Here is a 57671-nt window from a genome sequence, read left to right as displayed (position 1 = left end):
AGTCAGCTGCCGAGGCTCCCGAAGAGGCTCCCGAAGCCCAAGCTGCCGAGCGAACCGGCAGAGGTCTCCACGTCCTTCGCTGCGAAGTTGGTGGTGCAGCCGTTGAACTTCACCTGGTCAACCAGTGTGAACGTGTCGGCCGCCAAACCGCTGCCGATCGCGACTCCGTAGTGCTCAACCGTAGCGTTGGGGTTCTCGGCGACAATCTCAGCCAACGTCACCGGCACGCGGTCCTTTGCGCCATTGATGTTCGAGGTGCTCCACCACTTGCCATCTTCCAGATCGGCGTGAATTCCACCGTCAACGGTGGGCACCGCGCCGGTGTTGTTGCCGGCTTCCCACACGAGCGTGGTGAATCCGTCTTCCCACTTGCCACCCTTGGTGCCGAGCAGACGCAACTGGAACGACGCGATGGAGGTCGGACTCTTTTCGGAGAAGCTGATCGGTGATTTGGCAATTTCTGCGAGCTTGATCGAGCCGGCCGAGTGGTACGACGCCGAACGATCAGTGATCGACTGAACGTGAAGCTTCAGCGAACCATCGTCGTCCTTGACCTTGTCAGTCACGTAGATGGATGCGTAATCCTTCTCGTCGCCGAACGGATTTCCCCAGCCGGCCGGAGTGGTTCCGGTCGAAAGTGCCGAGCACGGGGCTGCGGTGGGAGCTTCCGCAGCAGAACCGAGCGAGCCGCCGCTCAAAGAACCGCCACCCAAAGAACCGAGTGAACCGGTGGTCGCGCCGGCCATTGCCGGAGCGGTGAGGGCTGCTGCGCTGACGAGTGCAAAAACGAAGCCAACGCGGCGCTTGGAATTGACAGACATAAAAGAATTCCCTTTCACAGGACTTTTCGGGGATCGGATTTGAAACAAAACCTAGCACGGCAATTCGACCATTCCGCACGCCGAAAATACTGACGTCATTCAATTGAATGACACGCTCCCGGAAAAGCTAGAACAGCGCACACCCCCCAAAAGTACTAATCCGTTGGTACCAAGGTTCATTGCGACCTACCGGCAAAATTCGCAATAAAAATGCGAATCACCAGCACATCCAGCGAAAATGAGGAAATTCTACGAAATCGGAGTCATGAACTAGAAATCTGACCAGAACAAGTGTTCTCATCATTTCGGTCGGTATCTACACAATGAGGTCGCATCTGGAATATTCCGAAGAAACGTAGAAAACAGGGTTCTTTAACCGCCGGCAAAGGGCGGCAGGACATCCACGACAGGCCCCGTGGCCCTTTCGACATCACGAGTCAACTCGTCTCCGACGAGGAACGCTGACACCGACAAGATGCGAGCCATCTCGGTGCCGTATTTGTCGGTCAACACCGCAACAAGATCGGCAAGAGTGCTCGATTGCGTCAGAGCAACACTCTCTTCACTGCAACCGGTTATGTCGACTGCAGCCGCAAAATACCGAACCGAGATCGCTTCCGAATCAACCACCGATTGCACCCATACTTCTTTCCGGGGGCACAAAATCCGCAGATGCGATCCCATGACCTGCCCATTTATTCCACATCGCGCCTCGCCACAGATCTGCGAGTTCCTGGTCCGAGGCACCGGACCGCAGCGCTGCCCGCAGATCCACCTCACGGTCACTGAACAGACAGGACCGAATCGTGCCCTCCGCCGTCATTCGAGTGCGATCACAATCCGCGCAGAAAGAGCGAGTCACCGACGCAATGATTCCGACCGTGGCCGGCCCGCCGTCGACGCTCCACTCCTCGGCCGGTGCACTGGGATCGTCACGGCCGATTTCCGCCAATTCGAATTGTGTGCCCAACTCCGCAAGAAGCTCGTCGGCAGTCACCATGTTTGCCCGTGCCCAAGTGTGATCGGCGTCCAGCGGCATCTGCTCGATGAATCGCAACTCCACGCCCGCATCCAAACACCACTGAAGTAGTTCGCGTGCTCCGGCGAGAGTCTCGCGCATCAGCACGGCGTTAACTTTCAGTGGCGCCAGCCCGACCTTCGCTGCGGCACGAATACCTGCTAATACCGAAGGCAGTCTGTCGCGGCGCGTCAATTCTGCAAAATGCGCGCGGTCTACTGAATCCAGGGACACATTCACCCGCGTCAACCCGGCTGCCGCTAATTGCGCTGCGCGATGTTCCAAACCGACAGCATTAGTGGTCATTGCCAAAGGAATTCCCGGAACCCGCTGGGCGCAACCCGAAATGATTTTCTCGAGATCCTTACGCATCAGCGGTTCACCGCCAGTAAATCGAACTTCCCGAATACCGACTAGGTCAACGCCGATACCTACTACCCGAACAATCTCGTCCGCAGACAGCAAATCTTGTGGCGAGATGGCCGGTAAGCCCTCTTCCGGCATGCAGTAAGTGCAACGCAGTGAACACTTTTCGGTGATCGAGACGCGGAAGTCGCGGGCAACGCGCCCGAACTTGTCGATCAACACAGCGGTATCGGGTCGACCTGCCATTGATACAGAATCGCCACGGACAGTGGGAATCCCCATCACCACGGGAGTCATTGCCGCACCAGGTTCCGCATCACTCCAGTATGGCGCAGCATTCAACAGCATGCGTTCAACGGGATGTGACAGAGCCTGATGTGTCGGACGGATCACTCCGCCTAGAATCAGAAGATGAAAGAGGCTGCTACTGCTGTGAGCGCACGTTCCGTCGAAGATCATCGCGCCCATGTGTCCGGATTACTGGCCGCGTTGCATACCCTTGCGCCCACTGAACTCCCCGTCGTCGAATCCCTCGGTTCCATCGTCGCGACAGACATCAACTCACCCGTCGATCTACCGTTGTTTCGTAACTCGCAGATGGACGGATATGCCGTCGACGCGCAGTCGGTGCGCACAGTTCCCGTCACGCTTACTGTGCGAGGAGTTCTGGCAGCCGGCAGCGGTAAGCCCCCGAAGCACCTCGCAGGCTCAGCTTTTCGGATCATGACCGGAGCGCCCATCCCGGAAGGTGCGGACGCCGTCATCCCGGTCGAGGACACCACCAACCACTCGGAGCACACGGTCACCATCGAGCGTGGACGCACCGCGGGTGAATACGTGCGCGAACGCGGCAGCGATATCACCGCGGGAATGCTGCTGGTCCGGTCAGGCACTCGCCTCGAACCTCGACACATCGCGGCACTCGCCGCCGTCGGCGCTGCCACCGTCACCGTGTACACGCCGCCGCGGGTCGCAATCATCACCACGGGTGCCGAATTGAAGAGTGCGGGAACGCAACTCGAACCGGGCGAGATCTACGATTCCAACGGTCCGGCCCTGGCGACGTTGGCCCGAGCCAACGGCGCTGACGTCGTATCCGTTGCGCGCAGCACCGACGATCCTGACATGTTCCGCGAACTACTCTCGTACGCAACATCTGTCGCAGATCTGGTTTTCACCTCGGGCGGGGTGTCCATGGGCGACTTCGAAGTGGTCAAGGAAACACTGGGACCACTAGGTGCCCAGTTCGGCCACGTCGCCATGCAACCGGGCGGGCCTCAGGGCACCGCCGTCGTCAACGAAGTTCCGATACTGAGCTTCCCCGGCAACCCGGTGAGCACGATGATCTCGTTCGAAGTCTTTGCGCGCGGCGACATCCGACATGCCGCCGGACTCCCGTCCATCGCACCGCAGCGTCACGCCCTGACCACTCCCCTGCGATCCATTCCCGGTAAGCGCCAATTCCTGCGAGCACGACGCACCAACGACGGCGTCGAACTCGTCTCGGGTGCCGGTTCTCACCTCGTGGCCGCAATGGCCTGGGCCGACGCACTACTCGACATTGCGGCCGACGTCACCGAACTCGACGCCGGTACGCTCGTCGACGTCATTCCGCTCTCCACCTGGTACTGAAGAAGAGGATTTGATGACAGAACTGACACACGTCGACGGTGAAGGCCGCGCCCGCATGGTCGACGTGAGCGCCAAAGCCGAGACGACGCGCATTGCCGTCGCTGCCGGCGAGCTGGTGACGACGCCCGAGGTGGTTCGACTTGTCCGCGCTGACGGCATGCCCAAGGCCGACGTGCTGTCGACGGCCCGAATCGCCGGAATCTCCGGGGCCAAGAGAACATCGGAACTCATTCCCCTGTGCCACCAACTGGCCCTTTCGTCCGTCAAGGTGGAATTCGGGTTCACGGACAACTCCATCACCGTCGAGGCAACGGCTAAGACTCGTGGGCAGACCGGCGTCGAGATGGAAGCCCTCACCGCAGTGGCGATTGCCGGACTCACCTTGCACGACATGGTCAAGGCAATCGACCCGGGTGCCACGATGAACGGGGTCCGCCTTCTCACCAAAGACGGTGGTAAACGCGGACATTGGACGCGTGCGAGCGAACCGGCCCCAGCCGCTGCACCAACCGCTACACCAACCACTGCACCAGTCACCTTCACCAGCACCCGGTCCGCAGTCGTGCTGGTCGCCTCCACCGGCGGCGCCGCCGGCACTCGTCCCGACACCACCGGACCGGCCATCGCGCAGTGGCTCCGAGATCGCGATTTCGAGGTCCGCGGGCCGCTGGTCTACGCAGATGCCGAGATCGCCGCCGGCATCACGGATGCCAAATCAGGTGCCCCCGCCCTGATCATCAGTACCGGCGGAACCGGCGCATCCCCCACCGACGCAACCCCCGAAGCCACCCTCGCGGTGCTCACCCGCGAACTGCCAGGCATCGCCGAAGCTATCCGGAACAAGGGCGTCGAAAAGACCCCTCACGCTTCCCTCAGTCGTGGAGTGGCAGGACTCACAGGCGGCCCAACAGACACCACTGTCATCGTCAATCTGCCCGGTTCACCGGGCGGTGTGAAGGACGGACTTTCCGTCCTCGAACCCATCATCGATCACCTGCTCGCGCAGGTTGCAGGCGAAGGAATGCACGATGAGTGAATTACTGGCACAGATCTCCGAGCACCCCATCTCGGCCGCAACCGTCGACGCCGCCGTTGCCGGGCCGAAAAACGGTGCCGTCGTCGCCTTTACCGGAACGGTCCGCAATCATGATGGCGGGCAAGAAGTTTCAGCCCTCGAATACCAGGCGCATCCCGACGCCGAACGATTTCTGCGCACCTGCTGTGAGGAGGTATCAGCCTCCACCGGTCTGCCTGTCGCTGCAATTCATCGCGTCGGGCATCTCGAAATCGGCGACCTCGCACTGGTCGCTGCCGTCGCTGCGCCGCATCGGGCCGAAGCATTTGCGGCGTGCGCCGAACTGGTCGAGCGAATCAAAGCCGAAGTCCCGATCTGGAAGCGTCAACACTTCTCCAGCGGCATTTCCGAGTGGGTCGGGTTGTAGGAGGACGGTCATCTGCAGGTAGAGTTGCCGCTACTAGGTGTCCGAAAGTGGGCACCCAGCGTCGAAAGAACGCAACTTCAGTTCGCGCAGAGTGCTTAACGCACCCGAACTTCTTACGGCGAAGAAGCCTGCCGACCGGCAGCGCCGCCACCATTGTGCTTGATTGTCAGACCGGGATATTGCCGTGTCGACATCCGGGCACGCAAAGTGCCCCGAAAGGCTCTGAACACACTTGTCTGACACCTCGACTGCCACCTTCGCTTCCCTCGGTGTACGCGCACCCTTGGTCAAGGCCCTCGAAGACGGCGGAATCACCTCCCCCTTCCCGATCCAGATCGACACCCTCCCCGACACCCTGTCGGGACGCGACGTCCTGGGCCGCGGAAAGACCGGCAGCGGTAAGACGCTTGCCTTCTCCATCCCCATGGTCTCGCGCCTCGCCGGCGACCTCGCCGGTGGCAAGCGTCGCCCGGGTCGCCCGCTCGGACTGATCCTCGCGCCGACCCGCGAGCTCGCAACCCAGATCACCGCAGCCCTCGAGCCGCTGGCCTCCGCGTACGACCTGCGCGTCACCACCATCTTCGGTGGCGTCTCGCAGCACCGTCAGGTCCAGGCACTCAAGGCCGGCGTCGACATCGTCGTCGCCTGCCCCGGGCGCCTCGAAGACCTCATGAAGCAGAAGTTCGTCAGCCTCGACGCCATCGAGATCACCGTCCTCGACGAGGCCGATCACATGGCCGACCTCGGCTTCCTGCCCGTCGTCACCCGCATCTTGTCCGCCACCCCGGCCAACGGTCAGCGCCTGCTGTTCTCCGCCACCCTGGACAACGGCGTCGACAAGCTCGTCAAGCGTTTCCTCAAGAACGAGGTCATGCACTCCGTCGACGAGGCCAACTCCCCCGTCGCCGCAATGACGCACCACATTTTCGACGTCGACGGCGTCGAAGCCAAGAAGGCTCTCGTCGAGAAGCTCGCTTCCGGCACCGGCCGACGCATCCTCTTCATGCGCACCAAGCACCAGGCTCGCAAGCTGGCTCGCCAGCTCACCGAATCGGGTATCCCGTCCGTCGACCTGCACGGCAACCTGTCGCAGGCTGCTCGTGACCGCAACCTCGCTGCGTTCTCCGCCGGCGAAGCCCGCGTCCTCGTCGCCACCGACGTTGCCGCTCGCGGCGTTCACGTCGATGACGTCCAGCTGGTTGTCCACGTCGATCCCCCGGCCGAGCACAAGGCATACCTGCACCGCAGTGGCCGTACCGCTCGCGCCGGCAGTGCCGGTGACGTTGTCACCGTCGTCCTGCCGGAGCAGCGCAAGGATCTCGCGATCCTCATGCGCAAGGCCTCCATCAAGGTGACCTCGATTCGTTCGACGGCCAACTCCGAGCACGTCATCGCGCTTGTCGGCGACATCGCCCCGCACGTCACCCCGGCCCCCAAGGCGCCGGTTCAGCCGCAGGGCCCCGGCCGCGGAGCGCGCCCGGCACGCTCCGGACAGGCTCGTTCCGGACAGGGCGGACAGGCACGTTCCGGACAGGGCGGACAGTCGCGTGGTGCCCGCACCGGCGGCGCAGGCCGTCCCCGCACCGGTGGCGCACGGCCCGCAGCGCGCTAAACGCCCGCCTTACAACTCAATACGTTTCGAAATGGACAGCGTCGGCCAATGGCCGGCGCTGTTTCCATCCGAAACGTTCGAGGTCCGGAACCTGTTGGAACTCGGTCACTTTCCCGATACACAGCCAAGCGATCGGCCTCACCGGCGCGGGAATGTTCATCAGTTCGGTGAGATAGGCCTCGTCGTAGAACGACACCCACCCGATCCCGATGTCCTCGGCGACCGCCGCCAGCCACAGGTTCTGAATCGCGAGTACCGCGGAAAACAGTCCCGTGTCGTCGACGGTATGACGACCGAGGATATTGGGGCCGCCCCGCGACGGGTCGTAGGTGACCACGATCCCGGTGCCGCTTTCCGTGATCCCCTCGATCTTGATGGGATCGAATGTTTCGCGCCGGTCCTCGGGCAAAGACTTCGCGAAATTCACCCGCGCATCCGCCACATGGGCAGCGAATGTCTCGAGCGTTTCGGGCTTGCGGACGACGACAAAATCCCAGGGTTGCGTGTTCCCGACGCTCGGTGCCCGGTGAGCCGCGTCGAGGATGCGCATCAAGACGTCGTCCGGAATTACCTCGCCTGAGAACTCTGCGCGCACATCACGTCGGCGCCGGATCGCTTCGTATACAGATACAGCTGATTCACTCACGCTCCGACGGTATAGCGATGTAATCCCAACATGGCGTCCGGGTGGGGTTCGACGCCGACGCCTCGAACACACTCGCGTAGGGCCTCGTCTACGGCCGCACTGTCCATACCGGTGCCGATCACAACCAACTGCGTTGTTCGGGGTTCACCGGCCTTCCAGCGCAGCGGCGTGATCCGCACATGATCCCCCACCGTCTGAACCTCGAATTTGCCTGTGTACCCAGGAATCTCGAAGTTCAGGTATCCCTTGATGCGGTAGACACCTGCCGGTTGATTCTCGAGAAACCGGGTGACCGCCTTGGCGTCGAGCGGTGCGGCGGAAACAAAATCGACTGCCTCGTATCGTGTATGCACGTGATCGTGCCCGCAGGAGTCGTGATCCTCCCGCATCAACTCCTCGAGGCTGAGTTGCTCACCCGGACGCGGAGCAGACGGTGCGCCGGCGTCGAACAACAGTCCGGGATCGATCCTCGACTGCGTCGCCTCCGCGATAGGCGCTCTCGGGTTAAGACCACGAATCACCGCGGTGAACTCCGTGCGATCCTCGTCGCCGATGCAGTCGATCTTGTTGACGACCAACAAATCCGCCAGGGCGACGTGCTGATCCAGTTCCGGATGGTCGCGGCGCGTCGAGCGGAAATTTGCCCCGTCGACAACAACCACCAGTCCGCCGTAGGCAACACGAGGATTCTCACTGCCGAGTACCAGTCGAATCATGTTGCGCGGCTCGGCAAGTCCGCTGGCTTCGATGACGATGACATCGATCTCGGACTGGCGGTGCGCCAACTTGTCGAGCATCTCGTCCATATCGGAGACGTCGACGGCGCAGCACATGCACCCGTTGCTGAGGGAGACCATCGAGTCGACCTGACCGGCAACCATCATCGAATCGATGTTGACTGCCCCGAAATCGTTGACGATCACACCGATGCGGACGCCGTTGTTGTTGCGGAGCAGGTGATTGAGCAGTGTCGTCTTGCCCGAGCCCAGAAATCCGGCGACCACGATCACGGGAATCTGTTTCTTCACGAGGCCACTCTATCGGGAGCAGAGTGGGCCAACCTATTGGACACAGAGCGGTCGAATATCCTTCATCCCCTCCGTAGTCGGCGACGTCAGGATGGTGCAGGCGTTGTATCCGTGAGTCTCGGCCACTCGGCGGATCTCATTCCATCGTGCAGCATCGACGACCGGTGACCGTGAAAGCACGAAACCCGAAAGTCGAAGCGGATCGCCCACGAGTGCCCAGGAATAGTCGTCGGCTATGTAGGTGACGATGTAATTGGGTGGCCCGTCCAGACCGTCTTGTGTGGGAACGCTCGGAAAGCTCACATGCAACTGGGCATTCGTTACCAAATCGATAACTCGAGCATTACCGGCGATGCCGCTCTGCTGCCCGGCCCACGTTGTACATGTGTTCCGAACGCTCACATTCGACGCATCAAGCACCTCGTATCGAGCCTGCGTATCTTTTGCGCACATCAGGTTGAACGGCTGCGGCACAGCAGCCAATTGGTACCAATCGCCCACGTAACGCTCCACGTCCAGCGATTGCACCGGTTGTAGCGGCTCCCAGATCGGCACCGCCCGCGCCGTACCGGGCAGCAGCGCCAGAGACGCACACGCTCCGAACAGCATGATTACACTTCGCCCCGACAGTTTCATGTCCCACTCCTGTTCACCACACAGCTCTGGCCGAGCACTGCTCCAGCTCGACTTCCTACAGGGCATTCGGAGCGGACTACCGCACGGATGGGCCGGTATGGAAAACTACTTTTGGTTTGTTATAGACCTTTGTAGCAAACCTTCTGTAGTATTTGCTCTACGGTAACTGATAGCTGGAACGGAGCTTCAGACATGAACGTTGTCGATTTGGGACTCGAGCGTACGAGATACGCCGTCATCGACGAGACCATCGAATCCCGGTGGCGCCGTGTCACCTCGATGCAGCACGACACCGTAGCCATAGTCACCCCACGCGATCAGATTACCTTCGCCGATCTCGAAGTGCGCGCCGACGCAATCGCCCGTGAACTCGACATTCGAGGCCCACACGGAAGCTGCCCCGTCGCAGTAGACCTCGAGCCCACCGCCCAGGCCGTCGTCTACCTACTCGCAACCCTGATCTCCGGCCGACCGTTGGTCATGATCGATCCGCAACTACCCGACGCCCGACGCGAACACATTCTCGCCACCTCGGGAGCCGTCGCCCTGCACACCGTTCTCGAGGAAGCTGCAGCCACCGAATTCCGGTTCGGCAATGCACTCGAGCCCCTCAGTTCCGATCCGGCGATGATCGCGTTCACCTCCGGTACCAGCGGCGCTCCCAAAGGTGTCGTGCTCAGCCACTCGATGTGTCTCAACAAGGCCGACGAACTCGCCGCTGCAATTGATCTGCGTCCGGACGATCACATCGGAAACCTCCTGCCTGTCAGCTTCGGCGCCGGCATCACCGCTCTCATCATGGGACTGATGAACGGCGTCACCGTGTACTGCTGGGACCCGCGGGTCGACGGCACATCCAACCTGGACCACTGGCTCCGCAGGAACGCAATCACCACAGCCCACTGCGCGCCCTCCTTCCTGCGTGCCTGGACCGCCGCCGAACCCACTGATCGGCGCGATAGTTCCGATAACGCTCTGCGCGTCGTCGTCACGTACGGCGAGGCCGCGCACGGCCGTGACTACCAACAACACCGCGATCACGGATTCTCGGGTGTCACCTACGTCAACTGGATGGCCACCACCGAGACCGGCGTGGTCGCGTACAACGCTTTTCCTCCGGGTTCGGCATTCCCGTCGGGCATCGTCCCGGCCGGTCGTGCTCGCGACGGGAAAGACGTCCAGATCGTCGACCTCGATGGCAACCCACTCCCCGACGGCGAGGTCGGCGAAATCCACATCATCTCCAGCGACTTGGCCGACGGCTACCACGGCGATCCTGAGCGGACATCGCAACGCTTCACCGCCCTCGCTGACGGTGTCAGCCGCTACCGGACGGGCGACCGTGGATGCATCGATACCCAGGGGGAACTACAACTCAGGGGCCGTCTCGACGACGCTGTGAAGATCCGCGGGTATCTCGTCGAACCCACCGAAGTCGACGCCTCACTCCGCGCGATCTCCGGCGTCGTGGACGTTGCCGTCATTGTGCAAACCGAGAACGACGACCCGGTTCTGTGCGCCTACGTCGTCAGCAATCCGAATCGAATTACCTTGTCCCCCGCCGAAGTTCGACGTGAACTTTCCCAACGGCTGCCGGGCTGGATGGTGCCCCGCCACATCATCATGCTGACTTCTATCCCTCGCACCGAACGCGGAAAGATCGACCGCGCCGCACTTCCCGCGCCGGCACCCGTCACCACCACGACGGCCGGACCGACGCTGGAAACCATCACCGAATTTCGCATTGCCATCATCTGGTCCAAGATCATCGGCCTCGAAAGCTTGGACCGCGACGACGATTTCTTCGCGCTCGGCGGCGATTCACTGGCTGCCGCCGAGATGCTGACTGCCGTTCGGGCAGCGGTCCTGGTCACCGTCACCGGAGCCCAATTTGCCACGGCCACAACCATTCGAGAACTGGCTGCGCTCGTCGACGCCATGCTCTGCAACAGGAAACGTGACGAAGGTCGGGCTTCCGACTTGGTTCCTCTCACCACCGAAGGTTCGCGAACCCCGCTCTTCCTGATCACCGGTGCCGGAGCGCCGGCACTGAGCTTCCTCGCAATGACGCAGGCAATGTCCGGAAACCGACCGGTGTACGCCCTGCAAGCGCATGGAATGGAATCGCGCGGCCTCCCCGATCGAACTATCTCGAAGATGGCTGATCGGTATATCCGTGAGATCAGGAAGGTCCAGCAGCACGGACCCTATGTCCTCGGCGGCTACTCGCACGGCGGTTTCGTTGCCCTGGAAATCGCCAGTCGCCTCCACGACGAAGGCGAGACCGTCGAGCACGTTGTCATTCTGGACACCCACCTGCGCGAGAACATGATTGCGCCGAACCCTGACGCTGTGCGCGAAGAAGAAGGCCCCGAGACAACGAGCCCCGAACCCGTTCTCAATGCGCGAGCACGCACGTCGCGGAAATCAGTCCTGGGAATTTGGTTCCGATACCAGTTTGCCGGAGTCATGCAGTTCGACACCTCGATGCAGTGGTACCTCTTCTATCACCGCGGACTCGCCTCGCTTCGAAACTACGTCCCGTGCCCGTACCGCGGTGCGGTAACCGTCATCCGCGGTGAGGACAACCGTCAGAGCGCCGCTGACTGGTCGGCTGTCGCCACAGGCCGTGTCACCTTCGAAGACATCCTCGGATCCCATGAGGACATCCTGCGGGCCCCGTACGCAGTTGCTGCCGGCGAGGCCGTCGAGCGCGCCCTGGCGTCACAGACCGCGGGAATCCGCACATAATCCTCCCGCAGCAGGCGTGTCCCCCTTAACCGCCTGCTGCGGCGAGTACTACCAAGCTCGAGACACAAAAAAGCTCCTCACTCGCGAAGGTTCGCAAGTGAGGAGCTTTTTCTCGGGTGGAGCTAAGGGGACTCGAACCCCTGACCCCCACACTGCCAGTGTGGTGCGCTACCAGCTGCGCCATAGCCCCGTATTCAGTTGATCTTGCAGGCGACTGTTCTGCTTTCCGCTTGCTCGAAGAAAGTTACACCACTTGCGCGTCGGGCTACAAATCGGCTGGTCAGAAGGGTGCGGCCGCTCTCACTTCAGAGCGGCCGCAATCGCCTCAGGAAGTGAACTGCGAGACCCAGTCGCTGTTCTTGGTGCTGACGATCTTGCCGTCCGCAACCACCGTCGGGGTGCCAGTGCTGCCGGCCGCCGAGAGCGCTTCACTGGCTGCAGCTGCGTTGGCCGCAGCGGCCTCTACGTTCACTCCCGAGGAGATGCAGGTGGCTGCGGCCGGAGACGCACCGTTCTCGGTGGCGAGGCTCGCCAGTTCGTCGTTGCTGTGATCACTCTTTCCGCTCTCGGCCGGCTGGTTGTCCGGCGAAAACAGTGCCGTGTGCAAGCGTGAGTACGCGATGGCGTTGCCGTCCTGCGCGACGCACATCAACGCAGCGCCGGCGCGGGTGGAGTAGTCGCCGCTACTCGATGCCTTGTTGAGGAAGTTGAGCATGTGATAGCGAACGGCGATGTCACCGTTGTCGATTGCCTGCGCGACTGCCTGTCCGCTCAGGTGCTCGAGTGCCGCGCACGCTGGGCACAGCGGATCCTCGAAGATGTCGAGAGTGGTACGCGCATCAGGCTTTCCGAGCAGTACGACGCCGTTGTCCTGGACTGTGACCACAACCTCGGAGTTCTGCACCGAGCCGTAGCCCTCGTTCTGCACTTTGTTCTTGCTGCTCTGCCACCAGATGCCGCCGAACACCAAGGCTGCGATGACTACGATCGCCAACCCGCCGATGATGTAGGTAGAACGACTCGATACCGGTTCCGGGGTGTACTTCTTGTTCTGGGCGCTCACGCTGATGCAGTCCTTCGTGCGTCGGTAGTTTTGTCTACCTTGCCACTGAAGACTGAGCTTCAACTGAGAAACCCACACGTGATCCCTGTCCCAATGCCAACGGTGAGCGCGGGAAGACACACAACCACACTGCCAGCGCCAAGAAACCGATGTCCCGCAAGATCTCGCTGAGGTAATCCCACGCGCCCACGTCGGCCGCTCCACCACCGCCGAAACAACCACAGTCGATGGACAATCCACGGGCCCACACCGAAATGATCACGCCGATCAACACGACGAGTACCAGCACGGAGACAACGGCCGATGCCCGGACGGCAAGACCGACGAGCAGAAGCAATCCGAGGATGATCTCGATCAACGGCAATGCCATCGCAACGGGTCCGACGAGGCTCTCGGGCAGAAGTTGGTACGCCCGGACAGCGATCTTCGTCTGCACGGGATCGAGGAACTTCAGCCCACCCGAAATCAACCAGACAGCCGCCAAGCCCAACCGGGCCACAAGACTCACGATGCGAATCGCCACGAGCCGAGCCTACAGAGCGACCTAGTGAGCAGGCTCAGAGCTGACTGCCTTGGCAGTCACTGACTTCCCCGGCACCAGAAGCCAGCCCACCGTAGCGAGGACAACCACGGATCCCATCGCGGCGAACGCCACGGAGTACGAGAAATTCTGAGCCAGCAGGCCCGCACAGATCGGAGCAACAACCCCGCCGACGTCGGACATCATCTGGAACACCGCCAGAACCGGGCCTCCGCGAGCCTTCGAACCGACAACGTCGGCAACCGCAGCCTGCTGCGACGGACTCATCAAACCCGAACCTGCGCCGGTAATCGCGGCGATCACGAAGAACGCAACCAAGTTTTCGGTGAATCCGATCGCGATGGTGCCGAACCCGCACACAAGCAAGCCCGCGATGACAAACGGCTTGCGCCCGTACTTATCGGATAGTCGACCGGAGAACGTCAAGACCAACGCATTTCCGACGGCGAAGACCGCCAACGCGTAGGCCGCGACCGAATCCTCGCGCTCCAGTGCCTCCACCACGAAGAGCGGAACCATGGCGACGCGGACGCCGAAGATGACACCACCGAAGGCCAGGTTCGAGCCCAGCGCCGCCCGATACACCGGCGAACGCAAACCCTCGGCCAACGTCATCGGTGTGACGACCTCGCCCTTCTCCGGCGACGCCAGATGCGAGCCGCGCAAGCTGACAAACACCACCGCAGCGGCGACGACAAGCGTGACCGCGTAGATGATGAACGGCATCCGCAGACCGAACTGCAGGAGCGCACCACCGAAGATCGGACCCGTGATCGAGCCCATCAGGAAACTCGTCGCGTACAGGCCGGAGACCCTGCCCCGGCTGTCCGGCGGTGAGATCCGGATGAGCAACCCCAGCGCGGAGACCGTGAACATGGTCGAACCGATGCCGCCGGCCGAACGGAACAGCAGCAGTTGCCAGTAATCCTGCGCAAACGCACACGCACCGGTGGACAACGCAACGATCAGAAGTCCGGTGATGTAGACGGGCCGCTCACCGAGCTTTTGCACCAAGGTGCCGCTCATCGGCGCAAACACCAAACGCATGAATGCAAACGACGAGATGACGACGGTGGCGGCGGTCACCGATACGTCGAAGCTGCGGGCGAACTGCGGTAGCGCCGGGGCAACTACACCGAACCCGAGGGCAATGACGAAGCTGGCGGAAACCAGTACCCAGATTTCCTGTGGCAGTCTGGCTGCGCGAGTTTTCATGTCGCCCAGGATTTTAGCCGGGTTTCAGAACGCTCGACACCAGGTCCTTGGCCGCCGCCTGCACCTGTGCGAGATGCTCGGCGCCCTTCATCGACTCGGCGTAGATCTTGTAGACGTCCTCGGTGCCCGACGGTCTCGCGGCAAACCACGCATTCTCGGTGGTGACTTTCAAACCGCCGATCGCGGCGCCGTTTCCGTGAGCTGCCGTGAGCGCCGCAGTAATCGGCTCACCCGCCAATTCGGTGGCAGTGACCTGATCCGGCGACAGCTTTGCCAGCACCGCCTTCTGCTCGCGGGTCGCCGGAGCATCGATGCGCGCATAGGCGGGAGTGCCGAACTTCTCGGTCAGCGCCGTGTAATGCTGCGACGGCGTCTTACCCGTTACCGCTGTGATCTCCGACGCCAGCAGCGCAAGGATGATCCCGTCCTTGTCCGTCGTCCACACCGAACCGTCGTGGCGCAGGAACGACGCCCCCGCGCTCTCTTCGCCGCCAAATCCCACAGAACCGTCGAGCAGACCCGGCACGAACCACTTGAAGCCGACCGGAACTTCGAGGAGTTGACGCCCCAACCCGTCGACAACCCGGTCGATCATCGACGAACTCACCAGAGTCTTGCCGACCTTGGTATCGGCGCCCCAATTCGGTCGATGAGCGAACAGGTACTCGATGGCGACAGCCAGATAGTGATTGGGATTCATCAATCCACCATCGGGTGTGACGATGCCGTGGCGATCGGAATCGGCGTCGTTGCCGGTGGCGATGTCGTACCGATCGCGGATCCCGATCAACGACGCCATGGCGTCCGGAGAGGAACAATCCATGCGGATCTTTCCGTCCGTGTCGAGCGTCATGAATCGCCACGTGGGATCGACCAACGGATTCACCACTTCGAGATCGAGGCGATGTGTTTCTGCGATTGCGCCCCAGTAGTCGACGCTCGCTCCGCCCAACGGGTCTGCGCCGATCCGGATACCGGCGTCGCGGATCGCTGCCAGATCGAGCACCGACGGGAGGTCGTCGACGTAGTGACGCAGAAAATCGTATCGCTCGACGCGGGCGTGTGCCTGCTTCGCAGTGACGCGTCGTACGCCCGAAAGTCCGTTTCTGATCAGTTCATTGGCGCGTGCAGCGATCACGGATGTGGCATCGGTATCGGCCGGGCCGCCGTGCGGAGGGTTGTATTTGAATCCGCCGTCACGCGGCGGATTGTGCGAAGGCGTGACGACGATTCCGTCGGCTCGGGCTTCGGGACGAGTGGAGTTGTAACGCAGGATCGCATGGCTGACAGCGGGCGTGGGCGTGTATCCGTCACGCGAATCAACAAGCACCACTACGTCATTGGCAACCAGAACTTCCAACGCGGATGTCCAAGCCGGCAAGGAAAGTGCATGGGTGTCGCGTCCGATGAACAACGGCCCGTCGATGCCCTGCGACGCTCGATACTCGACGATCGCCTGCGTCGTGGCAAGAATGTGGGCTTCGTTGAATGCGTTGTCGAGACTGGAACCTCGGTGGCCCGACGTCCCGAATACCACCTGCTGCAGAGGATTCTCGGGGTCCGGCGTGCGGACGTAATAGGCAGTGACCAGATGCGGTACATCCACCAAATCCTGTGGCAGTGCCACCTGTCCTGCTCGTTCGTGCGCCACGACTCCCCCTAAGCACGGTGGTCGGCCACGAAGCCGACACGACTGAAGCCCATTCTCTACTCTGTGATCTGAATTCCCAACCAGGCAGCGCTGAGACCGACGACAAGACTGACGATGATGTACACCAACGAGAGGGCCGTCTGACGCTTCTCGAGCATGCCGACATTTTCGTTCGAAAAGGTCGAGTACGTGGACAAACCGCCACAAAAGCCCGTCGCGAGCAAGGCAGCCAACGGGGTGGAGAGCGTTGCGCCGGTGAACAATCCGAGCAGGAAGCAACCCAGGACGTTAGCCGCGAATGTTGCGGCCGGAAATCCCTTGTAGGCAGGGACGTATTTCGCAAGGAGGTATCGGCCGGTGGCACCGGCACCTCCGCCGAGAGCTACGAGGACAACGGTCATGCCACTGCCCCTTCACGATTACGTATCCACCGCTCACCGAGTTCCTTGCCCAACGCCGCAGCAAGAATGGCCGGAATCAACGTGCCGAGCACGTACAGGATCGATCGAATCGGGCTTTCGGTCACCGCATGAACCGCGAACGACGAGAACGTAGTGAAGCCGCCACAAAATCCTGTACCGAGGAAGACGTACCACCCCTTGTTGTGAACCAACAGTGCGGCAAGGATTCCGAGGATCAACGAGCCGACCACATTGATGACGAGCGTCGTCCAGATGTGCGGGAACAGCTCACCGAGGCCATATCGTGTCAGCGCCCCGAGCGCGCCGCCGGCGGCCACCGCACCGATGGCCGCCGGTAGTTTCAATTCACTCACGCTCACACGACTACCTTTGCACTGTTCGACCGATTCGGCGAGAGCTAGGCCGAGAGTCAAGCCCCGGGTGCGGATCGTGGGCGTCGCGGAACGAAGTAGCTTGTGCGCTCCTGATACTCCCGATACCCGGGACGCTGAGCCATATGCCTTTCGAGGAGTCGCGCTCCGGTGGCGAACACCAGAAAATACGTCATTGCGACGGGCGAGAGAATTGTCAGCACTCCCGGCCAGGCGGATGCAGCGACGAGGAAGATCCCCCACCACACGCACGCGTCACCGAAATAGTTCGGATGACGCGTCCAGGCCCACAGTCCCTGATCCATGATGTGCCCGCGACTACCGGGATCGGATTTGAAGGCCGCCATCTGCCGGTCACCCACCGCCTCGAATGTCACTCCCAGCAGCCACAACAGCACGCCGAGCACAACAATGACGTTGAACCCGCCACTCGACTGTGCCGACACCTGCACCGGAAGCGAGACAAACCATAAGGAAATACCTTGTGTCACATAGATTTTCCGAATCGCATGGAGAGTGCGATTGCCACTCGCTTTGCCCAGCAGTTCCTCGTAGCGCGGGTCTTCACCCTTTCCTCGGGAACGCACAGCCATGTGCGACGCCAATCGCAATCCCCACATCCCCACCAGCGCAAGCATCAAGAGTCGACGCCACAGATCGCCCGTACCCACCGCCGCGGACACAGCAGCGATCACCACAAAGCCAACACCCCAGGACACGTCGACGACGTTGTGGCGGCCGATCCGCACACCGATCACCGCCGTCACCGCCATAGTGACAACAATCGCCAGCAGACTCGCGAGCGCAACCGTACCCATTACGGTCGCACCGAAAGAATCTGGTGAACGCCCATACGGCCGTCCCGGAAAGCCATACCGCCGCCCACAAGATAGAGGCGCCAGACGCGAGCAACCTCGAGTCCGACCAGTTCGACAACCCGCTCGAAGTTGGATTCGAAGGTGTCGATCCATGCGTCCACAGTCCGCACATAGTGCTCACGGAGGCCCTGGACGTCACGCACCTCGAGGCCACCCTCCTCGATCATCGCGACCGTGCGCCCCAGCGGGCGCATGAACATATCGGGCGCGATGAATGATTCGATGAAAGGCCCGCCGCCGGGATACGCGCCCGTACGGGACATTTGCTGAATCAGCACTCGACCACCCTCGATTACGTTGTCATGCAGCGCTTTCACGTAAGTCGGATAGTTGTCTTCACCGACATGCTCACCCATCTCGATCGAAGCAACAGCGTCAAACGGACCGTCGGGAATTTCGCGGTAGTCCTGCAAACGGATCTCCACCCAATCCTCGAGTCCGAGCATCCGGACCTTCGCGTCTATGAAAGCCTTCTGCTCCGCCGAAATCGTTACTCCGACAACATGTGCACCGTATTCACGGGCAGCTTGCAAGCTCAGGGAACCCCAACCGCAGCCAACGTCAAGCAGACGACGTCCTCGGGACTGATCGAGGCCGATCTTGCGACACACCAGGTCCAGTTTGTCGCGCTGAGAATCCTCGAGCGTGTAATCGGGATCCTCCGACGTCCAGTACCCGGAGGAGTAGGCCATGTTCTCGTCGAGAATTAGCTGGTAGAAGTCATTGGAGAGGTCGTAATGGTGCCCGATCGCAGCCCGATCCCTTGCGAGACTGTGCAGACGCCCCCTGACCTGAGCCTGCGAATTCGGCGGCGGTAGCGGCCGTCCGAATGCCCCCAGCGAACGCGCAGCCTTGACTGCCGCGAGTACAACGGCCGGAGTCGTTGTCACCGAACCCAACCCGCGCTCGGCCGAGACTTTCCACACGTGGGTAAGCGCGTCGCCGAGATCACCTTCGACGTCCAACTCTCCCAGAACATACGCCTGCGCGGCGCCCAACTCGCCAGGATTCCACAGGAGCCGACGCAACACATTCGCGTTGCGCAGAGTCACTTTCGGCGCGTTTGACGGCCCTGCAGAGCTACCGTCCCAGGCGGTGAGACGAACCGGAAGCTCACCCCCGACAAGCGGCTCTATCAATTCGGCCAATCGAGCAGCAACAGTGGCAGTCATTGCGGGTTCCTCCGATCGAGAATCACTTGCTGGACGTCGAGATACCCGGACCGGAATCCGGCTTCGGAGTAGCAGAGATAGAAGTGCCACATCCGGGCGAACACCGCATCAAATCCGAGTTCTTCGACTTCTTCGGTTCTGGCAGTGAACTTCTCATCCCACAGACGCAAGGTTTGTGCATAGTGATCACCCATGGACATTCGCTCACGCACCCGCAGCGTGGTCAGCCGTTCGGTCACATCCTCGATCGCGCGTACCGAAGGCAGGAATCCGCCGGGGAAAATGTACTTGTGTACCCACGTATAGGTGTTGCGGGTAGCCAACATTCGATCATGCGGCATGGTGATGGCCTGAATCGCGGCCCGTCCGCCGGGAGCCAACAGAGAATCGATTTTCTGGAAGTAGCTCCCCCAATACTGGTGGCCGACGGCCTCGATCATCTCGACCGACACCACCGCGTCGTACTCACCCTCCACCAGCCGGTAATCCAGGAGGTCCACCTGCACGCGATCGGCAAGGCCAACAGCACTGATCCGCTTGGATGCCAACTCCTGTTGCTCCACCGACAAGGTCACCGATCGCACCGTCGCACCACGTTGCGCCGCGCGAAGCGCCAGTTCACCCCAGCCCGTTCCGATCTCGAGAACCCGTGAGCCTGGCCCCACGCCGGCGCCGTCGAGGAGTCGATCTATCTTGCGGTGCTGCGCGGCGGCAAACACGTTCCACGACGGCAACGCTCCCGTCGCGAGGTTCTCGAACAACGCACTCGAGTAAGTCATCGTGTCGTCGAGGAAAAGTTCGAACAACTCGTTGGACAGGTCGTAGTGCCGGGATATGTTCGAGCGTGTGTTCTGCGTCGAATTACGTTCATTACGAGGCTGTTTCGGAATGTACAATCCACGCAGACGCTGCAAGAACCCGGGAATCAATGTCGCGACGCGAGATGCAAACACTTCGAGGACTGCAGTGAGATCCGACGCCTCCCAGTCCCCGGCCATATACGATTCGCCGAAACCGATCAGGCCACTGTCACCGACCCTCGCTGCAAAATCCTCAGGTCGATGAATGATCATCAACGGAGCGCCGACGCCCCCACCGCCGGAGACGTCACCGTTCGGCATCTGGACCCGCAAGGGCAAGCGCGCCACAGCTTTATGGAACAGCGATCGTGCAACTGGTGCCGCGATACGCACCTTCAGACCGCCCGGAACTGTAGCAACGCCGGGCCATCGATCAACCTCAGCGGCCAGAGTGGTTGTGGTCATTGCACTGCCTCCTGTGGTTGGTGTCGAGGTCTGGGAACTATCGGTAAGCGTTTGGCCCACAATCGGATTCCCTGGTATCGGATCTGCGCGGATGCCAGAAGTGGTGCGAGTGGGATAGCCAACGCACTGCGCAGAATTTCGCTCGTGGTTGCCGGCGAACACCGACCGGACACCGTTGCCACGAACGGTGCCTGCCCGTCGCGAGCGAGCACGATCGACAGATTCAAAGACTCCTCCGGCAGAGGCAAGTGCATTCGATACTCGCCCGAGACGTCGTTGAACGGCGAGACGTAGAAAGCCTTAGCCGTTCGGGCCGAACCCCGGTCGTCGGGATTGAGCAGGTAACAATGCCGTTCCCCGTAGGTGTTGTGAACTTCTGCCACCACAGCAACCACACTGCCGACGTCGTCCAAGCACCAGAAAACACTCAACGGGTTGAACACATAACCGAACACCCGCGCATTCGCTAGCATCACGATGCGCCCACCGGAAAAATCTGTGTTGTTGGCGGCGAGGAACGCTTCAACATTTCCTCGAAGGGTCTTCATCGGATCACCCAAGTGATCTCCGGTATCGAATCCGGCCAACGGCCGCAGAGGTTTCGGGAGTACCGGGAGCTGGTCGACATCGACAAGCCAACTGTAGCTCCGGTATTCGAACTCGTTGCGCAGCGGTTCGGATCGCACGTGCCGAATGCTCATGTGAATGATGGCAGGTAGACAAGGCATGCTCATGACCATCGCCCGCCCACTCGTTCAGCAGCACGCAATCCGGACAACGCACCGTCCTCGTGAAACCCCCAACCGTGATAGGCGCCCGCAAAGGCGAGTACATTCGTGTCGAGTTCGGGAAGGCGCCCCTGCGCCGCAACAGAAGCCGGCGTGTACTGCGGGTGCTCATACATCATCTTGTCGATCACGGAATCCGCAGCCACCATGTCATCCCCACCCAAGGTCACCATGTACCGACGACCCGTGTCGGGGAGACGCTGCAGGCGAGTCATGTCGTAACTCACCAGAACATGATCGGACGGCGCGCCACAATCCGGAAGATAGTAGTTCCACGACGCCCGAGCATTCCAATTCTGCGGCAGTACAGTCTCATCCGTGTGCAACTGCGTGTGATTGATTGTGTACGGCATAGCACCGAGCACCTCGTGTTCCGTCGCCGTCGGATCCGCCAGAATCTTCAACGCCTGCTGGGGATGCGTTGCGACAACCACGGCGGCGTAGCTCTCCAGCCGATCGTCTCCCCCACGAATTTCAACGGAATCGTTGTGCCGGTATATCGCCCGCGCGGGAGTGCTGAGCCGAACATCACCGATGCCCCGGGCCACAGCGTTCACGTACTCGACCGAGCCGCCCGTGACCGTTCTCCAGCTCGGCGAGCCGGCAATGCTGAGCATCCCGTGATGGTCGAGGAAGGAAAACAAGTATCGCGCCGGATACTCGAGCGCCGATGACGGATTGCACGACCACACCGCTGACACCAACGGTGTCATGAAATGCGCCGTGAAGTATTCGGAGAATCGACCCTTCTGCAAGAAGGCACCCAGCGTCTGATCCGGCATCGATGCATCTGTCGAATCCAGCACAGCACGCGCTCGCCGATGAAACCGCTTGACCTCCATCAGCATCGAGAGGAAGCTGCCGTTGACCAACAACCCGGGCGTGGGGAGCACTCCGCGCAAACCCTGCCCACCGGAGTATTCGAGACCACAACCTCCACAACGCACCGACATACTCATGTCCGACTCCTGCGTTACGACACCGAGTTCGGAGAAGAGTCGCAGCAACGTCGGATAGGTACGGTCGTTGTGGACGATGAACCCGGTGTCGATTGCAAGATACCGACCCTCAGGGTCCGTCACCGAGTGGGTGTCCGCATGCCCGCCCAAGCGCGAGTCCACCTCGTACAAAGTCACATCCGAGTCTTTGCTCAGCACCCACGCTGCAGTCAGCCCGGCGACTCCGCTGCCCACAACGGCAACCTTGCGCTTTTCCGAACTCATCGTCGTTCTCCTTGCTTCAATTCGGTTACTCCCCGCGCCATGCCCGAAACAGCGATGATGGCCAATCGGTGCCAGCAACGGGGTCGACTCAACATGAAGTGCCCCGCACCTTCGACGCCGATCCACTCGGCGTCGGCACCGGACCGCTGCGCCATCTCGACCGTCGATTGTGAAGCGGCCGGATCGGTCCAGCGATCCGCAGTGCCGTGGATGACCAGCAGTCGAGTGCCTTGATCAAGTTCCAGTGACGTCCCGGCGGGCCACCACGGCGCAAGTGCGACGACGCCGGCAATTGCCGCGTCACCCGACAACCCGTCACTCAGCAAAGCGGCAGCCACCCGCCCACCCATCGAATGACCGAGCAAAACCACTGTGGCGCCAGGGTCGCTCGCTGTGATCCGATTGAGCGCCTGCCGAGCATCTGCCACTGGACTTTGCTCGGCCCCGTTCCACCCACGTGTGCGATATCGGACCTGAACTGCCTCGAACCCCTGCCGCCGAAGTGCGGCAGTGAACGGAAGCATCCGCAGGTTCGACAGGTGCCACAATCTCGACCGTCGGCGACTCAAAACCTTGCCACCAGGCAGAACCATCACCACCACCCTGGGTCTTTTGCCAGGCGTCGTCGAATGTTGAGGCGTCATAGGCAGTATTCGGAGCCGCAAGCCACTTGGATGGGGACTGCAATGATTTTTTGTCCACGTCCCCGCGGGGACGCTTTTCAGTGTCTGTCGAAGTTTGTCGGTACCCCGGTTTACTGTCGAACGAATATTCGAGCCAGGGGGTTGGCGATGAACACGATGGAATTGGACAGAGCAGCAGACGGAGTCACGGAGAGGGGTGCTGACAAGGAATCCGAGAGGGCGGCTGTCGACAATATCGGTGTGGAAATCTGTGCACTCGCCGGCCAAATTGCGGCGGCTACCGCCCGATTCCTCGCACTCCTCGGCGACTTCGACGAACAGCGCGGATGGACCGGCCCCGGCCTTCACTCCTGCGCCCACTGGCTGTCCTGGAAATGCGGACTAAGTCTGCATACCGGTCGCGAATACGTGCGCGTGGCCAAAGCGCTCCGCCCTCTACCGAAGATGCAACAGGCATTCGAGCAAGGTCGATTGTCGTATTCCAAGGTTCGTGCCCTCACCCGCGTCGCCACGCCGGCCAACGAGGCGCAAATGGTCCGTATGGGCCGCGAAGCGCCCGCCGCCCAGATCGACCGCCTTGTCGCCGGCCTCCATACCGCCTCCGATAAGGAAATCGCACGCCGGAAATCACCCGATCGCTTCCAGATCCGCTGGCATTGGGATCCGGACACCGGAGATTTTGTCCTCAAAGGCCGACTCCCGGCGCAAGACGGAGCCCGACTCATGGCAGCAATCACCGCATCCGAGCGTGAGCGCACCCGCACATCGCCGGAACAAGCCGGGCCAGAACAAGCCGCGCCGGAAGAACCTGTTACACACGCGAATGCAGCCAAGAAACCGCCGGGCGATATCGGGCCCGCACTCCTCACGATGGCTGACCTCTCCGCGGCAGCCGTCGCAAACCCTGCAACGGGAGCCAGTAGCGCCGCCGAAGTGGTGTTTTTCCATGAACACGACACCGTCCGGATACCCGGCGGACCAGCATTGCCCGAAAACGACACGGAGGAAGTACTCTGCAACGCCCGCCTCCGACTGGCGAAAACCAAAAAGGGCTGCGTCCTGAGCCTGGGCCGACGGACCCGTGTCACCAGCGCCAAACAGATGCTGGCTCTCACCTACCGCGACGGCTACTGCCGCACACCAGGTTGCGGGCGCACCAGATTTCTACACGCTCACCACGTCCAATTCTGGGGGCGCGGCGGAAAGACCGATCTCGACAATCTGATTCTGCTGTGCGGCACGTGCCATCGGGCTTTGCACCGCGACCAATTCACGATCACTGCACACGGCGATCAACAATTCGAGTTTCACACCCCGGACGGAGATGTTTTGGCGCCCTCCCCGCCAATCAGCGGCCTGGCAGATCAACTCTTGCGCGACGGTATCCCCGACAACGCGATCATTCCGAACTGGGGAGGCGAACCCCTGCACCTGGACCATGCAGTCAGTGTCATTCTCGACGGTTGGGCCCCAAAATAGACAATCGGATCATCCTCACATTCCGGTAGTGCAACGGGCTTAGGATCCGTCGCGTGACCCAGAAAATCGCACGTACCTCAGCCGCTCTCACATTCCTCTTTGCCGGCGCGGTAGTCGCCGGAACTATGACTGCTGCAGCCAGTCCCGGCTCATCCGCGCTCACTCCGGCTGCCACCCAGAAGACGGTAGTCATCGGACTCGACGGCACAATGCTCAGCCACGTCAAGACCGCTGATGCACCCAACCTGCACAAGCTGATCGCCGAAGGCACCAGCGGAGAATCGTCCATCCTCGGCCACACCACCATCTCCGGGCCGTCGTGGTCCACGATCCTCACCGGTGTCTGGGACACCAAGCACCGCGTGATGGACAACACGTTTGCCGGTGCTCGCTACGATCTCTACCCCACTGTCTTCACCCGGATCGAAGCAGCCAACCCCGCTCTGGTGACCGAGTCGATCTCCACCTGGGGCGGCATCAGCAACATCGCATCCAGCGGCACGCCGAAGGCCGACGTCGTCATCACCACACCCGACGCCGGATCGATTGCTGCCACGGACATTGCGACGGCAAACGCAGTCGTTGCTGCCATCACAGACAGAGGCCCAGACCTCATCTTCACCCAACTGGATCAGGTCGACGGTGCGGGGCACGCTGCCGGCACCAACGGACCTGGATACAAAAAGGGCATCGAGACTGTCGACGTAGAGGTCGGAAAAATCGTCGCCGCTGTCGATGCCCGGGCCGCGACGACCGGCGAGCAGTGGACGGTCCTCGTCACCGCCGATCACGGTCACAAGCCGTGGGGCGGCCACGGCGGACAATCCGCAGCAGAGGCAACCTCATTTGTGATCGCACGCGGCGCCGGATACATGCCAGGCAAGGCCACGGGCGACTACACGATCGCGGACATTACCCCGACCATTCTGCGGAGCCTCGATATATCAGTACCCGGAAACCTCGACACTACCCCGACCGTTCTGCGGAGCCCCGGCATGGCATTGCCCGCAACGCTCGACGGAAAGCCGCTGGCGAAGGAAGCTCCCGGCTTCTTCGGTTCCATCGACCTTGGATTCTTCGGTTCCTGATCGACACCGCTCACCGCACAGAGCCACTGACAACGCCACTGACAACGCAAGCGCCGCTGACAACACAAAAAGGTCGGGCCGGAGAGTGTGAACTCTCCGACCCGACCTGTTGTGGAGCTGCCGGGAATTGAACCCGGGTCCTACGTTGAATCGCTAGGGCTTCTCCGTGTGCAGTCTGCTAAGTCTCTACTTGGATCTCCCAGTCTCGCAGACAAGCCAGGATGACGATCCCAGTCACTGTTTGATGTCCCATTCGACTCCGTGACCGAGCCGAACAGTAAAGCCCTCTAGCTGATGCCAGGAACCGGGTCGAGGGCAACCCCGGGCTGACAGACACGCTTCGCTACTTAGGCAGCGAGAGCGTAGTCGCGCTGATTGGAATCGGCGCTTATAGGTTTGCAGCGACGCTTACGGTGGTCTCTTGCCTGCACCGACACGCTTCCCCTAACTCAACACACGCAGTCGAAACCGTTCAGCCCCGTGTGTGCCCCGCGTCTTTCGTGGGGCCACCTACTATAACGCGCCGACGTTCGGAAGTCATACCAATTAATTGGCACGTTCTGCTGCGCCGGTGATGTTGGTGATCATGCCCTGGAAAACGACACCGTGGAAGGGCAGGATCGCGTACCAATACATCCGTCCGGCTAGACCGCGGGGGAAGAAAACAGCCCGTTGATCGAGGTGAGAACCACCATCCGTCCCCTCGGATACGCGCAGCTCCAGCCACGCTCCCCCGGGCACTTTCATCTCCGCTCGAAGTCGTAGCAATCTTCCGCGATCGATTTCTTCGACCCGCCAGAAGTCCAAGGCCTCACCGGTATTGAGCCGGCGCCGATCGCGCCGACCACGCCGGAGACCGACACCACCGACCGCGCGATCCATCCACCCTCGAATGGCCCACGCCAAAGGGAATGAGTACCAACCGTTCTCACCGCCGATGGATTCGACGACCGACCACAAGGTTTGTGGATCTGCAGCGCAGTCGCGTTCCCGATGGTCGACGTACACAGTCTCACCCGCCCAATCCGGATCCGACGGAAGGGGATCCGACGGCGCGCCCTCGATCGAGGCTCCCGACCAGGCCGTCTCGACCTCACCGTTCTCGATCTTGCGCAGAGCCAACCGCACGGCCTCCCGGTAGGGAGTCAGCCCACCCTTCGGCGGTGGGATGAAGCTGTCGATATCGTGGTTAGCCATCACCGCGTCGTTCTGCAGTGACTCGATGAGCGGCATCGCGAGCCGTCGCGGAATCGGCGTGACCAGCCCCACCCAGTGGCCGGCAAGTCTCGGTGTCAGCACCGGAAGAACCACAATGCGCCGACGCACCAACCCCGCGACGTCGGCGTACGTGTTCATCATTTCGCCGTACTGCATAACGTCCGGCCCTCCGATATCGAAGGCGCGATTGATAACGGGCTCCACCGCCGCTGCCGCTACGAGGTAGTGAAGAACGTCCCGCACCGCGATCGGCTGAATATTGTTGTGCACCCACTTCGGAGTGGTCATCACAGGAAGTCGATTAGTCAGGTGACGCACCATTTCGAAGGATGCGGATCCCGACCCGATCACGACCCCCGCTTGGAAGACGATCGTCGGCACTTCGGAGCCGAGCAGGATTTGGCCGACTTCGAGTCGCGACTTCAAATGCGTCGACAACTCTCGGTCCGACGGATGCAGACCGCCGAGATAGACAATCCGTCGCACGCCTGCGGCAGCTGCGTCCGTAGCCACATTCTCCGCACTGCGTTTGTCGACGTCGGAAAACGAGCCACCACCACCCATCGCGTGCACGAGGTAGTAGACAACGTCGATACCCTCGAAAGCAGCTGCGAGGGAAGACTTGTCAGTCAAATCTCCACGGACGATCTCAACGCCATCACGCCACGGAACGTCGCGCAACTTCTCGGGACTGCGCACCAGAACCCGGACCTGGTACCCCTCCTCCAGGAGGCGGGGTACCAGTCGTCCGCCGATGTAGCCGGTCGCGCCTGTGATCAACACTCTCACTGCGTCCATCACCCCACCGTACGCAGCAGCATCATCAGCGTCTCAGCGTCTCGCGAGTGCATCCTCGAGATCGTCCGTGGTCAGCGCCATGTTTATCGCCGCTCCGGCCTTAGCTCCGGCCGCTGCAGCCATGATGACCTGCGCGCTCGGATCGACGACGTTGCCCGCCGCCCAGACCCCGGGAACGCTGGTGGCACCCATATTGTCGGCAACCACGAACTCACCCATCATGTTCGCGGCGCGCTCCGCCCCGAAGGCGCGCAGGATCGAGTCATTGGGGTCCATCGTGATCGCGCCGCCGACAAAGATCGCCGACCTCGCGACGGTGGTGCCGTCCGCCAATCGAACGCCGACGAGGCGATCTCCTTCGATCACGGGACCAGATACCTCGCCTTCCACGATCGAAATGTCGCGGGCTGCAAGCTTTTCCCGATCCTCGGCGCTCAACTCTGCAATCCGATGCAGGAAGAGGACGACGTCGTCTGACCATTGCCGGATCATCAGTGCCTGATGCATCGCAAACTCTGCGCTCTTGCCGATTACGCCTAGCGGCTGATCGCGTACGGAGTATCCGTGGCAGTAGGGGCAGTGCAGGACGTCTTGCCCCCAGCGCTCGCCGAACCCACGGAGCTCTTCCGGTAGGCGGTCCGTCAACCCGGTAGCCACGAGAATCTTGCGCACGGAAATCCTTGCACCGTCGGCAAGTTCGATCGAGAACCGTGCACCGTCACGGTCGACAGACACGACGGTTCCATCGTGAAATTCGCCGCCGAACTTCCGAACCTCCCCGCGGCCGACGGTCAATAATTCAGCTGGGTTCATTCCGTCCCGGGAGAGGAATCCGTTCATGTGGGCGGCGGCCGCGTTACGTGGTGCGCCGTTGTCGAAGACCACGACAGACCTGCGCGTCTGGCCGAGGATGAGTGCTGCGTTCAGCCCTGCTGCGCCGCCACCGATTACTGCTACGTCATAGGAGTTCTGCGTCATGAATCCAGAGTGACACCGCGTCCCAGACTTGACAAACCCTATTGCCAGTTTGGCAAACTGAGGGCATGACCGACGCAACGTTCGAAGCTGTCCTTGCCGGAATCGGGCCGCGCCTGCGCAACCTGCGTCAGCAATCCGACATGACCCTGACCGATTTATCCGAAGCAACCGGCATCAGCGTCAGCACGTTGTCGCGCCTCGAATCCGGTAGCCGCAAAGCGAACTTGGAGCTTCTGCTCCCTATCGCCAAAGCACACGGCGTTCCTCTGGACGACCTGGTGAACAGCGGGATCCAGGATCCGCGAGTGCGCGCCGAACCTCGCGAGGTGGGTTCGATGACAATCATCCCGCTGACCAGCCAGCCGGGAAATCTGCAGGCCTACAAGATGATCATCGCGCCAACCGACGACGATCACCCGCAGGGAACACACGAAGGATACGAGTGGCTTTACGTGCTGTCCGGTCGCGTCCGACTGCAACTCGGTGACCGTGATTTTGTGATGGGCGCCGGTGAGGCCGCCGAGTTCGACACGCACATTCCCCATCGGTTCAGCGCCGCTGACGGCAGGCCGGCAGAAGTGATCAGCCTGTTCGGCAAACAAGGCGAACGCGTGCATTTGCGCGCGGCTCCGCCGGATCGCCGAGGCTAGAGGCGCGGCTAGAAACGTACTATCCGCGCATTCCCTTGATGCGACGGCCCAACTCGCGGGTCACCTCACGCTCAGCGGTGCGCTTGGCCATGTCCTGACGCTTGTCGTAGTCCTGCTTGCCCTTCGCGAGAGCCAGCTCGACCTTGACCTTGCCGTCGACAAAATACATCGACAGCGGAACCAGTGTCTGGTTGCCCTCGCGGGTCTTGCCCACAAGATGCTCGATCTCACGCTTGTGCAGCAACAGTTTTCGAACACGCAGCGGCGAATGGTTGGTCCAACTACCCTGCGTGTACTCCGGGATGTGCAGCGATCGCAGCCACACCTCACCATTGTCGACTGTTGCGAACGCGTCGACGAGCGACGCTTTTCCTTCACGCAAACTCTTGACCTCGGTACCGACGAGCGCGATTCCGGCTTCGTAGGTGTCGATGATCGTGTAGTTGTGACGCGCTTTGCGATTGGTCGCAATGACCTTGCGGCCCTGTTCCTTCACTGTCCGGGCCTCTCAGTCCGCTGTCTATCTTCTCGAATGTCTGTACTTCTGGCTCCAGCATAGAAGCTCACGCAAACTGATTATTCCCGGACGTACAGACGCAAGGTGATGTACGACGTAATCGCGGCCATTCCTACACCTGCAAGAACCAGGAACGGCGAGACGAACAGGATGTCACTGTTGGAAATCCGGGCGACGATGTTGGCTTCGTATACGTCGGCCAGCACACCGTCGATGAAGACATTTTTGGCTGTGAACAGTCCCGCGATAGCAAGCACTGCACCGATCAACGCGGCAACCATAGCTTCGAGGAGGAACGGAAGCTGCGTGTACCAACGCGTCGCGCCCACCAATCGCATAATGCTGACCTCGGTACGACGCGTGAATGCCGCGATCTGAACCATGTTGGCAATCAACAGAATTGCAGCAACAGCCTGAACGATGGCAATAGCGAACGCGGCGTTGCGCACTCCCCCGAGAACGCTGAACAGACGGTCGACGAGCTCACGCTGGTTGAGAACGCTCTCGACGCCCGGCCTGGTGCCGAAGGTGTCGTTGATGACGCCGAATCGCTCCGGATCGCTGAGCCTGACCTTGAACGACGCCGGGAAGCTGTCCGGGCTCACCAATGCCGCCAGCTCGGGCTGGTCCTTGAACACTCGCTCGGTGGCATCCTTCACCGCGTCGTCGCGGTTGAGGAACTGCACCGCCACGACTGACGGAGTCTGCTCGAGCTCTTTCCGCAGAGAGCTGCAGATTTCCTGCTCACAACCGGGGTCCGTCGACGAAATGTCGTCGGTCAGGAAGATCTGGACCTCAACTCGCTCGAGGAAGATCTGCTGCGTCTTGCCCGCCATCTGCACGACGAGCAGTCCGCCACCGAAGAGACCCAACGAAATCGCCGTCGTCAAGATCATGGCGATAGTCATCGTGATGTTGCGGCGCAGGCCGGTCAGGACCTCGCTGAAAATAAAACTGGCGCGCATCGGGGAATCCGATTCCTTCTCGAATGATCGGCCGCTTCACAGCAACCGGTGGGCGTACGGGATGAAAGGTAGAGCCGTCGGCGTTTATCTGCCGACGCCGTACACACCCCGCGCTTCGTCTCTGCTGACCTTGCCGAGATCGAGTTCGATGACGCGTCGACGCATGGAGTCGACGATGTGGTGGTCGTGGGTTGCCATGACGACGGTGGTTCCCGTGCGGTTGATCCGTTCGAGAAGCAGCATGATGTCCTGGCTGGTTTCGGGGTCCAGGTTGCCGGTGGGTTCGTCGGCCAGCAGAACGAGCGGACGGTTGACGAAGGCTCGTGCAATCGCGACGCGCTGCTGCTCACCGCCGGACAGTTCGGTCGGAAGGCGATCAGCTTTTCCGGACAGGCCCACCATTTCGAGGACCTCGGGGACGGTTCGGGCGATCACGTTTCGCGGTTTGCCGATAACTTCCAAGGCAAACGCGACGTTTTCGGACACAGTCTTCTGCTGGAGCAGCCGGAAGTCCTGGAATACGCATCCCATGCTCTGGCGAAGCTTCGGAACTCGACGCGCCGCCAACTTGTTGACGTGGAATTCACCGACTTCGATATCACCCGACGTGGGCGACTCCATCTTGAGGAGTAGGCGCATGAAGGTCGACTTGCCGGAGCCGGAGGGGCCGATGAGGAAGACGAACTCCCCCTTTTCCACCTCCACACTGACGTTGTCGAGCGCCGGCCTGGTGGAGGCCTTGTAGGACTTCGACACATTCTTCATGCTGATCACAACGAGCCAGTCTAGCCGTTATATAACAGTGACCTTGGAGCAACGCGCTGCGACACTGCCCGATTTACCGCGTTTCGGTGACTATCGGAGTTTGCGTCACCGGGGGTGACGCGGTGGTCGCAGTGGGCGTCGTGACGCTGGCCTGACCCGGATTCGCCGGTATCTCCTCGGGGACCGGCGGAGGTCCCGGTGGTACACCGGTAGTCGTCGACGCTCCCGGAGCCCGTTGGGTGGTGGATTCACCGGCGCCGGCGGGTGTGGACTCCGTGGTGGTCGGCACCGCGGTCGTTGTTGTCGTCGTACTTGCTGTCGACGTATTTTCCCGGGGCGGCACGTACGGCTCCGTCACCGACGATTCGGCAGCAGGTGCCGGCGCTGCCGCCGGCGGTGCCGGGTTGAAATACGAGTGAGCGAAGCCGGCGAGAAGCCACGCCACGATCAAGATGAATGTGGACGTCCGCATTCGGCCGCCGAACAACATCGCCGGCAACCAGTCCAGATGCAAGAATTTTTCGATGCCACGACGAGGTTCCTGATCGGTCATTCGCCCGCCTCCTCGGTACTGGCCGTACTGGCTGTATGAATTCCGGGTGTGACGGTGATGCCCTGCCGCCGCAATGCCGCAGCAACGCGAACTCGCAATGCACGGCTCACCTGGAACTGCTTGCCCGGCAGGGTGCGCGCAACCATTCGAATCATGACCTGGTCGACTTCGAGGCTTTCGACGCCCATGACCGTCGGCTCGTCGAGGAGCAGTTTCTTGAGTCCACGATCGGCCATCGCGTCGACTCCGACCTGGCGCAACACCTCGTTGACTCGGGTGAGATCTGCAGTCGCCGGAACCGGGACGTCGATGACGGCACGCGCCCAATCCTTGGACAGGTTGGTCGCTTTCACGATCTGACCGTTCGGAACCGTGATCACCTCGCCATCCGCGTTGCGCATACGGGTGACACGCAATGTCACGTCCTCGATGACGCCTTCGGCATCGTCGGACGAACCGGTAATGGCTAGTCGCACGGTGTCACCGAACCCGTACTGACGTTCGGTGATGATGAAGAATCCAGCAAGAATGTCCTGCACAACGCGCTGGGCGCCGAAACCGAGCGCCGCACCGAGAACTGTCGCCGGCGCAACCAGACTTCCGATCGGCAGGTTCAACTGGTCGAGCACCTTCATCGTCGCGATGACGTAGATGAACGTGATGATCACCCACGTGATCACCTGCGCTACCGAATGGCGATGCTTGGTGGCCTCCGAGCGGACCAGCGCGTCACCCAACTGATAGTTGGAGTCGATCTGATCGGTGACCTTGTTGCCGCCCCAACTGACAAAACGAGCCAAGAGCAACGCTCCGAGCACGGTTGTCAGAATCGACAACCCATCGTCCTTCAGCCACGCGACCAGTGTTTCACCTGGTTGCAGAAAATTCATCGTGCCTTTCTGTAAAAGCTATGTGGTCTGGTCTTCGCTCATGCGCCAGCGGATGCCGGCCTCGAGGAAACCGTCGATATCGCCGTCGAGCACTGCCGACGGGTTGTTGACCTCGTACTCGGTACGCAGGTCCTTGACCATCTGGTACGGGTGCAGGACGTAGGAACGCATCTGGTTACCCCACGAACTGCCGCTGTCGCCCTTGAGCGCGTCCATCTCGGCGCGCTCTTCCTGACGCTTGACGGCCAGCAACTTGGCCTGCAGGACGCGCATCGCGGACACCTTGTTCTGGAGCTGCGACTTCTCGTTCTGACACGTCACGACGATGCCCGTCGGGATGTGTGTCAGACGCACCGCAGAGTCGGTGGTGTTCACGGACTGACCGCCGGGGCCCGAGGAGCGATAGACGTCGACGCGGATGTCGTTTTCGTTGATCTCGATGTGGTCGGTGGTCTCGACGACGGGCAGGACCTCGACCTCAGCAAACGACGTCTGACGACGGCCCTGGTTGTCGAACGGGCTGATACGGACGAGCCGGTGCGTGCCCATCTCCACAGACAGGGTGCCGTACGTGTACGGACCCTTGATCGCGAAGGTCGCACTCTTGAGACCGGCTTCTTCGGCATACGACGTGTCGTAGACCTCGACGCCGTAGTCATGCTTCTCGGCCCAGCGGATGTACATGCGCATGAGCATCTCGGCCCAGTCCGCAGCATCGATGCCGCCGGCACCGGAGCGGATGTTGATCAGCGCGTCACGCTCGTCGTATTCGCCTGAGAGCATTGTCTTGACTTCCATGGCCGCGATGTCCTCGCGCAGGCTTGCCCGCTCGGCGTCTGCGTCGGCAAGTGCATCTGCACCCTCGTCTTCGGCCAACTCGTAGAGAATCGGCATCTCGTCGAGCCGCTCACGCAGTGCGACGATACGACGCAGTTCTGCCTGCGCGTGTGAGAGAGCACTGGTGACCTGTTGCGCGTGGTCCTGGTCGTTCCACAGGCCCGGATCTGCGGCCTGATGCTCGAGCTCGTCGATGCGTCGGCGCAGCTCCTCGACGTCCACAACCGATTCGCAGGTGCGAAGGGTGGTGTCGAGCGCGTTCAGGTCTGCAATTACGTCAGGATGCACGGTTCTCAAGGCTACCGGGTGTCACCGACAGCTCTGTCGCCTATCACCCTTCTGATCAGCAAGACGCGAACCCTTGCGGTCGCGTCGGCGAAAGCACCTACTGGAAAGGGAACAGTCCGCACTCTCGAAAGGCACGTCCGAGATGACCGTCACCGATGAATACCTACAGAACAATGCCGCCTATGCGGAGCAATTCTCCGGGCCACTCCCCCTACCACCCAGCAAGCACGTCGCAGTTCTGGCCTGCATGGATGCCCGCCTCGACGTGTTTCGAATGCTCGGCATCAAAGAAGGCGAATCACACGTCATCCGCAACGCGGGCGGTGTGGTCACCGACGACGAGATCCGTTCGCTGGCGATCAGCCAACGACTCCTCGGTACCACTGAGATCATTCTCATCCACCACACGGACTGCGGGATGCTGACATTCACCGACGACGCCTTCAAACGTTCCATCCAGGACGAAACCGGAATCAAGCCGAATTGGTCCGCCGAGTCCTTCCCCGATGTGGAAGAAGATGTCCGTCAATCTCTGCGACGCATCGAGAGCAGTCCGTTCATCACCGCGACGACCTCACTTCGAGGTTTTGTCTTCGACGTCGCAACCGGAAAGCTGAACGAAGCCACACCTGGCTGAGGCGGTAGGTTGTCTACCCGTGACCGATCTTGCTTCCGACCTTGCTCTGGCCCTCCGTATCGCGGACGAGGCTGATGCGATCACTCGCGCCCGCTTCGGCGCACTCGACCTTCGGGTGGACGACAAGCCCGACCTCACGCCGGTATCCGACGCCGACCTCGCCGTCGAGCGGGCCGTGCGCACAACTCTTGCGGAACAACGGCCGGGCGACTCCGTCCTCGGTGAAGAGTTCGGCGGCGACGCGATCTTCGAAGGTCGGCAGTGGGTGGTCGACCCGATCGACGGCACCAAGAACTTCGTGCGCAACGTCCCGGTCTGGGCAACCCTGATCAGTTTGCTCGAGGACGGCGTACCGGTCGTGGGCGTCGTCAGCGCACCGGCACTGAACCGGCGCTGGTGGGCAGCAACAGGTTTGGGCGCATTCACGTCACATGACGACGCCGATGCTCGCCGCATCCAGGTCTCTGCCGTCGACCGCAGCGAATCTTCGAGCCTGAGCTTTTCGAGCCTGTCCGGATGGAAGGACCGCGGCATCCGCGACCAGTTCATCGAACTCACCGACCACGTCTGGCGAGTGCGCGGCTACGGCGACTTCTTCTCCTACTGCCTCGTTGCGGAAGGCGCAGTGGACATCGCTGCCGAACCCGAAGTCTCACTCTGGGATCTCGCCGCCCTGGACGTACTGGTTCGCGAAGCCGGTGGCGTGTTCACCGACTTGGACGGCGGCGCCGGCCCACACGGTGGCAGTGCCGTCGCGACCAACGGTTTGCTGCACGAGGATGTGCTGGCGCGCCTGCGGTAGCAAAACTTTGAGCGGTCCGCAAGGGTCCGCGGGAGGATGCGCGACGGGTCCGCAAGCAGGATTCGGCAGATCCGTCATCCCCGAACACTGGACGTAGTCGATCACGTACTACTTCCAGGAGCATGATGAACCGGATTTCCAGACGCACAATCCTGTGGAGCTTTGCAGCCGCACCGCTCGGACTCGCGCTGGGTTGCAGTACCGGCACAACTGTCGGTCCGAAATCGCGAGGTACGGAAGCGGGCACATCACGTCCCCTCCCCATCCCACCGCTGGCACCGTCAACCGTCGACAGCGCGGGCGTGCGTCACTTCGCTCTCAGCGCAGGCGCGGGGACCACAGAAATTGTCGCCGGAACGCTCACGGAGACCTGGGGATTCAACGGCTCGGTCCTGGGACCGACCATCCGAGCGAAACGCGGAGAGTCGGTGACATTCACCGTCGACAACACACTCGACGAGCCAACGACCGTCCACTGGCACGGCATGCACCTCCCCGCCAAGTTCGACGGCGGACCACACCAGACCATCGAGGCGGGTGGACGCTGGGAGCCTGAGTGGATAATCGATCAGCCGGCGTCGACGCTCTGGTACCACCCACACCCGCACGGTTCTACCGAACGGCACGTCATGCGAGGCTTGGCGGGTCTGTTCCTGATCGACGACGCCGAGACCGAATCCCTCGACATCCCGAAAACCTATGGAGTCGATGATGTTCCGATCGTCATTCAAGATCGACGATTCACCGCTACCGGTGCCTTCGACGAATCCGACCCGACGGACGTCGGACTGCTCGGCGACACCATAGTCACCAACGGAATCTCCGACGCCTACCTCGACGTCACCACGGGCACAATACGATTGAGATTGTTGAACGGTTCGTCGGGACGCCTCTACAACCTCGGATTCCCCGACGACCGGGCATTCGATCTGATCGCCACCGACGGCGGTTTGCTCGAATCTCCCATCAGTGTGAAGCGAATTCAGCTCAGCCCCGGTGAGCGTGCCGAGATCGTAGTTCGTGTCGATCCTGGTACCACGCCAACTCTGACGTCGTTCCCGATCGAGGACGGCGGTGGAGTGAATCGTTCTGACGCAGCCGGTTACGGGATGAGTGATCGTTTCGACATTGTCCAACTGCGTGGAACCGGTACCCGGATTTCACGTTCGGAACTACCGGAAAAACTGGCGACGATTTCGCGAATCGATCCGACTGCAGCAAGCGTTCACCGAGAGTTCGATCTCCAGTGGTTCATGATCAACAACCAACGAATGGATATGAACCGCATCGATTTCGAGGCAGAAGTCGGTTCCACCGAAGTGTGGACTGTCACTAACAAGGACAACTGGCCGCACAACTTTCACGTTCACGACGTGCAGTTCGAAGTCCTCGACGTGGACGGCCGCACTCCCCCGCCGCACCTACGCGGACTCAAGGACACCGTCTACACACCGCCGGGAAGTCGAATCCGCCTGGCCTTGAAGTGGTCCGAGTACAGCGATCCGACGTTTCCTTACATGTTCCACTGCCACCTATTGATGCACGAGGACCAGGGAATGATGGGACAGTTCCTCGTCCTCGAACCGGGACAGAAAGCCACACCGATGCAGATGGACATGCCGATGGACATGCCGGGCCACTGACCTGCCTGTTACTGACCTCGCTGCAGGTAGTGGACCGCGAGGCGAACCCGATTGTCGCAACCCGTCTTCGACATCAGGTTCGCCACGTGCGTCTTCACCGTCGTCACCCCGAGGTGAAGTGCATCCGCGATTTCCTGATTACTTTTGCCTTCGGCGACCAACGCGAGAACCTGCGCTTCGCGGTCGGTGAGCGGAACTGTTTCCACCACAGTGGATTCAGCCTGCCCGCCGAGTACCGCGCGATCCACGACACGACGCAGTAACTCGGGCGAGAACACCATCTCACCCTCCGCGGTTCGGCGGATACCGTCCAACAGTTCGGACGGTTCTGTGTCTTTCACGAGAAATCCCGACGCCCCGGCCGCGAGCGCCGGATACAGGTGATCGTCGTCGTCGAATGTGGTCAGCACGAGGATTCTGGCACCGCGGCCCGACTTCACGATCTGCTGCGTCGCACCGATTCCGTCGAGTCCGGGCATACGCAGGTCCATCAGAATGACATCCGGATCGAACTCAGCGGCCAGCGCAATCGCTTCCACTCCGTTCGATGCTTCCCCGACCACCTCGATGCCGTCGGCAGATTCACACAGCATCCGTAGACCGGCGCGAACCAAGCGCTGGTCGTCGACGATCAAGACTCCGATCACGAGTCGCTCCCGGGGATCTTCACGTGTACTTCCCATTTCCCGTCGCTTTGTTCGCCGAAGGTCATCGAACCACCTACCAACTGCACGCGTTCTGCCATACCGATCAATCCGTGTCCCGGCTGATGATGCGGCCCCACAGCCGAGTTGACTACGCGCACATCAACAACCTCTCCCACTCGGCGTACCGACACCACAACGGTGGCCGTCGGGTCACCATGCTTCATGACATTCGTGAGCGATTCCTGAACAACACGAAGCAGCGTCAATCTGCCGATGGCGTCGAGTCCGGTGATGTCGTCGTCGATGGCCGCGTCGACGTCGAATCCTGCTGCCCGCACTCGTTGCACTGCCGCCTCGAGTTCCGAAGCGACAGCCTTCGGTTCCACCAGTGCAACTTCACCCAGCGAGGGATCGCGCAGTGCGCTCAGCAAACGTCGAATATCAGCCAGGGCGTCGGACGCTGTCGCTCGCACGTCGGCGAACACCTCTTGCACTGCTTCATCCTGGGGTGCCAATACATGTTGAGCGACACCAATTCTCAGGACTATCGACGCCATATGGTGAGCGACGAGGTCGTGTAGTTCTCGCGCGAGAGCACTTCGCTCGGCTGCGCGGGTATGCACTTCGGCTTGGGCCGCCAACTCGCGCTGCGAACGGAAATACAGCCCCAGCAGCAATGGTAATCCCACGTACGCAAGCACTTTCACCGCCGTCGTCACCGACCACATACTCTCGTGCGGTTCGAACCAGATACCCGCCAGCACAGCGGCGCACCATCCCGCCGCAGAAACCGCGATCAGTTCGCGCCGCACAGTCCGCATGGTGACGTCCACGACTGCGACCGCGCCCAGATACGGGACAAGTTCCGACAAACCCCACGCGTCGACCCCGAACATGGGAACAGCCAGAGCAGAGATGGCGAGCGACGCTGCTATCGGCCAACGGCGCCCTGCCACGAACACCAGCGCCGCAGCCACCGAGAGCGCCCAGTACGAGGCCGGGACTCGGTACTCCCCCGGATACGTGCTGGCGAGCAGTAGGCACGGCACCAACACCAGTGGCGCGTATCGCGCTAATCCCTGGAGTCGGTCTGGCATTTCCGTCCGCTTCACCAGTCGAGCCTAGAACGAATTCTCGGGGTTTCTCGACAACGCTCCTTACTCCTGAGTAAGATAGTGATCGTCCAATGCCCCGACACCGAGAAACAGCTGGTGATCATGACCAAGCAAGACAGTGTGGCCCCAAGCAAGAGCCATGCCACGGCGCAGCCCCGCGACACGTCCGCCGTCGGACTGAACCCGATCAAACGGGACGCAATGGGCGCAGCCATGCGCGTGCTTACCAAGATCACCGGTTCGGAGTTCGCAGACAAGTTCAACCTGCGCCAGACAATCGATCGCGTGACGTACGAGAGCACCAAGACCGGCTTCAAGACCCTCGGTGCTGCCACTCGCGGCTTCAAGAAGGTAGCCGGCAACGACGCACCCAAGCGTCTGGCCGACAACCCCACCAAGAACGCCGACTACTTCGATCTGACCCCCGACGAAGATCAGAAGATGATCGTGGAAACGGTCCGCGACTTCGCGTCCGAGATTCTGCGTCCGGCAGCACACGACGCGGATGGTGCGGCCACTGCTCCCGCGGATCTCTCCAAGCGAGCTGCCGAACTCGGCATCACGCTGATCAACGTTCCGGAAGAACTCGACGGTGCAGCCGCCGACCGCGGCGCGGTAACCAACTCTCTTGTCGCCGAAGCACTTGCGCACGGAGATATGGGCCTCGCCCTGCCGATCCTCGCGCCCAGCGGTGTCGCAGTCGCCCTCACTCAGTGGGGCACGGACGCTCAGCAGAAGACGTACCTCCCCGCCTTCACCGGCGAGCAGGTGCCCGGTGCAGCAGTCGTCGTCAACGAGCCTCGCGCATTGTTCGATCCGTTTGCCCTGCAGACCAAGGCTGTTCGCTCCCCCAGTGGATACAAGCTCAACGGCGTCAAGAGCCTCGTACCCGCCGCAGCCACCTCCGAACTCTTCATCGTCGCCGCAGAACTCGACGGCAAGCCGTCGTTCTTCATCGTCGAATCCGACACCAAAGGCTTGATTGTCGAAGCCGATCCCAGCATGGGTCTGCGCGCTGCCGGCCTGGGCCGTTTGATCCTCACCGACGTCTCGGTTTCCGAGTCTGCACTTCTCGGCGACGGCGACGCTGATCAGCGCAAGGCCGAATACGCCGACGCAATTCGCCTGGCACGCTTGGGTTGGGCCTCGATGGCTGTCGGCACCAGCCAGGCCGTCCTGGACTACGTGATTCCGTACGTCAACGAGCGCGAAGCCTTCGGCGAGCCGATCAGCCACCGTCAGGCAGTTGCCTTCATGGTGGCCAACATCGCCATCGAATTGGACGGCATGCGCCTCGTCACGCTGCGCGGCGCCTCACGTGCCGAGCAGGGACTGTCCTTCGCTCGTGAATCCGCTCTCGCCCGGAAGTTGGCTTCCGAGAAGGGCATGCAGATCGGCCTCGACGGCGTACAACTCCTCGGTGGACACGGGTTCACCAAGGAGCACCCGGTCGAGCGCTGGTACCGCGATCTTCGTGCCATCGGCGTTGCCGAGGGCATCGTCCTTATCTGACGCCGCTGACCTTCCAAGGAGAACCACGATGATCAATCTCGAACTTCCCCGGAAGCTCAATGCATCTGCGAACCAGGCACATCAGGTCGCGGCTCAGATCTTCCGGCCCATCTCACGTAAATACGATCTGGCCGAACATGAATACCCCGTCGAACTCGACACCATGGCTGCCATGGTCGAGGGCCTGTCCGACTCCGGCGGTGACATCGGCGGCGCTGCGGGTGGCCGCGCCGATTCCGGCAAGACCGGTAATGCCAACGGCGGCAACATGTCCGCTCTGCTCAACTCGCTCGAAACCTCCTGGGGCGACGTCGGCCTCATGCTCTCGATCCCCTATCAAGGTCTGGGCAACGCGGCCATCGCCGCTGTCTCCACCGACGAGCAGCTCGAACGCTTCGGCAAGGTGTGGGCGTCGATGGCTATCACGGAACCGAGTTTCGGTTCCGACTCGGCAGCCGTCACCGCCACTGCAGTTCTCGACGGCGACGAGTGGGTCCTCAACGGCGAGAAGATCTTTGTCACCGCCGGTGAGCGTTCCACCCACATCGTGGTGTGGGCGTCGGTCGACAAGTCGAAGGGCCGCGCGGCAATCAAGTCGTTTGTCGTCCCGCGTGACGCTCCAGGTCTGAGCGTCGCCCGTCTCGAGCACAAGCTGGGCATCAAGGCTTCCGACACCGCGGTGCTCCTGCTCCAGGACTGCCGCATCCCGGCCGACAACATCCTCGGCAGCGCAGAGGTCAACGTGGAGAAGGGCTTTGCCGGCGTCATGCAGACGTTCGACAACACCCGCCCCCTGGTTGCCGCCATGGCTGTGGGTGTCGGCCGCGCCGCACTCGAGGAGCTTCGTAGCATCCTCACCGAAGCCGGAGTCGAGATCTCTTACGACACACCGGTATACAACCAGCATGCTGCCGCCGCCGAGTTCATCCGTCTGGAAGCCGATTGGGAAGCCGCCTACCTGCTCTCCCTGCGCGCCGCCTGGATGGCCGACAACAAGAAGCCCAACTCGCTCGAAGCTTCCATGTCCAAGGCCAAGGCCGGTCGCACGGGCACCGACGTCACACTCAAGGCTGTCGAGTTGGCCGGCACGTACGGCTACTCACAGCGCCCGTTGCTCGAGAAGTGGGGCCGCGACTCCAAGATTCTCGACATCTTCGAGGGCACGCAGCAGATTCAGCAGCTCATCATTGCGCGACGTCTGCTCGGAAAGTCGTCTGCTCAACTGAAGTAGCAGTGTCCCACCACTCGCCCCCGTCGCTGATCCACCGCGGCGGGGGCGAGTGCGCGTTAGGGTGGAGGACCGCACCACTGCGACGCCCGAAAGAGGTTCACGGATGCCTGGATTGGTCACCAAAGTCACGGACACCATCGGCGCTGCGGGGGTCATGATGCGGGCCGGACTGATTCCGTTTCCACGCCTCGACAAGGGCTTGAAGTCCATTGCCGCAGTGGACAAGTACGGACCCTTTGCCGGACCGGTGCACGCGCACGCCGAGAACGGCCTCGATGCCGTGGCGATCATCGACGAACGCGGACCGATTACCTACGCAGAACTGGAACGGCAGAGTAACGCGCTGGTCCGGGCGTGGCAGGCCGAAGGCATCACCGCCGATTCGGTGATGGGCGCAATGTGCCGCAACCACCGCGGCCTGGTGCTCACGATGCTGGCAGCCGCCAAGAACGGCACCAAACTGGTACTGATGAACACCGGATTTGCCCGTCCCCAACTGGTCGACGTGGCTGCCCGGGAAATGGTCGTCGCGTTTGTCTACGACGACGAATTCGCCGACATCGCCGACGCGCTACCGACCAACGTGAAGAAATACCGCTCGTCCTTCGACGACACTATTGCCGGACGCGGCACTTCCGCGGTCCCCGCACCAGCAACGAACGGCGGATTTGTCCTTCTCACCAGCGGCACCACCGGCACACCCAAGGGAGCGCCCCGCGGCCATACCTCCCCGTTGGCGTCGGCGCAGTTCCTCGATCGCGTCCCGCTACGCCGCGGCCAGACCATGATGATGGCGGCACCGGCATTCCACGGCACCGGCGTCTCGCAGTTCGCGCTTGCGCTGGGTTTGGGCCAGACCGTGGTGATGCATCGGAAATTTGATCCCGAGAACACTGTCAAGCTTGTCGCGCAACATAAATGCGACAGCCTCGTCGTCGTTCCGACGATGTTGCAACGCATCATCGACCTCGGACCCGATGTGTTGTCGAAGTACGACACGTCGAATCTGAAGATCATCTTCTCGGCCGGTGCGTCGCTGTCCCCCGATCTGTGTAAGCGAGTGACTGCATCCTTCGGTTACGTGCTCTACAACCTGTACGGATCCACCGAGGTGGCCGTCGCCACCGTCGCTACGCCGGAGGATCTGACAATTGCACCCGGAACCGCCGGCCGTGCACCCGTCACGTGCCATGTCGAACTGTTCGACGAAAAGAACCGCAAGATCACGACGCCCCACACCATCGGACGGATCTTTGTCGCCAGCGGGTTGAGCTTCGAGGGTTACACCGACGGCCGAGACAAGGAACGCATCGGCGGCCTCCTCTCCACCGGCGACGTCGGGCACTTCGACGCCAACGGCTTGCTCTTCGTCGACGGCCGCGACGACGACATGATCGTCTCGGGAGGCGAGAACGTCTATCCACTCGAGGTCGAGAACCTACTCGCGGACCGCGTGGATGTGTTGGAAGCGGCAGTGATCGGGGTGGAGGACGCAGACTTCGGGCACCGTCTGCGCGCGTTTGTTGTCATCGCGCCCGGAGCGGACAAGAACTCCGAAGAGCTCAAAGCTCATGTCCGCTCCAACTTGGCGCGTTACAAGGTGCCCCGCGACATCGTCTTCATCGACGAACTCCCGCGCAATGCCACCGGAAAGCTGTTGCGCCGCGTACTGATCGAGATGGAGATCGACGAAGGCTGACGGCGTTACCGATCAATTGCCCGGTCGAGGTCGAGATCCTTGGCAATGATCTGCTTCATGATCTCGGTGGTTCCGCCGTAGATGGTCTGAGCACGACTGTCGACGTACGCCCGTGCCACCGACTGTTCCCGCATCAAGCCGTAACCTCCGTGGATTTGTAGGCAACGGTCCACGACGCGCACTTGCATCTCGGTACACCACCATTTGGCTTCAGCAGCAGTTACCGCGCTCAGTTCGCCCGAGGAATGGTCGGCGAGACAACGATCCACGAAGGTCTGAGCAATGTCGATCTCGGTCCGAATTTCGGCCAGGACAAATTTGATGTGCTCGCGTGTCCCAATCGGTTTCCCAAATGCCTTGCGACTGCGGGCATATGCACACGTATCCAAGAACGCCGCACGCGCCTGAGCGACCGCTGACACTGCCAGAGACAACCGCTCTTGAGGGAGATTATGCATCAACTGAAGCCAGGCTTGACCTTCTTCACCCAATCGGTTCCGCACCGGCACCCGCGCGTCGTCGAAAAACAGCTCAGCGGTGTCCTGCGAATGCAAACCGATCTTTTCCAGCGAGCGTCCGCGTTCGAAGCCAGGAGTTCCTTCCTCGACCACGAGAATCGTCAGCCCTCCGTATCGGTCGTCCTGCTCGGTGCGAACGACAACCAACAGACAGGTCGCGTTGATCCCGTTGCTGATGAAAATCTTCGAACCGTTGATGACGTACTCATCACCGTCGCGAACCGCTCGGGTCCGGATGGCCGCCAGATCCGACCCTCCTGACGGTTCGGTCATGGCGATCGCACCGATCAGTTGCCCGCTTGCCAGACCAGGCATCCATCGTGCTCGCTGCTCGTCGTTCGCGTACGCATTGAAATACGGAATACACAGGTCGTTGTGCAAGGTCAGTCCAAGACCCGAACCGAACGCGCCTTGGTAGGCGATCTCCTCGATGAGTACTGCGTTGTAGCGGAAATCATCCACTCCGGCTCCGCCGTACTCGACAGGAAGTGCCATCCCTAGCAAGCCTGCGGCGCCGGCTCGCCGGAAGAGCTCAGGATCAACCTTCCCTTCCCGTTCCCATTTCTCGTGATTGGGGACTATCTCCTGTGCAACGAAGTCCCGGACCATGGACCGGACGTCGTCGTGATCCTGAGTGAACACCGACCGACTCAACATGACGCGCCTCCTTCTGCCGACCTAGCTCCGTTCAACTGATCATCCGCGATTCCGACTCCCAATAGGGAAGTCTCAGTTCGCGTTTCAATATCTTTCCGGCTGCATTGCGCGGAAGAACATCGACGAAGTCGATGCTGGACGGACACTTGAAACGCGCAAGTCGTTCGCGGCAGAAGTCCAGAATCTGCTGATCGTCAACATCGGCATCGGACCGCAGAACCACGACGGCTTTGACGGTCTCGCCCCAGGTTTCGTGCGGAATACCGATTACGGCACAGTCTGCAACGTCAGGATGACCCATGAGCGCGTTCTCGACCTCGGACGAATATACGTTTTCACCGCCCGTGATGATCATGTCCTTGAGTCGGTCGTTGATGAACAGGTAGCCGTCCCGCAGATAACCGACGTCGCCGGATCGAAACCAACCGTCGACGGTGAGAGCGTCTGCGGTTGCCGCCACGTCCGACCAGTAGCCGATCATGTTCTGCTTGGTCCGGATCCAAATTTCGCCTACTTCCCCATCGGGGAGTTCTTCGCCGAAGCCCTCGGAAATTCGGATCTCCACTCCGTCGAGTGGACGTCCGGCCGCACGAAGGCGATCCGGGCGCTCGTATCCGGGACGGTGTACGTCCGTCGGCAGTTCGACGACCACGCCGGTCGTCTCGGTCAAACCGTAGGCTTGCACGAAATCGCAACGGAACAATGCCATTGCGCGAGTGAGAACGTCTTGGCTGATCGGCGCAGCTCCGTAGGCGATCCGGCGCAACGAGGACAGATCTGTCTGCGACGATTCCGGACAATCGAGCAACATCAGGATCATGGCCGGCACCAAGAGGCTGGAAGTTACCCGGTGGGTTGCGATGGCTTCAAGAAGGTTGACGGGGGTCGCCTCACGCACGATGACCAATGTGCCCGCGTTCCACAGTCCAGCCAGTGCATAGGCAATGCCGGCGATATGAAATACGGGGCTGGAAATCAGTGGGGTCGAGTGCGGATCAATACCCCACGTGACCGCTGTGACAGGAAGCGCGACCGAGAAGTTCTCATTGGTGATCATCGCCCCCTTGGGCTTACCGGTGGTGCCGGAGGTGTACATCTGAAATGCCACAGCCGACGGATCGATCGGATCACCGAGCGGCTGATCGATACCGCCGTCCAGCCAGTTCTCGAACGACGGTCGGCTTCCGTCGCCCTTTCCGGCCGCGAGAATCTCGCGCAGCGCCGGAAGTTCACCACCCAAGCTAGCGAAATCGTCGAAGAACTCGGCCCCGACAACTGCGAGGACACATTCCGAGTGACGCACGATGTACACGATTTCGGGACCGGAGAGACGCCAGTTCACCGGTACCAGAACAACTCCCGCTTCCATTGCAGCAAGGGAGAGCACCGCGAACTCCCACCCGTTCTTGTCCATGTACGCAATGCGGTCGCCCGCCCGCACTCCCGAGGCTCGAAGGGCTTGCGCGGTACGGCGCACCAGGGATCCCAGATCCTGGAACGAGACACGCCGATCGCCACAAATGATCGCAATATCCGTGGGGTAGTTGCGAGCGTGGCCCTCGACCACTTCCGGCAAGGTTTTCAGAGTCTGCAACGCGCTCTCCACTCTACTTGGGACTGTTCTGTTCATACCGTCATGCAAAATTGCTAATGCTTGAGGAATTAGAAAACTGCTCACTGCCTGCATAGATGTCGAACTTCAGCCGTGGCCTTCTCACCGATAGTAGACGTAATTCACGACGATCGTTATAGTTTCGTCAAATCTTTCTAAGGAGCTGAATCGATGCGTCAAGTCTTGATTGCCGATGCCGTGCGTACACCCTTCGGAAAGAAGGGCGGCCACCTGGCCGGTGTACATCCGGCCGACCTACTGGGTCACACCTTGAAAGTTCTGCTCGAGCGAACCGGAGTGCCGGCCGAGGACGTCACCCAGGTGATCGGCGGCTGTATCGACCAGGTCGGGGAGCAGACCGCGAACATCACGCGCACCGCATGGCTGGTAGCCGGCCTGCCGGAGTCCGTAGCCGCCACCACCATCGACAGCCAATGCGGCTCCTCGCAGCAGGCACTCACCCTTGCCCGGGCACTGATCGCATCCGGCGCAGCAGAGGTAGCCATCGCCTGCGGCGTCGAGTCGATGACGCGAGTGCCGATTCAGTGCACGATGAACGGACCCGGACATCCGGCGTCCCCCGGCTACTACGATCGCTACGGCGAGTTCGTGCTGCAATTCGAATCCGGGGAACGCATCGCCAAGAAGTGGGGGATCACCCGCGACGAAACCGACAGGCTGGGACTGAGCTCACAGAATCGAGCCGAAAAGGCCTGGAGCAATGGCGTATTCGACACGCAGATCATTCCGGTTCCAATCTCGACACTGGACCCGGCGCAACCCGACGCGCCCGCATTCGATCGAGATCAAGGACTGCGCGAGACAAGCCTCGAGAAACTCGCTCAACTGAAAGCGGTGCATTCCCCTACCGGGGTCCACACAGCCGGCACCGCCTCACAAATAGCCGATGGTGCCTCCGCCGTTCTCCTCGTCTCCGAAGCAGCCGCTGCAAAGTACGGCCTGATGCCACAAGTTGAAATCCTCGATTCCATCCTGGTAGGCAGCGATCCGATCCTGATGCTGACCGGCCCCATCCCCGCAACCCGTCAACTTCTCGACCGCAACGGGCTCACTGTCGCCGACATCGACACGTTCGAGATCAACGAAGCCTTCGCATCTGTGGTGCTCGCGTGGGCCCGGGAAATCGAACCGGACATGGAGAAGGTGAACCCCAACGGCGGTGCGATCGCGATGGGTCACCCCCTCGGAGCCACGGGAACTGCCTTGATAGCCAAGGCAACTCACGAACTCGTACGAACCGACCAGGCACACGCCTTGGTCACCGTATGCTGCGGCGGAGGCCTCGCCACCGGCTCGATCCTGCGGCGGGTAGGCGCATGAGCAATACGACAGGGGTCCGAAACACCACTGCCACCGTCGCAGATGACCATATCGACAGCATTCCCGGTGGGCCGGCCACGGCCGGCATGGGGATTCATGTCGTGGATCATCGTCGCGGTCACGCCACCGTGACGATGAAGGTCACGGAATTCATGCTCAACGGATTCGGACATTGCCATGGAGGCTTCGTCTTCATGGTTGCAGATACCGCGTTCGGCATGGCGTGCAATTCCGATGGAGAGCCGAATGCGGTCGGGGCCGACACTTCCATGAACTTCATCCGCCCGGTGACGTTAGGCACCACATTGACTGCGACCGGCACGCGGGGCACAACATTCGGCCGTAATATGCTGTGTCACACCGTAATTACCGACTCTTCCGGTAGCGTCGTCGCCGAACTCAATGGCCGCTGCGTGCAGGTACGCCCGAAGTGACAACATCCGCTGTCGTAGCATGTCCGAATGAATGGAATCGCTACTGGCCACGACTCGCACCCACAAGTCGTGTCTGAGCGATCCCCAAGCGCTCGGGCACTGACTTTCACGATCCTTGCCGAGTATCTACGCGACCCCGAGTCCCGACTCTGGAGCAATACGCTCATCGAGGCACTCGGCGCGATGGGTATCGCCGAGGCAGCAGCTCGGCGCGCACTTGCCCGGGCCGGCGAATCAGGCTGGATCGAGTCGGAACGTGCCGGACGCCAAGTCTTTTGGAAAGCGACCCCCACTGCCGTCGCATTGTTCACCGAGGCCCGGGAGGAGGCGTACGTCCGGCGCCGGAACCCCGAAGCGTGGAACGGCAAGTTCCTCATCCTGATCACCACAGTCAGCGAAACACAAAGGCCTCTGCGTCACGCATTGCGAACCCGCCTGCTGTGGTTGGGTTTCGGTGCAGTCGGACGGGGAATTTGGATCAGCCCGCGCCCGGGCATTGCGCATCGCGTCGCACCCGTACTCGAGGAACTCGAACTGTCCCGCAATGTCATCTCCTTCGTCGGCAACGTCGGACCACTCGGCAGTGAATACGAAGTAGTCCACGAAGCGTGGGACATCATGAGCCTCTCCCGCGACTATCAGGGATTCCTCATGGATATGGAGGCCATGCCGACGCCGGCTACACCACTGGAGACGTTCCAGATGCTGACCGGCCTAGTCCATCGATGGCGCAACTTCCTGCTTGTCGATCCCGGACTCCCCCATGAACTACTACCTCAGGGCTGGGCCGGGCATACCGCGGCAAAAAAGTTCTACGAACTCCATGACACGTGGTTCCCGGTGGCATCGAAATGGCTCGCCGACCTGAACGGTGACGGTCCGATCTGATTCGGACTGCAGACAAAAAAGAACCGCCGCACTGGAATCCAGTACGGCGGTTCTTTCTTTAGTAGCGGGGACAGGATTTGAACCTGCGACCTCTGGGTTATGAGCCCAGCGAGCTACCGAGCTGCTCCACCCCGCGATGCATTGATAAAGTTACACGAGCCGGTGAACGGAATGCAAATCGCCTGCATCCGAGGGAATTACGTACGACGACCGCGAAAATCCGGTGACCGGCTTCACAGTTTCCCCGTGAGCATTCCCACATAACAGGCATGTAACGAACATGCCTCGAAAATGCATCGTCATCATCTGACCTGGCGATTGTCCGAATTTCGTGCGGAGATACCGAACAGTCACCCCCGAAAATCGTGAAGTGAACCTTCAACCCAACTCCCGTACGGTCGATCCCGGCCCGAATCAACCGGGCGAACGCCGACCCGCCGCTGCTCCACTCTGCCCCGCGGGATCGGAACCCCCGAAACCTTCGAGGGGCAGAGACACGGAGAGAGAAGCGCCCGGGAAGAAAGCACGATCTTCGACCCGCAGGCCCGCCGTTGTCAGCAAGCGCGGAGAGGATTTACCCCGCATGACGTACACCAGCATCAGCAAGCGTGCACTCGGCACATTGGCAGTAGCCGGCGCACTCGTCGCCGTACCGCTCACCATCTCCACCGGTACCGCCTCCGCAGCCACCCACAATTGGGACGGCGTCGCAGAATGCGAGAGCGGCGGCAACTGGGGCATCAACACCGGCAACGGCTACTACGGCGGCCTGCAGTTCTCGCAGAGCACCTGGACCGCCAACGGTGGCTCCGGCTCCCCCGCACACGCATCCAAGGAAGAGCAGATCCGCGTCGCCGAGAACACCCTGCAGTCGCAGGGCCCCGGCGCCTGGCCCACCTGCGGCCAGCGTCTGACTGTCGCCACCGAGCAGGCCCCGGCGCCAGCACCGGAAGCCGCACCGGCTCCCGTCGAAGCTCCCGTCGCTGCCTTCCAGATCCCGGCCGAGTTCAAGCCCGCCGCACAGCAGGCCTACGACTCCGCTCGCCAGTTGGCCGAGCAGTACGGCTTCAGCGCTCAGTTCCAGCAGTTGGCCGATGCCAACCCGCAGGTGCTCGCCGCACTTCGCTGATCGGTTCTTCAGCAACAATCTCCACAAACGTGAATGCCCGCTATCCGAATTCGGATAGCGGGCATTCATGCTTTGACTGGCCGAGAACTACTTCGGCAGACCTTGGTACGCGTCCACTGCCTTCTGCAGGCGATCCAACGCTGCACCGTAGGCAGCAAAATCGCCACTCTGCTGAGTTGCACGCAAATTCGCCAGCGCCGCATCGAGCTCCGCTACCACGGCCGCGGTATCAGTACCCGGTGCAGGTGCCGGAGCACCCGGCGTCGGATTGGCCTCGGTAGACGTATCCGGTCCCGGCGCCGTTTCGGCTGTTCCACCCGGAGCCGTTGCCGCGCCCGCAGCGCCACCATTGTCGAAGATCTGATTCAGAGCCTCGGCGAGGGTAGAGGCGTAACCGACTCGAACTCGTCCGGACACACCCGGTTCCTGGTAGCTGGCCAAAACGCGGGACAGCTGAGGGAACGACGTGCTGGCATTACTGCGCTCGGTGTACATCGGCTCGACGTAGAGAATGCCGCCCTTCGCGATCGGCAACGCCAACTGGTTGCCGTACCGGATGGTGTTGGTTCTCTCGAGGATCGATTTCTCCGAACCCACTCGAGGATCCGAGATCATCGAGTTCTGAGACTGCGACGGACCCTGCGTCTGTTTGTCCGTCGGCAACTGCAAGACGGTGATCTTGCCGTAGTTCTTCGGATCCGAGTCCACCGAGATGTGGGCAGACAGGAACTCTCGACGGAAGCCCACCATCGGGCTGATGAGTCGGAACACCGGCTCGCCAGTCTCCTGATCGCCGACCATCACATAGAACGGCGGTTCGTTCTGGTTCGAGCCTTCGACTGTGGGCTCGTTGGGTACCGACCAGAAGGCGTTGTTGGTGAAGAACTCGGTCGGGTTGTCGACGTGGTACTTCGCCAGCATCTCGCGCTGAACCTTGAACAGGTCCTCGGGGTAACGGAAGTGAGCACGCAAGTCGTCGGAGATATCGCTCTGCGGCTTGACCGTGTTCGGGAACACGCCCTTCCACGCGTCGAGAACCGGATCGTTGTCGTCTACCTGGTACAGCGTCACTGTGCCGTCGTACGCGTCGACTGTCGCCTTCACCGAGTTACGGATGTACGAGACCTCCTTCTTGGGGAGAAGTCGGCCCGTGGTGGCGTCAACACTGTCGGCCACCAAACCCTCGAGAGAACTGCGCTGGGCGTAGGGGTAATTCTCGAGAGTTGTGTAGGCGTCGACGATCCAGACGATCTTGCCGTCGACAGCGGCCGGGTACGCGTCGCCGTCCGTCGTCAACCACGGTGCAACCTGGCCGACGCGATCGCGCGGGTCACGGTTGTAGATGATCTTGGAATCGGATCCGACGGCACCGGAGAACAGGATGTTGCGTTCGGTGTACTTGGCCGCGAAGGCGAGACGGTTGATCCAGTTGCCGATCGGGACACCACCGGAACCCGAGTAGGTGTACTTAGTCTGCTCGGTGTCGTACTCGCGTGGTTCCGAACCACCCCCGCCGCCGACGATTGCGTAGTCTGCAGTGCCTTGGGCGATGACCTCGCCGTAGTAAACGCGAGGCTGATCGACCTTGATGACCTGCGTTCCCGCAGCCAACGACGCGATGTCACTGACCGTGTAGATCGGGTAGCCCGCGTTGTTGTTCGCGGCTTCCTTGGTCGGATCCAGAACCGGAGCCGTGATCCTGTTGGCCGGCGCTGCAACAAGGCCGTCACCGTGGGTGTAGACGGTGTGCTTGTTGATCCAGTCCGTCTGGTTGCCCTGCAGGTTGTTCGGCGAAAGTTCACGCGCCGCGACAATGTAGTCCTGCTTCTCTCCCCCGACCTCGTACCGGTCGATGTCGAGCGACGGCGGGAAGCCGTAGAAGTTCTGACGCTGCTGCTGCTGCGTGAACGTGGGCGAGAGAATATTGGGATCCAGCAGACGCGCATTTGCGATCGTCGTGACGTCGGCCGGCACGTCACGCGGAATTGCGGTGGCGTCACCCGAATACGGCTGGTAATTCACCTTGTCGTCGGTGATCCCGTACGCCTGCCTGGTGGCCGCGATGTTCCGCTCGATGTACGTACTTTCCTTGTCGGCAGCGTTCGGCTTGACCGAGAACTGTTCGACGATCATCGGCCAGACCGCACCGACGAGCACCGACGACAGGACGAGCAGCGCCACGGCCATAGCCGGAATCCGCAGGTCACGCGTGAAGATCGCAGCAAAGAACGCCAACGCGCAGATAACCGCGATGGACAGCAGAATCAGTTTGGCCGGGAGCACCGCGTTGATATCGGTGTAGCCCGGGCCGGTAAAGGTGGGTTCCTTGCGGTCACTCGAGAGCAACGAGTAGCGATCGAGCCAGTACGCAACCGCCTTGAGGAGTACGAAAGTTCCTGCAAGCAGTGCCAATTGAACGCGAGCGGCTGTGGTGAACGTTCCGGCGCGACCGGACAGCTTGATACCACCGAAGATGTAATGCGTGAGCAGATTCGCCAGGAACGCCAGAAGAATCGCGACGAACAACCAGTTCAGAACGAAGCGGTAGAACGGCAGATCGAAAGTGTAGAAGCTGACGTCGAGATTGAACTGCGGGTCGGTGACTCCGAATTTTCCGCCGTTGAAGAACAACTGGATCGTGACCCAGTTCGCCTGAGCTATCAATCCGGACAGCAGTCCGATCGCGATCGGAATGACCACACCGAACAGTCGCAGACGCGACATAACCGTGGTCCGGTAGCGAGCGATGGGATCATTCGGTCCCGAGACCGGTACAAAAACCGGACGCGCTCGGTACGCGAGCAGCATCGCCAACCACACGATTGCACCGACAACGGCACCCACCACGAGGAAGAGAAGGACACGGGTCAGCAGAACCTTGGTGAAGACACCGCGGAATCCGACCTCGCCGAACCACAACCAATCGGTGTACATGCTGATCAGTCGCGGGCCCACCAGTAGCAGCGCCGCCACAATTACGGCCACCACCAACAGGATTCGACTGCGTCTGGACAGAGAGGGTAAACCTGCGGGGGGCCGCATGCCCACGTGCCACGCTCCAAGATTCGGCGACGCCACAGCGTCGCAACCGAGTGCATCGATCAGTGCAGCCAGGCCCGAGTGGGCTTGGCAGTTTCGAACCACTCTACGTAACAACAGTCACGAGGTGACAACACGGCGAGTCGGACTTCCCGCCCGAGGTGCAAGGATGAACGGGTGAGTGAAGAAAATCCGATCAGATCACCCAAGGCTTTGGCCCGGTGCGTTCATGAAGTTGTCGACCACATCGACGCCGAGGGCTGGGATCAGCCGCCGAGGCTGTACGCGCTCGTGCCGACCGAGTTGCTTGCCGCAGCCGAACCCGGGTTGCTCGACCAACTCGCCGACGGGGCCGAATACACCCCCATCGAGCAGGAAGCCCTGCCCGAGGACATCATCGGCGGATCCCGCGCTCTCGACGAATTCCTGGCCACCACCAACTGGCCCGACTCCGTCGAAGGTTGCATCCTCGTCCAGGAGATCGTGGTTCTGCCGCCGACCGCGGAATCCGATCTCGACCACGCCGTCGAACCCGTCCTCACCGACGAACATGCCGCCGACGAGGTAGCCCGGCTCACCGCCGACGCTCACCCCGATCGTCGCCAGGCACGTCTGTTCGTCGGAGTTCTGCGTGACGGCCCGTCACTGTCACTGCTGCAGATGCGACCCGACGAGGACGCCGATCCGTACGGCGATCTCCAGCTTCTGACGTACGACGGTCTGGCACCTCATCTCGTCCACGCCTTGTATGCGACGTTGGACGAGGTCGAAGAGGACTGACCCCGGAAGACCTAGCAGCTGGGCGCGTCGCCGCCCGCATCAAGGCTGTCCAAGGCATCCACTGCGCCGGACAGGTTGTCGACCTTCACCAGTCGAAGCCCGTCCGGCGCATCCTGTTTCGCTTCGTCACAATTCTTGGCAGGGACGAGGAATGTCGTGGCGCCGGCCTCGGACGCGGCAATCAACTTGTAGCGAATTCCGCCGATCGGCCCCACCGCTCCGTCCGAATCGATTGTTCCGGTGCCCGCAATGAAGTCGCCGCCGTTAAGTTCCCCGGGGCTCAACTTGTCGATCAAGGCCAAGGTGAACATCAGACCGGCCGACGGTCCACCGATGTCGGCGAGGTTGAACGTCACGTCGAACGGGACGTCCGGCACCTCGTCCGGTGTGATCCCCAGATAGCCGGTTTCCGGATGATTAGGCCTGGCCCCGATCGTGATGGGTACAACAGTTTCGGTGCCGTCTCGAAGTACGGTGACCGGAACCTCGGTGCCGGGCGTGATCGCACCGACAGTCTCTTGCACGCCCCCGACCGTCGTGACCGGGGTGTCACCGATCTTGCGCAACGTGTCACCTTCGCGGAGCGCGCCCGCAGCCGGACCGTCAGGCGAGACCGACGCGATCTTCAACGCGACCGGCTTACCGAGATAGTGGAGGGCAGCCAGCTCGGCACTGTTCTCCGACTGTTGGAAGTCGGCACTATTTTCCTGCTGAATTTCCTCTTTCGACTTGGTCGGCGGATACACCTCGGCACGCGGGACCAACCCGTGATTTCCACTCGCCCACAGCCCGAACGCCCTAAATAGTGTGAGCTGGTCGCGAACCGACACCGTCGTCATGTTGAGGTTGCCGGTAGTGGGATCGAGTTCCGTGCCCTCGATGTCGACGACCGGCTTGGTTACCGTCTTTCCGTCGGCGTCCACCTCGACTGTGCCCAACGTATTGAACGTCGGCCCCGGACCGAGTGCGACGTAAGGAACCGTGACAACGGATCCGACGATTCCCAAAACGAGAATGGGGGCAAGTGCGGCCAATAGGGTCACGATCCGTCGGTTCACCTGGTCCAGGGTAGAGCTATTGCCGTCTGTGTTCGCCATCAGCGTGACTGCGTGCATTACTCGAGCCCCAGAACCCTTGTACCGTTGAGGTATGAGCAACACGCCCTTCGGCTTCTCCAACTCCGACGACGACCCCGACCGTGACAAGAACGCGGCCGGTGGCAATCCGTTCGGGGGCGGTGACATGCCATTCGGGTTCGGCGCCGGCGGCCCCGAAGGCGGCTTCGATCCCGCGCAGCTCGGGCAAATGCTGACCCAGTTCGGCCAGATGCTCAGCGGCATGGGTTCGTCGATGGGATCCGGCGGATCCGGGCCCGTCAACTACGACGTCGCGAAGAAGCTGGCTCGCCAGCAGATCGGTTCGGTGACACCCATCACCGAAGGCAACGTCAAGGCCATTGCCGACGCCGCCCATCTCGCCGAATTGTGGCTGGACGCCGTGACAACACTGCCCGCCGGCGCAACCAAGACACTCGCCTGGACGCCCAACGACTGGCTCGACAACACCATCGACACCTGGAAGCGCCTGTGCGATCCGGTTGCCGAGAAGGTATCGGGCATGTGGACTCAGGGCCTACCGCCCGAAGCTGCGCAAATGGCCGGTCCGATGCTGGGAATGCTCGGTCAGATGGGTGGACTCGCATTCGGTTCACAGCTCGGTCAGGCCCTCGGGCAGCTGTCCAAGGAAGTTCTCTCCTCCACCGACATCGGACTCCCCCTCGGCCCCGCCGGCACGGCCGCACTCCTGCCGGCAGCAGTGCAGGCGTTCAGCGAGGGACTCGAACAGCCCAACCAGGAGATCCTGGTTTTCCTCGCCGCCCGCGAAGCCGCGCATCAGCGCCTGTACAGCCACGTGCCGTGGTTGCGTCAGCGTGTCCTCGCCACCGTCGAGGAATACGCCCGCGGAATCACGATGGACTTCTCGGCAATGGAAGATTTTGCCAAGGACCTGGACCCGTCTGCCCTCGCAGATCCGTCCAAGCTCGAAGCACTGTTGCAGCAGGGCACCTTCGAACCGCAGACGACTCCGGAGCAGAAGGCCGCACTCGAGCGCCTCGAAACCCTTCTCGCCCTGGTTGAAGGCTGGGTCGAAACAGTGGTGACCGCAGGACTCGGTGAACGTCTTCCCGGCGTTGCCGCGATGAGTGAAACGCTGCGTCGTCGACGCGCTACCGGCGGACCGGCCGAGCAGACCTTCGCAACGCTGGTCGGCCTCGAACTGCGCCCGCGCAAGGTTCGTGAAGCCGCAGCACTGTGGCAGCGGTTGACAGCAGAAGCCGGAATGGAAACCCGCGACGGCATCTGGTCACACCCGGATTTGCTCCCTGATTCCAGTGATCTCGATGCCCCGAACTCGTTTGTCGAGCGCGTCACCGGCGTCGGAGAATCCGGAAACTTCGACGATCCGATGGCTCAACTCGAGGCATTGCTCGCCAAGGAACGCGCCGCCGAGGAAGCAATGGACAAGACTCGCGACGAAGACTCCGGTACCAACGACTCCGGCAGCAACGACAAGAAGTAACCGAGAAAGTTTTCATCCGACGACTATTGCCAGGTCAGACCCGGCGAGAGTCTGTGGATAACTAGCTTTTTCGACACCTGGCCGGTCTGGCCGAGTGCCACCATCGGTTGATGAGCACACTCGATCGCCGCTTCACCTCGAACACCAGCGTCACCCCGAACACCACACGATCCGTGGGACCCGAATGGGACCCACGGATCGTTGTGCTCTTGCGGCCCGACGGCCGGTTGCAGTTGGGCTGGCAACCCGAACGAGCAGTGGTCCTGACCCCGCCGCCCGGAGTCGATGCCCGGGATATGCAGTCGTTGCTCCGCATGATGGACGGGCACACGAGTGTCGCCACGATGACGTGGACGGCAGCTCAGCGAGGAATCAGCTCCGACGTCATGACCGCGCTTGTGTCCGAACTCACCGCGGCCGGGTTTCTGCGGCCGAGTCGTCAGGAGACCGTTCGCGCCGGATCGATCCGGATCCACGGGCAAGGTCCACTCTCCGACACGATCAGGCAGGCGCTACGCCACGGAAACTCACCGGTCCAACGTTCGCACGGGTACCGCGGCAGTCACCTCGTAGCCGATTGGCAGAACGCCTTGGTTGTCCTGACCGACAACGTCGTCACCGATCCGCGCCTGGTTGCCGACCTCGTTCGTGCCGGAATCCCCCACCTCGCCGTGCACGTTCGTGACGGATCCGGCGTCGTCGGACCGCTGGTTCTGCCCGGCCACTCGAGTTGCCTGCGGTGCGCGGACATCACCCGAGCCGCTCATGATCCGGATTGGCTGCACCTCGCGTCCCAGTTGCTGGGCAGCGCCGGGTACGCCGATCCGGCGATGATCCACGCGACAACGGCACTCGCGTTGTCCGAGATATCGTCGGCAATGAGGGCGAGCGAAGCAACACCACCCGCAAGTTTGTTCACGACCCTCGAAATCGATCTGGTCCCGTATCGAATCACAATGCGCCACTGGCCTCGACAAACGTCGTGCAGTTGCTTCTACCTCGCCCCGGTGACGGGCGCCGGACGCGTCCGTCAGACATGATGGTGTGGTGTCTGAGATCCCACGCAAGAGCTCCGCCCGAACTGCCAAACTCGCAAGCATTCCGATCGGCATGGCAGGGCGTGCTGCCATGGGCTTCGGGCGCAAGCTCGCCGGCGGCGATAAGGGCGCGATCGACGCGCAGTTGAGCGCAAGAGC

The 57671-nt window shown here is 61.4% G+C and carries 54 protein-coding genes, 2 tRNA genes and 1 other RNA gene (1 of these 57 only partly in view); 22 read left to right on the top strand and 35 right to left on the bottom strand.

Features of this window, described 5'->3' with window-relative positions; genetic code table 11:
- Positions 1-2 precede the first annotated feature (2 nt).
- The 3 genes from BDB13_RS14125 to moaA form a co-directional block, all read right to left on the bottom strand.
- Positions 3-821: a hypothetical protein gene (locus BDB13_RS14125; protein ID WP_094272193.1), complete on the bottom strand. Its 819-nt coding sequence runs from the start codon at positions 819-821 to the stop codon at positions 3-5.
- A 372-nt stretch (positions 822-1193) separates the two neighbouring features.
- Positions 1194-1451, bottom strand: a complete 258-nt coding sequence (locus BDB13_RS14120; RefSeq protein WP_094274913.1) for a MoaD/ThiS family protein — start codon at positions 1449-1451, stop codon at positions 1194-1196.
- The gene (gene moaA / locus BDB13_RS14115; RefSeq protein WP_094274912.1) at positions 1444-2502 is read right to left on the bottom strand and encodes a GTP 3',8-cyclase MoaA; all 1059 of its coding nucleotides are present in this window, start codon (positions 2500-2502) and stop codon (positions 1444-1446) included. Before moaA ends, BDB13_RS14120 begins: the two co-directional genes overlap by 8 nt.
- A gap of 135 nt (positions 2503-2637) precedes the next feature.
- On the opposite strand from moaA, the gene BDB13_RS14110 reads away from it, so the two are divergent.
- The 4 genes from BDB13_RS14110 to BDB13_RS14095 all read left to right on the top strand — a co-directional run bounded on the left by BDB13_RS14110 (position 2638) and on the right by BDB13_RS14095 (position 6891).
- Positions 2638-3837, top strand: a complete 1200-nt coding sequence (locus BDB13_RS14110) for a molybdopterin molybdotransferase MoeA (protein ID WP_094274911.1) — start codon at positions 2638-2640, stop codon at positions 3835-3837.
- A 13-nt stretch (positions 3838-3850) separates the two neighbouring features.
- On the top strand, positions 3851-4873 hold the full coding sequence (gene moaCB / locus BDB13_RS14105; RefSeq protein WP_094272192.1) for a bifunctional molybdenum cofactor biosynthesis protein MoaC/MoaB: 1023 nt from the start codon (positions 3851-3853) through the stop codon (positions 4871-4873).
- Positions 4866-5279: a molybdenum cofactor biosynthesis protein MoaE gene (locus tag BDB13_RS14100; protein WP_094272191.1), complete on the top strand. Its 414-nt coding sequence runs from the start codon at positions 4866-4868 to the stop codon at positions 5277-5279. Before moaCB ends, BDB13_RS14100 begins: the two co-directional genes overlap by 8 nt.
- A gap of 232 nt (positions 5280-5511) precedes the next feature.
- Positions 5512-6891, top strand: coding sequence for a DEAD/DEAH box helicase (locus BDB13_RS14095; RefSeq protein ID WP_094272190.1), 1380 nt, complete (start codon positions 5512-5514; stop codon positions 6889-6891).
- Positions 6892-6907: 16 nt separating this feature from the next.
- On the opposite strand, the gene bluB is transcribed toward BDB13_RS14095, so the two are convergent.
- From bluB to BDB13_RS14080, 3 genes are read right to left on the bottom strand one after another with little or no spacing between them, the layout of a single operon-like run.
- Positions 6908-7537 carry a 5,6-dimethylbenzimidazole synthase gene (bluB, locus tag BDB13_RS14090; RefSeq protein ID WP_094272189.1) on the bottom strand — a complete coding sequence of 210 codons (630 nt, stop codon included), beginning with the start codon at positions 7535-7537 and terminating at the stop codon, positions 6908-6910.
- Positions 7534-8565, bottom strand: coding sequence for a CobW family GTP-binding protein (locus BDB13_RS14085; protein WP_094272188.1), 1032 nt, complete (start codon positions 8563-8565; stop codon positions 7534-7536). Before BDB13_RS14085 ends, bluB begins: the two co-directional genes overlap by 4 nt.
- A gap of 33 nt (positions 8566-8598) precedes the next feature.
- Positions 8599-9201: a lipocalin family protein gene (locus BDB13_RS14080; RefSeq protein ID WP_094272187.1), complete on the bottom strand. Its 603-nt coding sequence runs from the start codon at positions 9199-9201 to the stop codon at positions 8599-8601.
- A 192-nt stretch (positions 9202-9393) separates the two neighbouring features.
- Between BDB13_RS14080 and BDB13_RS14075 the strand changes: the two genes are divergently transcribed.
- Positions 9394-11952, top strand: coding sequence for an alpha/beta fold hydrolase (locus BDB13_RS14075; RefSeq protein ID WP_094272186.1), 2559 nt, complete (start codon positions 9394-9396; stop codon positions 11950-11952).
- A gap of 117 nt (positions 11953-12069) precedes the next feature.
- Here BDB13_RS14075 and BDB13_RS14070 read toward each other — a convergent pair.
- The 13 genes from BDB13_RS14070 to BDB13_RS14010 all read right to left on the bottom strand — a co-directional run bounded on the left by BDB13_RS14070 (position 12070) and on the right by BDB13_RS14010 (position 23134).
- Positions 12070-12142 (bottom strand) — tRNA-Ala (locus tag BDB13_RS14070).
- 135 nt (positions 12143-12277) lie between these two features.
- A complete protein-coding gene (locus BDB13_RS14065) occupies positions 12278-13015 on the bottom strand; it encodes a DsbA family protein (protein ID WP_094272185.1) in 738 nt (245 codons plus the stop codon).
- 34 nt (positions 13016-13049) lie between these two features.
- The gene (locus BDB13_RS14060) at positions 13050-13538 is read right to left on the bottom strand and encodes a MauE/DoxX family redox-associated membrane protein (RefSeq protein ID WP_094272184.1); all 489 of its coding nucleotides are present in this window, start codon (positions 13536-13538) and stop codon (positions 13050-13052) included.
- A gap of 21 nt (positions 13539-13559) precedes the next feature.
- Positions 13560-14771: an MFS transporter gene (locus BDB13_RS14055; protein WP_094272183.1), complete on the bottom strand. Its 1212-nt coding sequence runs from the start codon at positions 14769-14771 to the stop codon at positions 13560-13562.
- A gap of 13 nt (positions 14772-14784) precedes the next feature.
- A complete protein-coding gene (gene pgm / locus BDB13_RS14050; protein ID WP_094272182.1) occupies positions 14785-16422 on the bottom strand; it encodes a phosphoglucomutase (alpha-D-glucose-1,6-bisphosphate-dependent) in 1638 nt (545 codons plus the stop codon).
- A 56-nt stretch (positions 16423-16478) separates the two neighbouring features.
- On the bottom strand, positions 16479-16823 hold the full coding sequence (crcB, locus tag BDB13_RS14045) for a fluoride efflux transporter CrcB (RefSeq protein WP_094272181.1): 345 nt from the start codon (positions 16821-16823) through the stop codon (positions 16479-16481).
- A complete protein-coding gene (locus tag BDB13_RS14040; protein ID WP_094274910.1) occupies positions 16820-17197 on the bottom strand; it encodes a fluoride efflux transporter FluC in 378 nt (125 codons plus the stop codon). Before BDB13_RS14040 ends, crcB begins: the two co-directional genes overlap by 4 nt.
- Before the next feature lie 56 nt (positions 17198-17253).
- Complete coding sequence (locus BDB13_RS14035) at positions 17254-18033, bottom strand: DUF1295 domain-containing protein (RefSeq protein ID WP_094272180.1); 780 nt, start codon at positions 18031-18033, stop codon at positions 17254-17256.
- Positions 18033-19265 (bottom strand): SAM-dependent methyltransferase, encoded by a 1233-nt coding sequence (locus tag BDB13_RS14030; RefSeq protein ID WP_094272179.1) that lies wholly within the window; start codon positions 19263-19265, stop codon positions 18033-18035. Before BDB13_RS14030 ends, BDB13_RS14035 begins: the two co-directional genes overlap by 1 nt.
- Positions 19262-20530 (bottom strand): SAM-dependent methyltransferase, encoded by a 1269-nt coding sequence (locus BDB13_RS14025; protein WP_094272178.1) that lies wholly within the window; start codon positions 20528-20530, stop codon positions 19262-19264. The genes BDB13_RS14030 and BDB13_RS14025 overlap by 4 nt, the downstream gene beginning before the upstream one ends.
- Entirely contained in the window at positions 20527-21231 is a 705-nt protein-coding gene (locus BDB13_RS14020; RefSeq protein ID WP_441347192.1) for a DUF1365 domain-containing protein, read from the bottom strand. The genes BDB13_RS14025 and BDB13_RS14020 overlap by 4 nt, the downstream gene beginning before the upstream one ends.
- Before the next feature lie 29 nt (positions 21232-21260).
- A complete protein-coding gene (locus tag BDB13_RS14015; protein WP_094272176.1) occupies positions 21261-22541 on the bottom strand; it encodes an NAD(P)/FAD-dependent oxidoreductase in 1281 nt (426 codons plus the stop codon).
- Entirely contained in the window at positions 22538-23134 is a 597-nt protein-coding gene (locus BDB13_RS14010; RefSeq protein WP_254922817.1) for an alpha/beta hydrolase, read from the bottom strand. Before BDB13_RS14010 ends, BDB13_RS14015 begins: the two co-directional genes overlap by 4 nt.
- Positions 23135-23332: 198 nt before the next feature.
- On the opposite strand from BDB13_RS14010, the gene BDB13_RS14005 reads away from it, so the two are divergent.
- A complete protein-coding gene (locus BDB13_RS14005; RefSeq protein ID WP_254922816.1) occupies positions 23333-24664 on the top strand; it encodes an HNH endonuclease in 1332 nt (443 codons plus the stop codon).
- Between the two features lie 53 nt (positions 24665-24717).
- On the top strand, positions 24718-25752 hold the full coding sequence (locus BDB13_RS14000; RefSeq protein WP_094272174.1) for an alkaline phosphatase family protein: 1035 nt from the start codon (positions 24718-24720) through the stop codon (positions 25750-25752).
- Positions 25753-25861: 109 nt separating this feature from the next.
- Here the strand turns inward: BDB13_RS14000 and ssrA are convergent.
- From ssrA to BDB13_RS13985, 3 genes are all read right to left on the bottom strand, one after another.
- Positions 25862-26232, bottom strand: a transfer-messenger RNA (tmRNA) gene (ssrA, locus tag BDB13_RS13995).
- A gap of 66 nt (positions 26233-26298) precedes the next feature.
- Positions 26299-27768 (bottom strand): SDR family oxidoreductase, encoded by a 1470-nt coding sequence (locus BDB13_RS13990; RefSeq protein WP_094272173.1) that lies wholly within the window; start codon positions 27766-27768, stop codon positions 26299-26301.
- 33 nt (positions 27769-27801) lie between these two features.
- Positions 27802-28746, bottom strand: a complete 945-nt coding sequence (locus tag BDB13_RS13985) for an NAD(P)/FAD-dependent oxidoreductase (protein WP_094272172.1) — start codon at positions 28744-28746, stop codon at positions 27802-27804.
- Positions 28747-28811: 65 nt separating this feature from the next.
- On the opposite strand from BDB13_RS13985, the gene BDB13_RS13980 reads away from it, so the two are divergent.
- Entirely contained in the window at positions 28812-29396 is a 585-nt protein-coding gene (locus BDB13_RS13980) for a helix-turn-helix domain-containing protein (protein WP_094272171.1), read from the top strand.
- Between the two features lie 19 nt (positions 29397-29415).
- Here BDB13_RS13980 and smpB read toward each other — a convergent pair whose 3' ends face one another.
- The 6 genes from smpB to prfB all read right to left on the bottom strand — a co-directional run bounded on the left by smpB (position 29416) and on the right by prfB (position 34211).
- On the bottom strand, positions 29416-29892 hold the full coding sequence (smpB, locus tag BDB13_RS13975) for an SsrA-binding protein SmpB (RefSeq protein WP_094272170.1): 477 nt from the start codon (positions 29890-29892) through the stop codon (positions 29416-29418).
- Between the two features lie 80 nt (positions 29893-29972).
- Positions 29973-30878, bottom strand: coding sequence for a permease-like cell division protein FtsX (ftsX, locus tag BDB13_RS13970; protein WP_094272169.1), 906 nt, complete (start codon positions 30876-30878; stop codon positions 29973-29975).
- 84 nt (positions 30879-30962) lie between these two features.
- Complete coding sequence (ftsE, locus tag BDB13_RS13965) at positions 30963-31643, bottom strand: cell division ATP-binding protein FtsE (RefSeq protein WP_206041267.1); 681 nt, start codon at positions 31641-31643, stop codon at positions 30963-30965.
- 73 nt (positions 31644-31716) lie between these two features.
- Positions 31717-32196, bottom strand: a complete 480-nt coding sequence (locus BDB13_RS13960) for a hypothetical protein (RefSeq protein WP_094272167.1) — start codon at positions 32194-32196, stop codon at positions 31717-31719.
- Complete coding sequence (locus BDB13_RS13955) at positions 32193-33086, bottom strand: mechanosensitive ion channel family protein (protein ID WP_094272166.1); 894 nt, start codon at positions 33084-33086, stop codon at positions 32193-32195. The genes BDB13_RS13960 and BDB13_RS13955 overlap by 4 nt, the downstream gene beginning before the upstream one ends.
- Positions 33087-33104: 18 nt before the next feature.
- A complete protein-coding gene (gene prfB, locus BDB13_RS13950) occupies positions 33105-34211 on the bottom strand; it encodes a peptide chain release factor 2 (protein WP_094272165.1) in 1107 nt (368 codons plus the stop codon).
- Between the two features lie 142 nt (positions 34212-34353).
- On the opposite strand from prfB, the gene BDB13_RS13945 reads away from it, so the two are divergent.
- From BDB13_RS13945 to BDB13_RS13935, 3 genes are all read left to right on the top strand, one after another.
- A complete protein-coding gene (locus tag BDB13_RS13945) occupies positions 34354-34848 on the top strand; it encodes a beta-class carbonic anhydrase (protein ID WP_094272164.1) in 495 nt (164 codons plus the stop codon).
- Positions 34849-34867: 19 nt separating this feature from the next.
- Complete coding sequence (hisN, locus tag BDB13_RS13940) at positions 34868-35650, top strand: histidinol-phosphatase (RefSeq protein ID WP_094272163.1); 783 nt, start codon at positions 34868-34870, stop codon at positions 35648-35650.
- A gap of 125 nt (positions 35651-35775) precedes the next feature.
- Positions 35776-37293: a multicopper oxidase family protein gene (locus BDB13_RS13935; protein ID WP_094274908.1), complete on the top strand. Its 1518-nt coding sequence runs from the start codon at positions 35776-35778 to the stop codon at positions 37291-37293.
- A gap of 8 nt (positions 37294-37301) precedes the next feature.
- On the opposite strand, the gene BDB13_RS13930 is transcribed toward BDB13_RS13935, so the two are convergent.
- Complete coding sequence (locus tag BDB13_RS13930; RefSeq protein ID WP_094274907.1) at positions 37302-37940, bottom strand: response regulator; 639 nt, start codon at positions 37938-37940, stop codon at positions 37302-37304.
- Positions 37937-39037, bottom strand: a complete 1101-nt coding sequence (locus tag BDB13_RS13925; RefSeq protein WP_094272162.1) for a sensor histidine kinase — start codon at positions 39035-39037, stop codon at positions 37937-37939. Before BDB13_RS13925 ends, BDB13_RS13930 begins: the two co-directional genes overlap by 4 nt.
- 114 nt (positions 39038-39151) lie before the next feature.
- On the opposite strand from BDB13_RS13925, the gene BDB13_RS13920 reads away from it, so the two are divergent.
- The 3 genes from BDB13_RS13920 to BDB13_RS13910 all read left to right on the top strand — a co-directional run bounded on the left by BDB13_RS13920 (position 39152) and on the right by BDB13_RS13910 (position 43497).
- A complete protein-coding gene (locus tag BDB13_RS13920) occupies positions 39152-40567 on the top strand; it encodes an acyl-CoA dehydrogenase family protein (protein ID WP_094274906.1) in 1416 nt (471 codons plus the stop codon).
- Between the two features lie 28 nt (positions 40568-40595).
- Positions 40596-41798 carry an acyl-CoA dehydrogenase family protein gene (locus BDB13_RS13915; protein ID WP_094272161.1) on the top strand — a complete coding sequence of 401 codons (1203 nt, stop codon included), beginning with the start codon at positions 40596-40598 and terminating at the stop codon, positions 41796-41798.
- A gap of 103 nt (positions 41799-41901) precedes the next feature.
- Positions 41902-43497: an acyl-CoA synthetase gene (locus BDB13_RS13910; RefSeq protein ID WP_094272160.1), complete on the top strand. Its 1596-nt coding sequence runs from the start codon at positions 41902-41904 to the stop codon at positions 43495-43497.
- Positions 43498-43502: 5 nt separating this feature from the next.
- Here BDB13_RS13910 and BDB13_RS13905 read toward each other — a convergent pair whose 3' ends face one another.
- Both BDB13_RS13905 and BDB13_RS13900 read right to left on the bottom strand, forming a co-directional pair.
- Positions 43503-44672: an acyl-CoA dehydrogenase family protein gene (locus BDB13_RS13905; protein ID WP_094272159.1), complete on the bottom strand. Its 1170-nt coding sequence runs from the start codon at positions 44670-44672 to the stop codon at positions 43503-43505.
- Positions 44673-44703: 31 nt separating this feature from the next.
- Complete coding sequence (locus tag BDB13_RS13900; RefSeq protein WP_176459579.1) at positions 44704-46266, bottom strand: long-chain-fatty-acid--CoA ligase; 1563 nt, start codon at positions 46264-46266, stop codon at positions 44704-44706.
- Positions 46267-46455: 189 nt separating this feature from the next.
- Between BDB13_RS13900 and BDB13_RS13895 the strand changes: the two genes are divergently transcribed.
- The 3 genes from BDB13_RS13895 (at position 46456) to BDB13_RS13885 (ending at position 48947) form a co-directional block, all read left to right on the top strand.
- Entirely contained in the window at positions 46456-47625 is a 1170-nt protein-coding gene (locus BDB13_RS13895; RefSeq protein WP_094272157.1) for an acetyl-CoA C-acyltransferase, read from the top strand.
- Positions 47622-48059 carry a PaaI family thioesterase gene (locus tag BDB13_RS13890; RefSeq protein ID WP_169632771.1) on the top strand — a complete coding sequence of 146 codons (438 nt, stop codon included), beginning with the start codon at positions 47622-47624 and terminating at the stop codon, positions 48057-48059. Before BDB13_RS13895 ends, BDB13_RS13890 begins: the two co-directional genes overlap by 4 nt.
- A 69-nt stretch (positions 48060-48128) precedes the next feature.
- A complete protein-coding gene (locus BDB13_RS13885) occupies positions 48129-48947 on the top strand; it encodes a PaaX family transcriptional regulator (RefSeq protein WP_176459578.1) in 819 nt (272 codons plus the stop codon).
- A 62-nt stretch (positions 48948-49009) separates the two neighbouring features.
- Here BDB13_RS13885 and BDB13_RS13880 read toward each other — a convergent pair.
- Positions 49010-49083, bottom strand: a tRNA-Met gene (locus BDB13_RS13880).
- Between the two features lie 447 nt (positions 49084-49530).
- Here BDB13_RS13880 and BDB13_RS13875 point away from each other — a divergent pair.
- Positions 49531-50076 carry a transglycosylase family protein gene (locus BDB13_RS13875; RefSeq protein WP_094272154.1) on the top strand — a complete coding sequence of 182 codons (546 nt, stop codon included), beginning with the start codon at positions 49531-49533 and terminating at the stop codon, positions 50074-50076.
- Positions 50077-50163: 87 nt separating this feature from the next.
- On the opposite strand, the gene BDB13_RS13870 is transcribed toward BDB13_RS13875, so the two are convergent.
- On the bottom strand, positions 50164-53124 hold the full coding sequence (locus BDB13_RS13870) for a UPF0182 family protein (RefSeq protein WP_094274905.1): 2961 nt from the start codon (positions 53122-53124) through the stop codon (positions 50164-50166).
- A 168-nt stretch (positions 53125-53292) separates the two neighbouring features.
- Here BDB13_RS13870 and BDB13_RS13865 point away from each other — a divergent pair, with 168 nt between their 5' ends.
- Positions 53293-53895 (top strand): PPA1309 family protein, encoded by a 603-nt coding sequence (locus BDB13_RS13865; RefSeq protein ID WP_094272153.1) that lies wholly within the window; start codon positions 53293-53295, stop codon positions 53893-53895.
- A gap of 11 nt (positions 53896-53906) precedes the next feature.
- On the opposite strand, the gene BDB13_RS13860 is transcribed toward BDB13_RS13865, so the two are convergent.
- On the bottom strand, positions 53907-54953 hold the full coding sequence (locus tag BDB13_RS13860) for a YlbL family protein (protein ID WP_169632767.1): 1047 nt from the start codon (positions 54951-54953) through the stop codon (positions 53907-53909).
- A 91-nt stretch (positions 54954-55044) separates the two neighbouring features.
- On the opposite strand from BDB13_RS13860, the gene BDB13_RS13855 reads away from it, so the two are divergent.
- The 3 genes from BDB13_RS13855 to BDB13_RS13845 form a co-directional block, all read left to right on the top strand.
- Positions 55045-56475 (top strand): zinc-dependent metalloprotease, encoded by a 1431-nt coding sequence (locus BDB13_RS13855; RefSeq protein ID WP_094272152.1) that lies wholly within the window; start codon positions 55045-55047, stop codon positions 56473-56475.
- A gap of 110 nt (positions 56476-56585) precedes the next feature.
- The gene (locus BDB13_RS13850) at positions 56586-57515 is read left to right on the top strand and encodes a hypothetical protein (RefSeq protein ID WP_094272151.1); all 930 of its coding nucleotides are present in this window, start codon (positions 56586-56588) and stop codon (positions 57513-57515) included.
- A 7-nt stretch (positions 57516-57522) separates the two neighbouring features.
- On the top strand, positions 57523-57671 hold the 5' portion of the coding sequence (locus BDB13_RS13845) for an ABC1 kinase family protein (RefSeq protein ID WP_094274903.1). Its footprint extends 1189 nt past the window's final position; only the first 149 of its 1338 coding nucleotides appear in the window; the start codon lies at positions 57523-57525; its stop codon lies beyond the right edge, outside the window.

Source organism: Rhodococcus sp. OK302 (genome assembly GCF_002245895.1).
Lineage (GTDB): Bacteria > Actinomycetota > Actinomycetes > Mycobacteriales > Mycobacteriaceae > Rhodococcus_F.
Note: the sequence above shows the minus strand (reverse complement) of the source record. Positions and strands in the feature narration are given on the sequence as shown.

Excerpts from the sequence above, each read along its gene's own strand:
- BDB13_RS14125 (WP_094272193.1), bottom strand. The coding sequence starts at position 821 with ATGTCTGTCAATTCCAAGCGCCGCGTTGGCTTCGTTTTTGCACTCGTC.
- moaA (WP_094274912.1), bottom strand. The coding sequence starts at position 2,502 with ATGACTCCCGTGGTGATGGGGATTCCCACTGTCCGTGGCGATTCTGTA.
- moaCB (WP_094272192.1), top strand. The coding sequence starts at position 3,851 with ATGACAGAACTGACACACGTCGACGGTGAAGGCCGCGCCCGCATGGTC.
- BDB13_RS14100 (WP_094272191.1), top strand. The coding sequence starts at position 4,866 with ATGAGTGAATTACTGGCACAGATCTCCGAGCACCCCATCTCGGCCGCA.
- BDB13_RS14080 (WP_094272187.1), bottom strand. The coding sequence starts at position 9,201 with ATGAAACTGTCGGGGCGAAGTGTAATCATGCTGTTCGGAGCGTGTGCG.
- BDB13_RS14075 (WP_094272186.1), top strand. The coding sequence starts at position 9,394 with ATGAACGTTGTCGATTTGGGACTCGAGCGTACGAGATACGCCGTCATC.
- BDB13_RS14055 (WP_094272183.1), bottom strand. The coding sequence starts at position 14,771 with ATGAAAACTCGCGCAGCCAGACTGCCACAGGAAATCTGGGTACTGGTT.
- crcB (WP_094272181.1), bottom strand. The coding sequence starts at position 16,823 with ATGACCGTTGTCCTCGTAGCTCTCGGCGGAGGTGCCGGTGCCACCGGC.
- BDB13_RS14035 (WP_094272180.1), bottom strand. The coding sequence starts at position 18,033 with ATGGGTACGGTTGCGCTCGCGAGTCTGCTGGCGATTGTTGTCACTATG.
- BDB13_RS14030 (WP_094272179.1), bottom strand. The coding sequence starts at position 19,265 with ATGACTGCCACTGTTGCTGCTCGATTGGCCGAATTGATAGAGCCGCTT.
- BDB13_RS14025 (WP_094272178.1), bottom strand. The coding sequence starts at position 20,530 with ATGACCACAACCACTCTGGCCGCTGAGGTTGATCGATGGCCCGGCGTT.
- BDB13_RS14020 (WP_441347192.1), bottom strand. The coding sequence starts at position 21,231 with ATGAGCATTCGGCACGTGCGATCCGAACCGCTGCGCAACGAGTTCGAA.
- BDB13_RS14015 (WP_094272176.1), bottom strand. The coding sequence starts at position 22,541 with ATGAGTTCGGAAAAGCGCAAGGTTGCCGTTGTGGGCAGCGGAGTCGCC.
- BDB13_RS14010 (WP_254922817.1), bottom strand. The coding sequence starts at position 23,134 with ATGGTTCTGCCTGGTGGCAAGGTTTTGAGTCGCCGACGGTCGAGATTG.
- BDB13_RS14005 (WP_254922816.1), top strand. The coding sequence starts at position 23,333 with ATGAACACGATGGAATTGGACAGAGCAGCAGACGGAGTCACGGAGAGG.
- BDB13_RS13990 (WP_094272173.1), bottom strand. The coding sequence starts at position 27,768 with ATGGACGCAGTGAGAGTGTTGATCACAGGCGCGACCGGCTACATCGGC.
- BDB13_RS13985 (WP_094272172.1), bottom strand. The coding sequence starts at position 28,746 with ATGACGCAGAACTCCTATGACGTAGCAGTAATCGGTGGCGGCGCAGCA.
- BDB13_RS13980 (WP_094272171.1), top strand. The coding sequence starts at position 28,812 with ATGACCGACGCAACGTTCGAAGCTGTCCTTGCCGGAATCGGGCCGCGC.
- ftsX (WP_094272169.1), bottom strand. The coding sequence starts at position 30,878 with ATGCGCGCCAGTTTTATTTTCAGCGAGGTCCTGACCGGCCTGCGCCGC.
- ftsE (WP_206041267.1), bottom strand. The coding sequence starts at position 31,643 with ATGAAGAATGTGTCGAAGTCCTACAAGGCCTCCACCAGGCCGGCGCTC.
- BDB13_RS13960 (WP_094272167.1), bottom strand. The coding sequence starts at position 32,196 with ATGACCGATCAGGAACCTCGTCGTGGCATCGAAAAATTCTTGCATCTG.
- BDB13_RS13955 (WP_094272166.1), bottom strand. The coding sequence starts at position 33,086 with ATGAATTTTCTGCAACCAGGTGAAACACTGGTCGCGTGGCTGAAGGAC.
- BDB13_RS13945 (WP_094272164.1), top strand. The coding sequence starts at position 34,354 with ATGACCGTCACCGATGAATACCTACAGAACAATGCCGCCTATGCGGAG.
- BDB13_RS13935 (WP_094274908.1), top strand. The coding sequence starts at position 35,776 with ATGAACCGGATTTCCAGACGCACAATCCTGTGGAGCTTTGCAGCCGCA.
- BDB13_RS13925 (WP_094272162.1), bottom strand. The coding sequence starts at position 39,037 with ATGCCAGACCGACTCCAGGGATTAGCGCGATACGCGCCACTGGTGTTG.
- BDB13_RS13915 (WP_094272161.1), top strand. The coding sequence starts at position 40,596 with ATGATCAATCTCGAACTTCCCCGGAAGCTCAATGCATCTGCGAACCAG.
- BDB13_RS13910 (WP_094272160.1), top strand. The coding sequence starts at position 41,902 with ATGCCTGGATTGGTCACCAAAGTCACGGACACCATCGGCGCTGCGGGG.
- BDB13_RS13905 (WP_094272159.1), bottom strand. The coding sequence starts at position 44,672 with ATGTTGAGTCGGTCGGTGTTCACTCAGGATCACGACGACGTCCGGTCC.
- BDB13_RS13895 (WP_094272157.1), top strand. The coding sequence starts at position 46,456 with ATGCGTCAAGTCTTGATTGCCGATGCCGTGCGTACACCCTTCGGAAAG.
- BDB13_RS13890 (WP_169632771.1), top strand. The coding sequence starts at position 47,622 with ATGAGCAATACGACAGGGGTCCGAAACACCACTGCCACCGTCGCAGAT.
- BDB13_RS13875 (WP_094272154.1), top strand. The coding sequence starts at position 49,531 with ATGACGTACACCAGCATCAGCAAGCGTGCACTCGGCACATTGGCAGTA.
- BDB13_RS13855 (WP_094272152.1), top strand. The coding sequence starts at position 55,045 with ATGAGCAACACGCCCTTCGGCTTCTCCAACTCCGACGACGACCCCGAC.
- BDB13_RS13850 (WP_094272151.1), top strand. The coding sequence starts at position 56,586 with ATGAGCACACTCGATCGCCGCTTCACCTCGAACACCAGCGTCACCCCG.